The sequence below is a fragment of the Flavobacterium plurextorum genome (genome assembly GCF_024638035.1).
GTDB lineage: Bacteria > Bacteroidota > Bacteroidia > Flavobacteriales > Flavobacteriaceae > Flavobacterium > Flavobacterium plurextorum.
The window spans coordinates 518,408-576,078 of record NZ_CP100442.1; the positions used below are offsets into that span (position 1 = coordinate 518,408).

Sequence of the window (57,671 nt, forward strand, 5' to 3'; positions counted from 1 at the left end):
TTTCACAATCTTCAGGATCTCCAGCTTGTGCTTTTAACAGCATTGCTTTATAATCCTCAACGCTGATAGCTTCAGTTTCTACAACTGCCGCTGGTGCATTTTCTTCTTTTTTATCGTTGTTTAGAGTAAACTTAATCGCATCTACTGCCGATTTTGTTCTTAGGTAATACATTCCTGTTTTTAAACCTGACTGCCAAGCATAGAAGTGCATTGACGTAAGTTTAGAATAGTTTGCATCTTGCATGAACAAGTTCAATGATTGCGATTGGTCAATGAAATATCCTCTTTGACGTGACATATCGATAATATCTTTCATCGACATTTCCCAAACTGTTTTATAAAGATCTTTTAAGTCTTGCGGAATAATATCAATGTTTTGAACAGATCCGTTATGACGCATAATTTCTTGTTTCAAGTCTTCGTTCCATAAACCTAGTTTTACTAAGTCTTCTAGTAAATGTTTGTTTACTACGATGAACTCTCCCGACAATACACGACGTGTGTAAATGTTTGATGTATACGGTTCGAAAGCTTCGTTGTTTCCAAGAATTTGAGAAGTTGAAGCTGTTGGCATTGGCGCAACCAATAATGAATTACGAACTCCATGCTCTACTACTTCTTTTCTTAATGAAGCCCAGTCCCAACGACCAGATAATTCTTCATCTTTCATTCCCCACATATTGTGTTGGAATTCTCCTTGTGACATTGGTGAACCTTCAAAAGTTGAATATGGTCCTTCTTCTTTTGCCATTTCCATAGAAGCGGTTACGGCTGCGAAGTATAATGTTTCGAAAATTTCTTGATTTAGAACTTTTGCTTCATCACTTGTAAATGGCATACGAAGCATAATAAAAGCATCCGCTAAACCTTGCACTCCCAATCCTACTGGACGGTGACGCATGTTTGAGTTTTCAGCTTCTTTTACAGGATAGTAATTTCTGTCAATTACTTTATTTAAGTTACGAGTTACACGTTTTGTAACATTGTAAAGTGCTTCGTGATCGAATTTTCCATTCTCGATAAACATTGGTAACGAAATAGAAGCTAGATTACAAACTGCAATTTCATCTTTAGAAGTGTACTCCATAATCTCTGTACACAAGTTTGAAGAACGAATTGTTCCTAAATTCTTGTGATTTGATTTACGGTTTGCTGCATCTTTGTACAACATATATGGTGTTCCAGTTTCGATTTGTGATTCAAGGATTTTTTCCCATAATTCACGTGCACGAATGGTTTTTCTACCTTTTCCTCTAAATTCATAATCCGTATACATTGCTTCGAATTCTTCTCCGTAAACATGGTATAATCCCGGACATTCGTTAGGACACATTAAAGTCCAAGTTGTATCTTCCTGAACACGTTTCATGAACAAATCTGAAGTCCACATTGCAAAGAATAAATCTCTTGCACGCATTTCTTCTTTTCCAGTATTTTTCTTTAAATCTAAAAATTCAAAGATATCAGCATGCCAAGTTTCGATATAAATTGCAAAACTTCCTTTACGTTTTCCGCCTCCTTGATCTACGTAACGCGCAGTATCATTGAAAACTCTCAACATTGGAACAATTCCATTTGAAGTTCCGTTTGTACCGCGAATGTAAGATCCTGTAGCACGAACGTTATGAATAGAAAGCCCAATTCCTCCTGCTGATTGCGAGATTTTTGCTGTTTGTTTTAATGTATCGTAAATACCATCAATACTATCATCTTGCATCGCCAAAAGGAAACAAGAAGACATTTGCGGCTTTGGAGTTCCTGCATTAAACAACGTTGGCGTTGCGTGTGTAAAGAACTTTTTAGACATTAAATCGTAAGTTTCAATTACCGATTTTAAATCGTCTAAGTGAATACCAACAGAAACACGCATTAACATATGCTGCGGACGCTCAACGATTTTTCCGTTTATTTTAAGAAGATAAGAACGCTCTAAAGTTTTAAAACCAAAGTAGTCGTAATTAAAATCTCTAGTGTAAATGATATGCGAATCAAGGAAAGCAGAGTTTTCCTGAATTACTTTAAATACTTCATCCGAAAGCAATGGTGCATCTTGACCATTTCTTGGATTTACGTAATTGTACATATCTTTCATCGTTTCAGAGAACGATTTTTTTGTATTTGAATGCAGGTTTGAAATTGCCACACGAGCTGCTAATTGTGCATAATCCGGGTGTGCAATAGTCATAGACGCAGCAGTTTCTGCCGCAAGATTATCCAATTCTGAAGTCGAAACTCCATCATACAATCCTTCGATAACTCTCATCGCTACCTTTACGGGATCTACAAGCTCATTTAAGCCGTAGCACAATTTTTTGATTCTTTCTGTAATCTTATCAAACATTACCGGCTCTCTGTGACCATCTCTTTTTACTACATACATAAGCTTACTATTTTAGTTATTGAAAAAATGAAAGACACTGGAAAGCAAATTCCAGCACTTAAACATTGTGTGTTTTAAAAAAATTATCTTTTTTTGAGAATTGTAGGATTCTCAATAATTATCTGTTTCCAGTCTGAAAAACAAACCGAAAAGGCATTAAAAAATGTCATTGAATCTTCGATTGGGGAAAGAGATTCAATCTAAAAAAATACTTGTAAAAGTTTTATTCTTTTCAGTGTTTAAAATTGCACTGAAATTATTTTTGTTGTCTAAAAATCTGCATCAAATGAAATTTTCTGAGCATCGCTGTCTGTGTTCATCACACCAGATTTTTGATACTCTGCAACACGTTTTTCAAAGAAATTGGTTTTTCCTTGAAGAGAGATCATGTCCATGAAATCAAACGGATTCGCTGATCCATAAACACGCTCGCAGCCTAATTCTACTAATAATCTGTCAGCAACAAATTCTAGATATTGCGTCATTAAAGTCGCGTTCATTCCAATTAAACTTACCGGAAGAGATTCTGTTACAAATTCTCTTTCAATATTTAAAGCATCAACGATGATTTCTTTAATTCTGTCTTTTGGAACTTTATTCACCAAGTGATGATTGTGCAGGTGAACTGCAAAATCACAATGTACGCCTTCGTCACGAGAAATCAATTCATTAGAGAAAGTTAAACCTGGCATTAAACCACGTTTTTTCAACCAATAAATAGAACAGAAAGCACCAGAGAAGAAAATACCTTCAACAGCAGCAAAAGCGATAAGTCTTTCAGCAAATGAATCAGATTCGATCCATTTTAAAGCCCATTCTGCTTTTTTACCAATTGCAGGAAAAACCTCCAAAGCATTAAACAATTCTGCTTTTTCTGCTTCGTCTTTCACGTAAGTGTCAATTAATAAAGAATAAGTTTCACTATGAATATTTTCCATCATGATTTGAAAACCATAGAAAAACTTAGCCTCAGCATATTGAACTTCGTTTACAAAATTCTCAGCAAGATTCTCATTTACGATTCCGTCAGAAGCAGCAAAGAATGCCAAAATATGTTTGATGAAATATCTTTCATCATCACTTAATTTATTATTCCAATCCGTCAAGTCTTGGTGCAAATCGATTTCTTCTGCAGTCCAGAAACTAGCCTCCATTTTCTTATACCATTCCCAAATATCATGATGTTTGATAGGAAAAATAACGAAACGATTTTTATTTTCTTGTAGTATTGGTTCGACTTGTGACATGACAATTTTTTTAATAATTTTTACTGAATTTTTTCTAATTCAATACACTACAAAGATTGTTAATTGCTGCCAAAAATAAAAGCCAAACTTATTCACAATCGGGCGTAGTTTTTAACAACGATGAAAAATTGAAATGTTTTTCATACAACAATCAATTCTCTGTAAATGAATGATTTAAATACTGAATATACATCTTGAAGCCCTGTAAAATATAGACTTTTTGAAATAAAAAGCAAGGAATTCTAAAATGTTTTTAAAGTTTTTTTTGAGGCTCGGCTTTCCTTTTTCTGAGTAAAAGCGAATCACTTTTCAACAACGATAAGCCTTGCCGAATTTTTACGAATTTTTAAGTTCTTCGGCTACTTTTTCAAGCTCCAAATACCAATCTTCTCCAAAACGGCGAATCAATGCTTCTTTGACAAATTTATACACGGGAACTTCTAATTCTTTACCCAAAGAACAAGCATCATCACAAATATCCCACTTATCATAATTAACAGCAGCAAACTCTGTGAAGTCTTTTACACGAATTGGGTATAAATGACAAGAAACTGGTTTTTTCCAATCTACGATTCCTTGATTATAAGCTTGCTCAATTCCACAAAGCGCAGTTTTCCCGTCAAAAATAACGTAAGCACAATCCTTATTATCAATCAAAGTCGTTTCCAGATCTCCGTCAGTTCCTTTTACCCAAGTACCTTGCGCTTCGATGGCGTCAATTCCTTCTTTTCTTAAAAAAGGTTTTACTTTAGGATAGATTTCTTCTAAAATCTTAGTTTCAGCTTCACTTAAAGGTGCACCTGCATCGCCGTCGACGCAGCAAGCCCCTTTGCATGCTGATAAATTACAAACAAATTCTTTTTCGAGTATATCCTCTGATACGATGGTTTTTCCTAGTTGAAACATTTTGCAAAGGTAACTAAAGATTCAGGAAATAAAAATCACTCCCACACTTATGTTCTTAAACCAAACTAATTTAGAATGTTACTATTTTGTCCGCCTGTTTGACGTAACTATTCTAACACATAGAAACATAGATTTAGCCCTCTAAAAAAGACTTTTCACTTATTTAAAACAAACATAACCGGCTATGTGAGAGAAACCCGTTTCTTTTTTTACTCTTAAAAAATAAAATCCATATTTCTATATATTTAAAAAAGCGTCAATTACGCCGAACGGGCTATTTTCGCTACATAAATTTGTAATCAGCCTTATTAAATACATAAGCACTTTTTTCTAAACTCACACATTTCATTGTCGTCACTTTTCCTTTATTCTTCAAATCCTTCATCGTCATATCCATCAATAAGGTTTTATCTTCCGGCTTAAAGTAGTTCGTTAAAGCATCTGGCATTTTCCAGCCTTTTTGATTTTTGAACATATCTCCAAAACTCACTTTGGCTTCACTTGTATAATAACAAATAATATCAAGCTCATCATTCGTCATTTCAATTCCTTTACAATTGTATCCCAGAATAGTTTTATTGGGTAATGTCTTGATGGTAAATTTAGCCTTCTCACTTTCTTTTTTTGCCATTTCTGTATAATCCGGCATTTTAGACGCCGAAGCCATTTTCTCTTTGCCGTTACCAAAACCTGTCACCGTTATATTATTCTTAGAATCCATAATCATCAACATACTCTGTCCTTTTCCCTGATCGATATTCATTGCAAAATAAGCCGCATTAGGTTCCAAAAAATAATCAGCATTCATCGCCTTTCCTTCACCAGTTTTAATTTCCATGACATATTTCCAGCTAAAATTATAGGAGTTTGGCACAACTGACGGATCTACTTTATTTTTTCCATAACTCAAGATCGCATCATTCATATTTACATTTTGATCAGCAGCTTTACCACCGTCACTTTGGCCTTTTTTACCAGCCTTATCTTCTGCAGCTTTTTTAATTTGCTGCCAAATTTGAGCTTGCGAACTATTGAATGAAAACAACAGAACCAAGAGTACTACAACCAACCGCATTCTTTCCATGATCAATAAACTTAAAATTACAAACAAATTTACTAATTGATTTTCAGTAAGTTATAATTTTTAACTTTTGATTTCGCAAGCTTTTTTCAAAACAAGCAAGAAAAAAATTAAGTTGAAAAATAATCCGTCTCTTTTTCTCTAAATCAACAATTGAAACATTATATTGTTATAAATATCACATTTTACACGTGTAATATGTGTTTTTATAACAAAAATACAACGTAACAAAAAATCACCTAACTTTATTACCTACTTTTGCAGCAAATTATTAACCCCTTAAAATCAGAACTATATGCTAGAAATCGACTTTAGAGAAATTATTACAGTTGGAATGGTACTTTTTGCGGTAATCGATATTGTAGGTTCTATCCCAATTATTGTCAATTTAAGAGCAAAAGTTGGTCACATTGAATCTGAAAAAGCTTCTATTGTAGCCGGTGCCATTATGATTGTTTTTCTATTTGTCGGTGAAGGTTTTTTAAGCCTTATTGGTATTGATGTACACTCGTTTGCCGTTGCAGGTTCTTTTGTATTATTCTTTCTTGCTTTAGAAATGATCTTAGGAATTAGAATTTATCGCGATGAAGAACCAGGATCAGCATCAATTGTTCCGCTTGCCTTTCCATTGATAGCCGGAGCAGGTACAATGACTACTTTACTCTCACTTCGATCTCAATTTCACACCGTTAATATTATCATTGCAATTATATTAAATATCATCTTAGTTTATATTGTTTTGAAATCATCTAAAAAGATCGAAAATTTATTAGGAGAAAACGGACTTGGCGTGGTTCGCAAGACATTTGGAGTCATCCTTTTAGCAATTGCTGTTAAATTATTTGCTGCGAATGTTAAAGGTTTGTTTGTCTAAGATTTATTTTTATACTTTTACCTCATAAAATTTCTAAAACAGAACTTTAAGACTTTTTTTAACTTAAAGTTCCTTTTGATTATTTTAGACAAATAAATAAGCATATGAAAATCTTTACTTCAATCTTAGTGCTTTTAGCATTAGCTCTAATTGTTTTTAATATTACGTTATTAGACTTTAAAAATCCTTTTCAAGGTGATAGTATGGTAGCTTTTATTGGAATCGCAGCTTCCTTTTGCGCGGTATTGATTCTTTTGATTTTTAGAATTTCAAAAAGAATTGAAGAAAAAACAAACGGTCGATAATATATGTTTGACGTTTTAATTGTCGGTGGAGGAGTCTCAGGGATTTCCTGTGCCCTTGTTTTGGGTTCTGCCAAAAACAAAGCTTTTGTTACCGATAAAAAAATTGGAATCTTTACACATCAAAAGAATTCTTCTTTACAAGAGGCCATTTTTTATAATGCTTATGGTATTTCTCCTGGAAAATTAGGTTCTGAATTACTTACGGAAAGCACGCAGGATTTAGCAGCTTCTTATCCGCATATTACTCAAATCACAAACGAAAAAGTAATTAAAATAGAAGGAACTTATCCTGAGTTTACTGTAGTTACAAACAAAAATTCCTATCAAACAAAAAATATTGTTGTTGGAATTGGTTCTGCAAATACTTTTGATATCGAAGGTTTGATGCAGTATATTGAACCTCATAAAAAAGCACTTCCCGAAAAACAACGTATTCAGCTTAAAAACGACGATCATAAAGTTGCTGACGGCATTTATGTAATTGGAACTTTGGCAGGCTGGAGAAGCCAATTAGCTATTGCTGCCGGAAGCGGTGCTGCTGTTGCGACAGATATTCTTACTTTATGGAATAACGGTGTACAGACTCACGCACACGATAGTATTCGATAAAATCTTATAAAATTTTAAACCATATAAGTGATATAAGTACATATATGCGTTACGCATAGATTAAACGAACTTATATCACTTATATGGTTTATTTATTTTAATCCGTTGCTGTTATTTTACTGAAACAATTTCTTTTACTTTGATATGTTTCTCAGTATCAGTTTTCCAGATTTCTCCTTTTAACGAGACCTCATCACCTTCTTTTAATTTTTTGTAATTTTCTGGCCCGCCAACATTTACAATACTGATTGTGGCAAAATAAACTTCGTTTTTAGCAGTATTGATTTTGGCTGTATATCCGTCTTTTCCAAATTCAATGGACTGAACTTTTCCTGAAATTGTATTCTTATCTTTCATACTTGCACAAGAAATTGCAAAAGTCATTAGAAGTAAAAGGAAACTTATCTTTTTTAGATTTTTCATATTTTGTGATTTAACCGCAATCTCTAGAACTAAGAATTACGAAAAGAAAGCAAAGTCTTGTTTTGAAGATTTACGCTAATTGTGTACAGCTTCCAGCGATTACTTTTAGGTTTTCACTAAACTGTTTCCAAACCCTGATATATCTAAAAACGCCACCAATTGGATTGCCGTCAAATTCTCCTTTTAATGAAACTGTAACGACTACAACAGCTGAATCGTCGATTAAATTAATAATTTGATCAGAAGCCTCGATCATATCAATTTTCATTTTACCCGAACGATAAGAATCGAGATCAAACTGTTTTGTAATTGTATTACCATCAGGCAAATTGAACAACAAATCGTCATGAAGCATTCTTTCTAATACTAAAACATCCGCATTTTTAACAGCAGTCAGAAGTTCGATTTCGGCATTTACAACAGTTACTACTTCCATATTAAAAAGGTTTATGGTTACTTTTTCGGGTTTAAGATTGTTTTTATCATGGCGTCATCTTTCAAAATAACATCATAATAATACATTTCTCCATACAATTGTCTGGCAAATTCTGCAGTGATATATCTGTTTACCAAAGCTTTTGTTTTATCTAGCTTTAAATCTAAACCGGTCAACGAAATGTATTTTTTAAACTTCTTAAAGTAGTCGTCAGAATTTTTCATTTGTGCCAAAAACTCATTAAAATGAGCTCCTTTAAAGGCATCTCGATTTTTATCTAATTCTTCAAAAACAAAATGCCCTACTATTCCAGTCTGAAGCAAATAAGCAACATTCTCATTTCCATGTTCAGCTTCCATTGGCACAAAAACATCCGGGACAATTCCGCCGCCGCCGTACACGATTTTACCTTTTGGCGTTTTAAATTTTAAAGAATCTGCTACTTTTATACTGTCTTTTGCATACAATTCGCCTGTTGTAACACGCGACTCTGATTCTTTAAAATACGCTTCATTTCCTTTTTTATACGGTTTTTGAATTGATCTTCCGGTTGGCGTATAATATCTTGCCACGGTAAGACGAACTGCCGATCCGTCGTTGAAATCCATTTCACGCTGTACCAAACCTTTTCCAAAAGAACGACGCCCAACGATAGTTCCGCGATCATTATCCTGAATTGCTCCTGCTAGAATTTCGCTTGCCGAAGCACTGTTTTCATTGATTAACACGTATACTTTTCCAGCTTCAAAACTTCCTGCTTTCGTAGCATACGTTTTTTCTGTTGTTCCGTTTTTATTTTTAGTAAAAACAATCAATTGCTTGTCTTTTAAGAATTCATCTGCAATTGCAATCGCTTCTTCCATATAACCGCCTCCGTTATCACGAAGATCGATTACGAGCGACTGAATTCCTTTTTCTTTTAATCGCGTTAAACCCGTTTTAAACTCATTAAAAGTAGTTTCGGCAAAACGATTTATTTTGATGTAACCTACATTATTCCCAATCAACAAAGAAGCATCGACACTTTTAATTGGAATAATATCTCTTTTGATTTTAAATTTCAGCTTCTTTTGCTCAGATTTTCTAAAAACAGTCAATTCAATTTCTGAACCTTTAGCTCCTTTTAGTTTAGAGAATAAACTGTCCGAAGGTAGTTTTCGTCCGTATAACTTAGTTTTTCCTGCAAATAGAATTCGGTCGCCGGATTTTAATCCTGCTTTTGCAGAAGGTCCGTTTTCGACAGGTTTTATAATGGCAACAGAATCTTTATACATATAAAAATTGATGCCGATTCCAACAAAATCGCCTTTCATACTTTCGGCTACTTCCGCCTGTTCGCTTGGCGGAATATAAACGGAATGCGGGTCTAATTTTGAGAGTATATTATCGACGGTAAGATTAACAATTGAATCGGTGTTGATGCTGTCAACATATTCATTATTGATAAAATCGATAAGTTTGTTGAGTTTAGTTTTGGAGTAATTTTTAGCCAAAAACTGGTCATCTGCAGAAGTGTGCATTAAACTTCCGAGTACTGTTCCTAGAGCAAAGGCAGCTCCAATAACAATGGGCAGATATTTGGGATTAAATTTCATTATTCTTCTAAAACAGGAATATGTTCTACTTCGACACCCGCTTTTATTAAAAATTGAATTCCAGAGTCATCACGATATCCATTATGATATACAACTCTTTTTATGCCAGATTGATGTATTAATTTACTGCATTCTTTACAAGGCGAAAGCGTGATATACAAAGTTGCACCTTCACATGATTGTGTTGATCGCGCTACTTTTAAGATCGCATTTGCTTCGGCATGTAAAACATCCCAGCGTGTTAATCCATCTTCGTCTTCACAGCAATTTTCAAATCCTGAAGGCGTTCCATTATAACCGTCAGAAATAATCATTCTGTCTTTTACAATGATAGCGCCAACTTGTTTACGCTTGCAATAAGAGAGTAAACTCCATTCTTTAGCGATTCGCAAATAGGCTTTATCGTATTTATTCCGTTTTTTTACTTCCATTTATTTTATCTGTTCCAAATTGGGCTTTCGATAATCATCGGAATTACTACTCCAATAATAAAAGCCGACATCACAAGTGCCCAGTCGCGTTTTGAAAAACGAAACACAGTCTGTACAATATATGAGATTACCAAAACTACAAAAACCACTACTAACTGCGCTGCTTCAATACCTAAAGCAAATTCTCCTAAAGGTAATAATTTTGAACTTGGCGAACCTCCTAAAATAGTTTTAAAATAATTCGAAAATCCAAGTCCGTGTATAATTCCAAAAAACAGCGTTACAAAAAATATTAAATTTATGCCGTCATTTTTAGTTGCTTTTCCTGCGGTAAAAAGATGGTATAAAGCAGTAATCAAAATCGTTATTGGAATTAAAAACTCCACAAGATTGACTTTTACTGTAATTATTCCAAAAACAGAAAGTACTAACGCCACGGTATGACCGATTGTAAATAAAGAAACTAAAAGCAAAATGCGTTTCCAGTCTTTAAAAGTATACGGAACTGTTAATGCTATTAAAAAAAGAACGTGATCGTAAGCGTTGATATCTAAAACATGCTTTAAACCTATTTGAAAGTAAATCCAAAATTCTGACATAAGAACTAATAATATTTTAATGATTAGGGGTTGTAAACTTACGATTTATTTTGAAAATTCAATAAATACCGTTCTTAAAACAATGAATAAAAATAAGTTAAATTTATGAGGAATTTAAAATTGTTAAATTAAAATAAGATTTATCTTTGCGAAATAAAACCCTTTTTAATTATGCCATTTTCAGAATTATTTGATAACGAATTCAAACAAAGAAACAGAGGTCATTTCTCTGCAATTGTGCGTGTAGCATTTGCTGACGGTAAAGTAAGTCCTGAGGAGAAAGACTTTTTGGACAAATTAGCTTCAAGATTAGAAATCTCGGAAGAAGAATACGGTGAAATCTTAATTGATCCTTGGAAACATCCAATAAACCCGCCTTATTTATATGCACAACGTTTAGAGCGTTTGTTTGATTTGGCGAGAATGGTTCATGTTGATCATCATTTAGGAGATCAACAAGAAGTTATGTTAACTCGTATGGGATTAGCTTTAGGATTTACTCCTGGAAACGTAAATTACATTATTTCAAAAGCATTGTCTTTGATCGACAAAAAAGTAGATTTAGATACTTTCGTTTTTGAAATGGAAAATATGAATAAATAATATTTAAGTATTCAGATTTTAATGTTCCGTTTATATGCGGACTTAAAATTGAAACTTAAATAAAACTCAAAAATAAACCCGACTGATTTTTAAATCTAGTCGGGTTTATTATTTATGTTCAAAACAGTTCTTTAAATTATTTTGACTGTAAAACTCTTATCTGCTCAAAACGATTGCCTGCTTGTAAAGTAACATAAAGTACTCTTTCGGCATTTGTTTTATTTGGATTAAACGTAATTATTATGTTTGTTCCGTCTTTTCTTTCCACTTGAAATTCTGAATTTATCACCTTGAAGTTTTCAGAAAGCATATCTTCTTTTTTCACATCAATACGATCACTGTTTAAACCTATACCGCTCAACCACCATGCTTTGGATTGTGTTGTAATGGTAATTGAATTTGAGGCAGAACTGAAATTAACTTCATTTTGAGACAGTTTAATTGTATCTGTTGTTCGTCCAGCAATCTGATCTTCGGTATTTTCATCATTACTGCAAGAAGTAAAAACAAATGAAAACAATCCAAATAGCGCAATCAATACTTTTTTCTTCATAATAATCTTAATTAAGGTTTTTGGTTTTCTTAGTTGGTTAAAAATAAATTAATCAATATTTTCTCATAAGATTAATTTATTATAAGATGTTAAAAATGAGAATGGTTGCGTCTAAATTTAAATAACCTAACAGTTTTTTTTAAATCTGTTAGGTTATATGTGACTGAATACTAAAAACGGATTACTGAGTACTTACTCAGCTGCCATAAATTCCTCTGCTTTTTCTACCATTTTATAGCTTCCGCAGAAAAACGGAACTCTTTGATGAAGTTCTGTTGGCTGGATTTCCATAATTCTTCCAAAACCATCAGTTGCTTTTCCTCCGGCTTGTTCTGCAATAAACGCCATTGGATTACATTCATACAATAAACGTAATTTTCCTTTTGGTGCTTTTGAACTTGTTGGATAAATATAAATCCCGCCTTTAATCATATTTCGATGAAAATCTGAAACTAAACTTCCTATATATCTTGACGTATAAGGTCTGTCTTCTTCTTCACGCTGACAATATTTGATGTAATTTTTTACACCTTGCGGAAAATGAACATAATTCCCTTCGTTTACCGAATAGATATTTCCGCTTTCTGGAAATTTCATATTTGGATGCGAAAGGTAAAATGTACCAATTGCCGGGTTTAATGTAAATCCGTTTACACCATGTCCTGTTGTATACACTAACATAGTCGAAGTTCCATAAATTACATATCCTGCTGCAACTTGATTGATTCCCGGTTGTAAAAAATCCTCGCTTGTTACCGGAGTTCCTATTGGAGTAACTCTTCTAAAAACAGAAAAGATAGTTCCTAAAGAAACATTTACATCAATGTTCGATGATCCGTCAAGCGGATCCATCAAGATCACGTACTTATTATTATGACTGTTGTCGCTCCCCTGAACAGTTATAAAATCGTCGTTTTCTTCTGAAGCAATACCACAGACAATCTCACGGTTTATTAACGTCTGGATAAATACTTCGTTTGCATAGACATCTAATTTTTGCTGGTCTTCTCCTTGAATATTTTGTTCGCCTGCAGCGCCAATAATATCCACTAAACCTGCTTTGTTTACTTTATAGTTTACGACTTTCGCCGCCAAACGTATAGAGTTGATAATTCGGGAAAGCTCTCCCGACGAATACTGAAATGCTTTTTGGTTCTCAATAATAAACTCTCCCAGTGTTTTATTGCGTTCTTCCATTGCTATATCGTTATAGTTTTTAATTTTAAGTCACAAATATCGCTTATTTTGTGAGAATGATTTAAAAATTATTTTGTTAGTTTACTACTATTGTATATTTGCTAATTAATAGCTGAAAGCTGCATATAAAAAAACGCTTTTTTAGCTAATAAACGGTTAATAATAAGAATATATGAAATTGATCTTAACAAAGACACAATATCATATAGAAGCAGTAAAAGAATAAAATTCGGATAGTTATGAATATTAGAAAAGGCAATCCTGAAGACATGAAATTTGTCTTGGGATTAATACAAGAACTGGCAATATTCGAAAAAGAACCAGACGCAGTTATTATAACTGAAGAGGATTTAATACGTGACGGATTTGGAGAAAAACCGCTTTTTCATGTATTTGTAGCTGAGATTACAAATGATTTAAATGAAAAGGAAATTGTTGGAATTGCATTGTACTATTACCGTTATTCGACTTGGAAGGGAAAAACAATCCATTTAGAAGATTTAATTGTAAAAGAAAAAATGCGAGGCACTGGTCTTGGTTCTGCATTGTATGCCGAAATAATGAGACAGGGAAAAAGAGACAATGTTCGAAGAGTTGAATGGAATGTTCTCGATTGGAATACTCCAGCTGTAAAATTTTACGAGAATTCGGGCGCAAAAATTCTCGACGGCTGGCAGGTTGTTCAAATGGATGAAAAAGGAATTAACACGTTCTTAGAGAAATTATAAAATAATGTTTGCCACAAATCAGCACGAATTAAATTAATTGATAATTGGTGATAAACTTACACAAGATTGTAAAATCATTTTAATCCTATAATCTGTGGCAAAAGAATATAAAAAAATACCAGATTTCGTAATCTGAAATCTAAAATTAAAAATCTAAAATTAAAAATGAGAGTATTTAAATTTGGTGGTGCATCGGTAAAAGATGCAGAAGGAATAAAAAACGTATACGACGTTTTACAAAAAGTGGGTTATGAAGATGTGATTTTAGTCGTTTCGGCAATGGGAAAAACCACAAATGCTCTTGAGGTTGTTATCAAGAACTATTTTGATAAATCGGCAGAGCTTAATTCATCTGTACAAGAAATAAAAAAATACCACAACCAAATCTTATTGGATTTGTTTGAAGATGAAAAACATGAAGTTTTTGCAGCTGTGAATGCGCAATTCTCAGAATTAGAATATTTCTTAGCACATAATAAATCTCCAAATTATAATTTTGTTTACGATCAAATTGTAAGTTTTGGAGAATTAATCTCGACTACTATTTTAAGTCATTTTATGAATTTCATGGGCATTCAAACGCAATGGCTTGATGTTCGTAATTTTATTAAAACAAATGCAAACTACAGAGATGCTGAAGTAGATTGGGAAGCAACGCAGCAGCTTATCAGTAAAAATGTACCTAGAAAAATCTTAAACATAACACAAGGATTTTTAGGTGCCGATGAAAATAATTTCACTACTACTCTAGGTCGTGAGGGTTCTGATTATACTGCAGGAATTTTTGCTTATTGCTTAAACGCCGAAAGTGTAACGATCTGGAAAGATGTACCAGGAGTTATGAATGCTGACCCGCGTTATTTTGAAAATGCAAGTTTGCTGAACCAAATTTCATATCGCGAGGCAATCGAATTGGCTTTTTACGGCGCAACTGTAATTCACCCAAAAACATTACAGCCGTTACAGAAAAAAGAAATTCCGTTGTACGTAAAATCATTTATCAATCCTTTATTAAAAGGAACTTGTGTTTCTAAAGGTGTTGATCTTGAACCACAATATCCTTGTTTTATCGTAAAAAGAGAACAGCTTTTAATTTCTCTTTCTTCGATTGATTTCTCTTTCATTATGGAAGAAAATATCAGTGAGATTTTTGGGTTATTCCATGAATTTAAAATCAAAGTAAACTTAATTCAGAACTCTGCTATTAGTTTCTCTGTTTGTGTGGAAGATAAATTTGGAAATTTCAGTGATTTGAACGCTATTCTTTCGAAAAAATTCAAAGTAGATTACAGCGAAAACGTGACTCTATATACGATCCGTCACTTTACAGAAGATGCTGCGCAGACTGTTGAAACAAACAAAGAAGTTTTACTAAAACAAGTCAGCCGCGAAACCATGCAGATTGTAACTAAAGAACTTAATTAGTACTTTGTAAAAGGTAATTATTTCAATTCAAATATATTTTAGAAAGGCTTCACTTAATTGTGAAGCCTTTTTTTATTTCTATAAGATTTTTCTTTATTTAATATATTTGATTAGATTTACCACTACTCTCCCTCAAAAAGGCACTTACAAGCTTCTAAATCACCAACGACAAGAAACCTTCTGAGAAAACCAAAGACAAATGACGAAATGATTCATACATCATATTAAACAAATACAATCATGGTAGAAATTTTTAGAGGCTCTTATATCGAAGCAATGAATATTAAAAATTTATTGGAGAATAATGCTATTTTCGTTTCCACGGCTAACGAATATATGTCAAGTATTCAGCCGTGGTCTGTCTCTGCTGGAGGTAATGCTCCCGCAATTCTAAACATTCGAGAAGAAGATTTAGAAAATGCTTCGAAAATAATACAGGATTATAATAATGGAGAATATAATTTGGAGGTATAAAAAATACACTACATGGCATGTCAAGTAAATGCTACCTCGCTCTATTATTCTCTGTCTGCTCAATTTCAGTTTTCTTATAAGTTGTTTTTTTGGAGTTCCCGAAACTATAGGTCGCAATTAGTTTAAAATAATTTGTGGTGTACGTTCTATGATAATAAATTTGAGTTTTCCCTACTTCGTAATCACCGGAAACCATAAACTTATGAAAGATATCATTTGCTGTAAAATTTAGTTTTAGCGCCTCTTTAAAAAAGTTTCTTTCGATACCCAGCGTAACGGTTGAGCGCGGGTTTTCACTTCGCAATCCGTAACTTTTGTCTCCCAAATACCAAGCTAATAATTGAATTTTGAAAAGATCAGGAATCGTAAAAGTATTATTTGAATACAAATAAATTTGAGGTTTAACCGGGCCTAAAGCATATTCATAGAAATTATCGACTGATTTGCTTAAATTCATGCTCACAGTATTAGTAGAACTCCACCATTTCACATTGAAAGATCTCGAAAGTGACGTAAAAAAAGTATGCTCTTTTTCAATGTTTAAGGATCTTAAAATATAACTATTTGGAGTATCACCTTGCAAAGCGGCTCCTGAAATTGGGTCAATTTTATACGTATATCCTATTTTAAAATCAAATTTTTTGTACATCGCTCCTATTTCAAAAGCATGTACCTTTTCAGGAAGCAAATTTGGATTTCCTTCTATTGTCGTAAATGGATCTTGGTAAATAACATAAGGATTTAAAGCTTGATATCTTGGTCTCGTAATTCTTGAAACATATGAAAAATGCCCTTTCCAATCTTCTGATAAATTAAAATTTAAAAGTAAGTTTGGAAAAAAGTTCTGATAATTTTTACCAAATTCCTGAACTCCGTTTGCATTTGTATACAAATCATAACTTGTTCTTTCAACTCTTGTTCCAATAGAAAAATTAACTTTTTCGCCCAGCATACTTCCAAAATTAAAATAAGCAGCTGTAATTTTTTCATTGTATGTAAAATCACTCGAAAGAGTATCATCCAATTCAAAATCATTCGAATCAGCAATAAAAAAATCAGTTCCAGATTTTATAGCGGCATAACTAAATTTGACTCCAAGTTCAAGTTTGGTTTTATCACTGATTTTTTTCGAATAATCAGCTTGTGCCATTGCAATATTAATGGTGTTTCCAACATCATTTTTTAAAAATCTTTTTCCATCAGTTTCATCAACTACACTATTTTCTTCAATAAAATCTCTTACCGTTCCGTTGTAATTCGAATATTGCGTTCCTATAAACAAAGACGAACCTTTTGAGTCTGTTATCAGATTATAATTCAAATTAATAAACTGATTCAACAAAACATCATTTTTGGCAATATCTGTAGCATAAAAACTATTACCCAAATTATTCGTGATTGAATTCCTGCTTTTTACGGCTCCGCCTAAGTCTTCGATATTACCGCTGTAAGCTAACGATATATAGCTATTTGTCGAAAAAGTATACTGAATCCCAGCTCCGAAATTTGAGTAATTATTAAATTGTCTCTGCCAATCGGTTGTTAAAACAGACTTCATATAAATGTCGGGATTTGGACGCGTTCTAGTCGTAAACAGCAATTCCCGACCTTTGCCTAATTGCAGTCCGTAATTGGTTATAAAAGAAAATTTGCCTTTGGTATAATTAAAATCTACAAGTGTATTGGTGCTTGTTCCTGCAAATTTAGAAACGGTAACATGCTGGCTTGCCGTTCCCATTATACCATTTTCGATGTTCTGCTTTGTAATAATATTGATAACGGCTTTCCCTTCGGCATCGTACTTTGATGATGGATTTGAAATCACTTCAATTTTTGCAATCTGTGAAACTGGAATCGTAGCAAAACGTTCATAATTTATCAAAATTCCGTTGAGATAAATAATGGCTTCACCTTTACCGAGAACGCTTATTTGTCCTTCGGCAACCACAATATTTGGAACTCGGCCTAACAATTCATTTACAGAGCTGCTTGTTGCGAGAACTGTTCCTGTTACATTAACATCGATTGTTCCGTTTGCGCCGTATTTAAGTAATGACGGCTGACTTTTTACTACTACTTCGTTTAACTGATTGTTGCTTTCTAAAACTATAATCGAGCTCAAATCAATATTTACGGCATTTGAATAGTTTATGTTCAAATGTTTATCTGCAAATTCTGCCGAAGTCAATTTTAAAATCACTTCTTTTTGATTGATATCCGATAATTGAAAAACGCCATCTAAAAAATCCTGCTGTTTTAAAATTAAAGAATCGCGAACAGACAAAACAACGGCAGTTCCCATCATCAATTCGTTATTTCGATTGACGACTTTTCCGGAAATTTTTTGAATAGACTGTGCTTTTAAAAAAACACTATTAAAAAGAAAACAATATAGGTAAACGAAAACCAGAATTAAGAACCTCATAAAATTTAACGATTAAGATTTGACTTTTTGCAGAGACAAAAGTCAGCTCTAAACCGCGAAACGAGGTAATCGAATGAGAAATCAGGAGTACGAATTTATAAATCAACACTTCTGTTAAGTCTGTAAAGCTTGAATTTGATAATTTAATGGTGTTGTTCCAGTATGTTTTTTAAAGGCTGCGAAGAATGTCGATTTCGAATTAAATCCAACATCATAACCAACAGATTCTAAAGTCAGTTTATCATTTGATGCAATAATTCTACAAGCATTATCTATTCTGAATTCATTTATATAACTGGTAAAATTCTTTCCCAAATTATTATTTAAAAATTGGGACAATTGATGGCTTGATATATTTATTTCTTCGGATACATCTTTTAAACTCAAATTAGGGTTTTTATACAGTCCTTTCTCGTTCATGCTTTTTTCGAGCTTCTGAAATAAATTCATCGCTTCTTCATCATTCATTTTTTTATCTTTTTGAATGTTGAACACAAACAAATCGTCTACTTTTTTTCTATACAAAAGAATGAGAACAATCAAATATAAAATGAAGGTAAAGGCAAATGCTCCAGTAATACAGGAAACGAAAGAAACGCCGATAAATCCTAAATAGTAACTTATAAATATCAAAGTATTTCCTAAAAGCACCATGCCAAACCATTTTTCTGACGGGGTCGAATTACTGTAATTCTGAAATAGTCTTTGAATCATCGTTCTATTTTCAAAACCCGAAACTGCGAGATACAAAAACCATTGAAAGAAAATAAAGGTAACTAAATAATCATTCCATAAAACGGGATAATTTTGATAAGGAAACAGAAAACCAATTATGAGAATGCCCAAAATCCAAATTCCCAAATGCCATTTCCATTTTATTGGAACTGTATTATTTCCTTGAATTGCTGATTTAAGTGAATAATATAAAAATGGTCCAATTAGCAAACATGCCGAAAGTCCGATTTGAAGATAGGTTTTAGCAAGATTATTATTGAAATACACAAAAACCGTAACGGTAATACGAGTGCTTAAGGCCAATAATGCAGCTCCTAGAAATAGATTGGTAAGGTGTTTTTTCTTAGTGAAAAATAAAAAATACAGACTTAGAATAAACCCGTTGAAAGCGCCCAACGCTCCAAAAAAGAATAATATTTCTTTGCCTATACTCATATTCTAAGGGTGTAAAGCTTGAAGTTGATAATTTAAAGGTGTTGTTCCAGTATGCTTTTTAAAGGCAGAAAAAAACGTCGATTTCGAGTTAAAACCTACATCATAACCTACAGATTCTAAAGTTAATTTATCATTTGACTTTATTATTTTACAAGCTTCATTCACTCTGAATTCATTTACATAACTTGTAAAATTCTTTCCCAGATTATTATTCAAAAACTGAGATAATTGATGTGGTGTTATATTTAATTCCTTTGATAAATCCTGCAAAGACAAATTTGCATTTTTATACAAACTTTGCTCAATCATTTTATTCTGAAGTTTGTCAAATAAAAGGGCTGCTTCTGGTTCCTCAATTTTCTTTCCTGAAGATTTTTGTTCATACAATAAGAATAAATCATCTGTTCTTTTTCGATACAGAAGAATAGAAATTATCAAGTACAAAATAAAAGAAAAAACAACTGCTCCGCCAATATAAACCGCTGCTCTTGCTCCCATAATTGCTAAAAAATAAAAGAGAAACAATAAAAAATTCGCAAGAAAAAGCATTCCAAACCATATTTCGGCTGGAGTTGTTTTTTCTTTTCTCCTGATAATTTTCTTTAAAATGTTTCTAATTGTAAAAGCAGAACAAAGAATATAAACAAACCATTGAAAATAAATAATTCTGATAAAGTAAATACCCCAAAGTTCTGGATACATTTCATATGGATATAGGATTCCAACAGTTGCAATTAAAATTCCCCAGAACAGAAGTGTCAATTTCCAGGATTTGGGCAAAATAGTAACTTCATCAACTGCAGATTTCAGAAAATAATACAAACACGGACCAATAAAAAAACAAGCAGTAAGTCCAAACTGCAAATACAATTTTGGCAGTTCTGGATGAAAATAAACAAATACTGACTTTGCTATTCTTACGCTTAATGCAAACAAAAGCATTCCCAAGAAGTAATTTGTCAAATATTTTTTCTTAGTAAAAAAGAAAAAATAAAGGCTCAAAATAATTCCGTTGAAAGCTCCCAATGCACTAAAAAAAAATAAAAGCTCTTTACCAGTATCCATTATTCAAATTTGTTTATCCTGACAAAGCTAAAAAAAAATGATTTCGGTTTCCTTCTTTTTTAATTTTAATAGGAATGCGATTATTCAGATAGTTGAAAATATTTAACTATTTTTATAAATCTGAAAGGAAAAAACAAACAAGATCAAATATTCCAAAATCATGGAAAACGAAAACGAGCCTTCTGAAGAAACCAAAGAAAGATGGATCACAGATCCTGACAATTGGATTTGGGGAATTTTTTATTACAATCCGAAAGACAAAAGAATCTTTCCTCCAAAGAAAATTAAAGAGTTTGGCTGGACGACAAATTTTGCAAATCCAAATTCTGTTTTTGTATTGTTAGTCATAATGGCTGTTCTTATTACCTTAGGACAATACCTCAATTAATCTGTAACAAACTGCAATATTCAAGGCAATAATTCCCGATTATAAATACTACTTTTGATTTTTGAGAGTTAAAGTGTTTATGTTGAAAAAATTACTGTTTTTTGTGATACTGTTTTGGTATTCTGGGCTTCAGGCGCAGGAAACTGAATCACTGTACAAAACAAAAAAAGTCGTTGCTGTAAAAGACACAATTCATCTGGAACCTTTTAGTATAAACTCCAGTTTTTTTGAGCTTTTAAACACCAAAAATCAGCCCATTGATTCTACTTTTTATAAAATCGATTTTCAAAAAGGAACATTGCTTTTAAATGAAAAATTCACTTCGGTTTCGGATACTTTAATTGTTAATTATCTCAATTATCCTGATTTCTTAACAAAAGAATACGGCTTCTACAAAGACAGTCAAGTGGTGAGCAACGATATTGGCACTGAGAAATTATACAAAATTGACGATTCCAACACTAAAAAAGTCACTCCTTTTGACGGCTTAAATACTTCTGGAAGTATTACTCGAGGTGTAACAATTGGAAACAATCAAAATACGGTTTTAAACTCTAATCTGGATTTACAAATTACTGGAAAAATATCCGATAAAGTTAGTTTGCGCGCTTCACTGCAAGACAATAATATTCCGCTTCAAGATGGCGGTTATTCTCAAAAACTAGATCAGTTTGACAACATCTTCATGGAACTTTTTACTGATGATTGGAACATTCGGGCGGGTGATGTTTTTCTGGAAAATCGGAAAACACAATTCTTAAGTTTTAACAAAAAAGTTCAAGGACTTTCGGCCAGTTTTGATTTTGATACCGAAAAAAGTAAAACTAATGTTTTTGCTTCGGTTTCGTTTGTAAAAGGCCAATATGCGAAAAGTACTTTTACAGGTCAGGAAGGAAATCAAGGACCGTATAAACTTAAGGGACAAAATGGCGAATTGTATGTTTTGGTAATTTCAGGTTCTGAGCGTGTTTACGTAAATGGTGTTTTGCTTAAAAGAGGAGAAAACAACGATTACGTAATTGATTATAATGCGGGCGAAATTGTATTTACTTCTCTTTTTACGATAACTTCAGAGATGCGTATCAATGTTGAATATCAATATTCTGAACGCAATTACAATCGATTAGTGACTTATGCAGGCGCAACGCATGAAAACAAAAGTTGGAGTTTTGGCGGTTATTTATACTCCGAAAATGACATGAAAAACCAGCCGTTACAGCAAAATCTTTCTACAGAACAAGTACAGGTTTTGGCGCAGGCGGGCGATAATCAAAATTTAATGAAAGCACCATCGGCGTATGAAGATGCTTATGCTGATAATAAAATATTGTACAAAAAAAACAGTGTCAATTCTGTAGAATATTATGAGTACTCAAAAAATCCAGCGGATGTTTTGTACAACGTAAAATTTAGCCTTGTGGGCAATAATCTCGGAAATTACATCATTCAAAATAATACTTCTGTTGAACGAATTTACGAATATGTTACACCAATAAATGGCACTCCGCAAGGAAACTACGAACCAATTGTACAGTTAGTTGCACCAATAAAAATTCAGGTGGCGACTTTTCTAGGAAAGTATAATCCTGACGAAAAAACAGTGGTAGATTTTGAAATTGCAATGAGTAATAACGACAAAAATTTATTTTCTCCAATTGATGATTCTGATAACGAAGGCATTGCTTTTAAAACGAATATCAAAAAACGTCTTTTTACAAGAAATTGGACTTTAGATGGTTTTGCTGATTATCAATTTGTTCAAAAGAATTTTAGATCTGTAGAGCGCTTGTACAATATCGAATTTAACAGGGATTGGAACTTAAACACAACACTTTTAGGAAATCAAAGTTTACTGGTTACGGGTTTAAACTTTGATTTGTTTGCAAAAAAAGAGACTTCTAATATCGGGTTATTTACTTATCAATTTGAGAAATTGGATTTTACAGAAAGTTACTCGGGAGCTCGTCATACTACGACTGCTTTATTCAAACTTAAAAATTGGACAATCGAGAATCAAGGCAGTTTTTTAAATAGTGATGCAGCGACATCGACTTCAAAGTTTATTAGAAGTCAAACGAGAACTAAATATCATTTTGGCAAAAACTGGATTGGAGGAAGCATGCAGCTTGAAGACAATCAGGAAAAAGATAAAGTTACCAATCAATTCTCGGCGATAAGCCAGCGATTTTCTGAATATGGGGCTTTTGTTGGGCGCGGCGACAGCACAAAGGTTTTTATAGAACTAGGATATTTACAACGAAGAAATGACAGTTTACAAAACGGACTTTTAAAGCATGTAAATAACTCGCAGACTTATTATTTAAAGTCAAAACTAATTCAGAATAAAAAAACTGATTTAGCCGTTTATGCAAGTTATCGAAATCTTGATTTTACAGATTCTAATCGAAAAAACGAACCTTCTTTAAACTCTAGGATTCTTTATAACGATCGATTCTTCAACCAATTTATGCAAATAAGCAGCGCTTACGAAACGAGTTCTGGAACCATCGCTCAACAAGAATTTACCTATATTGAAGTTCCTGCAGGACAAGGTGTTTATACTTGGAATGATTATAATGGTAATGGTATTCAGGAACTGGAAGAATTTGAAATTGCGGCTTTTCCTGATCAAGCAAAGTTTATCCGAATCTTTTTACCGAATCGAGTTTACATCAAAACCAATCAAAATAAATTTTCACAATCTGTTGTACTGAATCCGCTGCAATGGCAAAATGAAAAAGGGTTAAAGAAAATCATATCCTATTTCTACAACCAGACTTCTTTTATTATGGATCGAAAAGTAAAAAGTGAAGGTGAGCTGGAGTTGAATCCTTTTTATTCTTCAGATGAAAATATTTTAGGTTTGAATTCGAGTTTTAGAAACAGTTTATTCTACAATCGAGGCAAACAGAAACATTCTGTTACTTATTCGTATCTTATCAATAACGGAAAAAGTTTACTTTCAATTGGCTCACAAAATGTCAAAAACAATTCACATCAACTGCAATACACGCACTTGTATCAAAAAAGCTGGTTGTTTAATTTGTTTACAAAAACAATCAGCACTAATCTGATCTCTGCAGATTTTGTCGAAAAAAACTATGATTTAAAAGGCTATCAGCTTGCGCCAAAAATCAGTTATTTGTTTTCGAAAAATACCAGTTTAGATTTTTTCTATGAATTTCAAAACAAGGAAAATCAGATCGGCAATTTTGAAACATTGATGCAAAACCGTTTGGGAACTTCGTTTTCTTTTGCGGGAGAGAAAAAAGTAACTTTAAATGGTGAGTTTTCTTTTTATGAAAATAAATTTACGGGGAATGAATTTTCATCAGTAGGATTTCAAATGCTTGAAGGTTTACAAGCGGGACAAAATTTGGTTTGGAAACTGCTTCTGCAAAAGAATATTACACAGTTTTTAGATGTAAATTTAAACTATCAAGGACGTAAAAGTGAGGCTGGATCTACTGTGCATACAGGCAACGTTCAGCTTCGAGCATATTTTTAGCGGTTAACAAAAAACATAAGAATTAATTGCTTAATTTTATAATACTATTTAAACTAAAATCTTATGAAAAAATTATTATTGCTCTGTTTTATAGTAGTTTTATCTACTAATTTTTACGCTCAGGAAACTGTAACTAAAGCGGCTAAAAGTAAAACCGAATCGACTGCTAAGAAAACTAAGGCTAAAGCTGATAAAACTACAGCAGACGCAAAGAAAACAGCTGATAAGGCTGCAAAAACGAAAAGCACTGCAGATAAGGAAACCGCTAAAGCGAAAAAAGAAACTGCTGACGCTGCTAAAAAAACAGCAGACAAAGAAACAGCAAAAGCAAAAAAGGAAACAGCAAGCGCTGCTAAAAAAACAACAGCAAAAGCTGAAAGTACAAAAGCTGACGTAAAGAAAACAACTTCGAAAGCTGATGCCGCGGCTAAAACAGCGAGTAAAGATGCAACTGCAACTAAAAAGACTGCGACAAAAACTTTAAAAGAAACGAATGAAAAAGCACCAAAAGTAGCTGACAAGGTTACTGGTGAATACAATGGTAAAAAAGTATATACAGGACCAAGAGGCGGTAAATACTATATCAACAAAAATGGTAATAAAACCTATATTCAGGATTAAGAAAAGGTACTGAGGTACTGAAGGGACTAAGATTCTAAAATAAAAGACTTTGAAGCCGAACGTAAGTTCGGCTTTTTTATTTACTAAAAAGAAACCTTAGAACCTTAGTACCTCAGCACCTTAGAATCTTAAATAAAATATTGTGTTAATAATTTAGTAATATGTGCGAAATAGCATAAAAAACATATTTCTTTATCTTCGTTTGCAAAAAGCGTTAAACTATGAGCATTGACTATTCTGCTAACAAAACAATTTTAGTTGCTCCATTAAACTGGGGACTTGGCCACGCCACAAGATGCATCCCAATTATTAAGGCGCTTCAAGAAAACAATTTTATTCCTATTATTGCTTCTGATGGTGTTGCGCTGGCTTTGCTGCGCAAAGAATTTCCATATATACAAACACTGGAACTGCCTTCTTACCACATTGAATATGCTAAAAATGGTAAAAACTTTAAATGGAAGTTGATTAAAAATCTACCGAAGATGATTGCTGCTATTTTAGATGAGAAAAAAATGGTGAACGGCTGGATTAAAAAACATGGTATTGACGGAATAATTTCTGATAATAGATTGGGGGTTTTTAGTAAAAAAGTACCATCTGTTTTTATGACGCATCAGTTGAATGTAATGACTGGAAACACTACTTGGTTTACTAGTAAATGTCATCAGTATTTTATAAAAAAATATTCGCAGTGCTGGGTTCCAGATTCCAATGAAAAAACAAATCTTACCGGCGATTTAGGTCATCTTAAAAGCAATGATTTGAATCTGAAGTATATTGGTCCGTTGAGCAGAATGCGTAAAAAGGAAACGCCTAAAATATACGATTTGATGATTATTTTATCAGGTCCGGAACCTCAGCGTACTTATCTTGACGAAAAACTGCAAAAAGAAATAGCTGACTATAAAGGGAAAGTGGTTTTTGTGCAAGGAATTGTAGAGAAAACGCAAACTAAATGGCAGGCTGGAAATGTTACTTATTACAATTTCATGAATTCTAAACAATTAGAACAGACTTTTAATGAAAGTGATTTTGTTTTATGTCGTTCTGGTTATACAACTGTTATGGACTTGGCTAAATTGGGCAAAAAAGCTTTTTTTATTCCAACTCCGGGACAATACGAACAGGAATATCTGGCGGTAAAACTTCAGGAAGAAAATCTTGTGCCTTATGCAATGCAAGACGACTTTACGATTGATGATTTATCAAAAGTAAAGTCGTTTAAGGGTTTGTCTCAATTTAATGAAGAAATAGACTGGGATTCGCTATTTACAGTTTTTGAGGACTAATTTTTTAGAAATTGAACTGTGCTTGCAGTCGCAGTAAATTTCCTTGTTGTCTGTTTATTGGAAGTGCGCTGTCTTCAAAAGTTCTGTCGGCAATTACATATTCGGCAGTTAATTCTAGTGCTTTAATTGGCTGCCATTCTATACCAATTTCGTAATCTCTTACAACGTAACTTCTAGCGTCTTTTTCATATTTTTTACCTCCGTCATAATATTGAAATTTTGCGAAAGGGTAAAGATGTTGTTTTTTAAAATCGAGTTTATAGCTCATCAATACATAACCTCCATTTAAATCTGTTTCGTCAACAGTATTGGTTAAGGTATTGTAACGAGGTCCTGTACCGACATTATATTCTGCCTGAATCCCGAAAGGTCTTGGATACAAAACAAAAGTCGCACCTACTCTTTGGTCTTTTACATATTGTGGATCGTTAACTTTTACTCCCGGAGAAATTTCGCCAGTAAAAGCCCATTTACCTGTGTAAGCCTGAATTCCTGGTTCTATAATTTGACTTCCGATAACAAACGGATAAGTAACCCTTGCTACAACATTTAAATCTCTGTTACCGTCTAGTTTATTTGCTATTTGCCCATTGTAAACTCCAAAAGCAAAAACTCCATAATCGCCAGATCCTTTAAATCCGTCTTTTACAAGCATTTCAAAACGTTTTCTAATTTCGGCAGGTGCCCAATAAAAAAACAAGCCTAAATCACGTTCGTTCAAGATCGCACTATTCATAGCATCATTACGATCTAAAGCTAAACGCTGTGAACTTGACTGCATATTTTCGAAACCGTATGGGATTTTACTTTGTCCAACACGTACACGATATTCTTTTTTCTTATCAAAAGAAAGATCGAAATACAAATCACGAATTTGCACAAAATTCTGAATTCCAGTACTTGGAGAACTTGCAAAATCGGGTTGAAAATAGAAGAATACATTAGGATGAACCTGTCCTGAAAACACTAAACGAGCACGACGAATAAAAAGTCCGTTATTTGATTTTGCGTCTGGAGCTGTAGAAGTTGTTCCCCAAGATTTATCACATTGCTCGCAGGAAACTTTGTCGTTTGTAGAGAACAATCCATTGTATCTAATTTGCGCATAACCTCTTAAAGAAATTCTGTCGTACCAATGTTCCTCACCGCTGACTCCTGACTTAGTATCTGGCAGTTTCGCTTTATTGATAGAGTCTAAAATACGAATTACTTCGTTTTTTACTTCTTGCTTGTTCAAATCTTGTGCATTAGATGCCCAAGTCAACAGTAATAAAACTGCAATTATTTTTCTTTTTATCATTCTTTCTTTAATCCCTTAATTTCAGAATGCAAAGATGTATCACCTATGTTAAGAAATCATTAACCAGATGTTACTATAATAAAAATTTATTGTTATGGACTAAATCCGAATGTTGATTTATTGTTAAACACCTTTGTTTTAGGGTGTTTGGCAAAAACCCGCTTACAATTTTTTAACGTCAGTTTTTTGGTTCTTAAGCGCTTTTTCGAGCGTAAAAGAGAATTCTGAACCAATTCCGAACTCACTTTCTACATAAACTTTCTCTTTATGCGCCTCAATAATATGCTTTACAATCGCCAAACCTAAACCAGAACCTCCTTCAGATCGAGTGCCGCTTTTATCAACTCTATAGAAACGTTCAAAAAGTCGTGGAATATTTTGTTTCTCAACTCCTTCTCCGTTATCACTTATGCGTATTAAAACTTTTCTTTTAGTTAAATTAACTACACCAACTTCGGTCAAACCGCCTTCTTTTCCGTATTTAATCGAGTTTACAATTAGATTTTCTAAAACTTGTTGAATCCTATCTTTATCACCTCGAATAATTACAGATTGTACATTTTTACTTTCAAATGCCAATTTAATTTTCTTTTTATCAGCTTTCATTTCTAATAAATCGAAAACATTATGAATGAGCTCTACAATATCAAAATCAGTAATCATCAAATTTAAATCACCAGATTCTAATTTGGTAATCATATCTAAATCTTCAACAATATAAATTAATCGCTCAACTCCTTTTTCGGCACGTTTTAAATATTTTTTTCGGATATTTTTATCATCCATTGCTCCATCAAGCAAAGTCGAAACGTAACCTTGAACGGTAAATAATGGTGTTTTTAATTCGTGCGAAACGTTTCCTAGAAACTCTCTGCGGTATTGCTCTCGAATTTCGAGCATTTCGATTTCCAGCTTTTTATCTGTGGCAAACTTTTTTACTTCTCGCGAAAGCGTTTCCATATCAGTTGTTATGGGCTGATTGATAAGTGTTGTTGATTCTAACAATGAAACCTCATCATATATTTTTTTAACTCTTCTATATATAAAACGTTCTACACGATATTGTAAAACCAGAAATGAGAAGATATAAATTGAGATTAAAAAAATTATGCCGAATGCAATTTGGTGTTTCAATTGACCTTTATAAAATAAAGACATCAATATGAGTACAAATCCTGTTGCAAATAGACTTATATATAATGCCGATTTTACAGCAAATTTGTATGTTTTTTTAAAATTAATTTTCATCGAAAATATTAAACCATTAACGGATTATTTTTTTCACCATATAAGTGATATCAGTTCATTTAAAAGCAAAGCTTAATTGTATGGATTTACAATATGAACTTAAAAAAGCAAATCTTTGTCAAAGTTCAGAACTTTGACAAAGATAATTATTGTGAATGTAGGTAAACCAGAAATTAAATGAACTTATATCACTTATATGGTTTCCTTAATATTGAATTCTTAAACTTCAAATTTGTAGCCTACCCCTTTTATGGTTTTAAAAAGATCTTCGCCTATTTTTTCACGTAGTTTTCTAATATGAACATCAATTGTTCTTCCTCCTACTACCACTTCGTTCCCCCAGACTTTATCAAGAATTTCATCTCTTTTAAAAACTTTACCTGGTTTTGAAGCTAATAAATAAAACAATTCGAATTCTTTTCTTGGAAGTGCAATTTCTACATTGCCTTTGATAATTTTATACTCTTCGCGGTTAATTTCGATTCCTCCAACATTTATAGTATCACTAACTACTTCTTGTTCTTTTAACCTTCTTAACAGAGCCTTTACTTTTGAGACCAATAATTTTGGTTTTATTGGCTTAGTAATATAATCATCAGCACCAGCATCAAAACCAGCTACTTGCGAATAGTCTTCACTTCTTGCGGTAAGAAATGTTATGATAACATTATTTAATTCAGGGATTTTTCTGATGTGCTCACAAGCTTCCATACCATCCATTTCAGCCATCATCACGTCCATAATAATTAATTCTGGTAATTCTTTCTGAGCTTTTGCTATAGCATCTTTTCCGTTAGAAGCTGTAACAATCTGATAGCCTTCTTGAGCAAGGTTATAGCCAACGATTTCTAAGATATCTGGTTCGTCGTCAACTAATAAAATCTTGGTTTGTGTTTTTTTCATAAATAGCAAAAATTGAGATTTTTACATCAAATTCTCTTTAATATATATCCGATGTTTTTTATTTCACAGGGTAAATATAGTAATAAATGAATCGTTAAAAATTGCTGTTAACGGTAATTTAATCTGGTAACAATTTGATAATCTTTAGTACACAAAAACATAACAAGTTCGTAACATCGACTTCACAGCTCAGTCATTTCTTTGCACAAAAATAAATCAAACACAACACTGAAATGAAATTCAATTTAAAATTTCTATTTATTGCATTATTTATCTGTACGATTTCGATCGCACAAAACAAAGGTACGATTTCTGGCGTTTTAACCGACAAAGAAATGAACAACGAAGCCTTACCTTTTGCAAATGTTTTAATTAAAGGTACAAACATTAGCGTAAATACTGACGTTGACGGAAAATATTCGTTAAGCGTAAATCCAGGAAATTATATCGTTATTTATAGTTTTTTAGGATATGAATCTAAAGAAGCTCCAGTTACGGTAAAGGCAAACGAAACTGTAGTGGTAAATCAAGTACTTTCTTCTGGAAGTTTTACTCTTAAAGATGTGGTCGTAAAATCTACTGGAAACAGAGAAAAAGAAACGGCTTTATTATTAGACCAAAAAAATGCTGTGGTAATCAAACAAAGTATTGGTGCGCAGGAAATGTCTAGAAAAGGAGTAAGCGATGTTGAAGAAGGCTTAACTAAAATTACCGGAATTACTAAAGTTGGATCAAGAGGTTTATTTGTTCGTGGACTTGAAGACAGATACAACAACTTATTGATTAATGATCTTGCTGCTCCAACAAACAATCCATTTTTGAAAATTATTCCGCTAGATTTATTCTCTACGGATATCGTTGGTGTTATTGAAGTTTACAAAACATTCAGCCCAAACATTTATGGTGATTTTGCAGGTGGAACATTTAATATCCAAACTTCTAAAAACACAAAAAGCATCACAAAAATTAATATTGGAACAAGTTACCTTGTAAACAGTAATTTAAAAAGATTTTCTATTTCTAAAGATGCTGATTCTGCAGAAGGTTTTTTCGGAATGACTGGAGACAATAGAAAATTACCTTCATTATTAGGAGATACTCCATCTGGTCATGTTTTTACTCCTCAAGAATCTTTAAACTCATTTCAAAGCGGCTTTGACGTTTCGACTATAAGAACTCCGTTAAATACAAGTATTGGTTTTTTGCATGCTGAAAAATTTGATTTAGAAAAAGACAGAAGCATTTCTTATATCATCTCTGTAAATGCTGAAAACAGTTATGCAATTCAAGAAGGAGTTGACAGAACTTTTGCTTACCAAAGCACTGGAATCAGCTACAAAACTGATTTTATCACTACAGACAATCACTACAGAACTTCTTTGACTGGTTTATTAGGTTTAAACTACAACACAAAAAGATTTAAACTTGCTTACAATAGTCTTTTCATCAGAACAACTGATAACTTAATCAAAGATCAATTTGGTGTTGCAAATGCTGAAACTGGAACCGGAACAAACAAAACTCTTATTCGTACCAACCAATTAGACCAATCAGATTATTGGAACAATCAATTGTTGGGAGAATATGCAATTACAGAAGACAAAAGTCAAACTGTAAAAGCAGGTGCTTCTTATGCGTTGACGAAATACAATCAGCCTGACAGAAAAGCATTTTCAGGAATTAAAACAGATAACGATGGAATCATTGCTTCGATTGCAGGAAACAACTTTATCAAACAATATTTAGAAATTACTGGAAACTCTTATTTCTCAGGTTTAGCTGAATATAATTTGAAATTTGGAGCAGATAAAGGTCACAAATTAACAGTTGGTTATAACGGAAACATGTCAGACATGGAATCTTCATATCGTTTTATTTCTCCAACTCCTGGACCAAACATCGATGCTCCGCTTAACAATATCGACGATCAATTGAATGGATACATTGCTGGAGGTGCTTTCAATTTTAGAGAAAGTTCTAACTCTACTTACAAAGCAATTTTAAAGGAAGGTGCTAATGCTGGTTATGCTAATTTACTTTACAAATTCAATGATAAATTTGAACTTAATGGTGGTGTAAGATTTGAAAGCACGAATAGAGAAACTAAATACAGAAATCAAGGTTCTTTTGATGAGCCATATGTAACTTTAAACTACGACAAAACTTATTTCTTACCTTCGTTAAATGCTAAATACAGCGTTACCGAAAAAGCAAATGTTCGTTTAGCTGGTGGTATTACTTATACTAAACCAGTAATAATGGAAGCTTACCCAATTGAGTACATCAATGCCGATGGAACTTCTATGAAAGGAAATCCATATTTAGTAAACAGTGATAATTACAATGTTGATTTAAAATATGAGTTTTTCCCAACTGCAAAAGAAATGTTCGCTGTAGGACTTTTTGGTAAACAAATGAAAAATCCTATCGAAAGAACTTTGACTGCAAATGCTGCCGGTTCTACAATTATCACTTATTTAAATTCTGACAATGCCGTTATATATGGTGCAGAAATCGAATTTATTTATGACTTAGAAAGATTAACTAATACTTTCAAAAATTTCTCTTTAGGTTTTAATACTTCATTAATGAGTACTAAAGCAGAGGTTAAACCTTTTATCATAAATCCTGACGGAAGTGTTACTCAAACAATCGAAACTCATACATCAAGAGATTTACAAGGTGCTTCAAAATGGTTAATCAATTCTGATTTGAAATATCAATTTGATGTAAACAAAAACTGGAGCAATACACTTTCACTAGTATACTCTGTATTTGGAAAAAGAATTTATGCAGTAGGAACAAATGGTCTGGATCATATTTATGAACTTCCTGTATCACAATTAGATTTTGTATGGAGCAGTAAACTATCACAGCATTTTGATTTAAAATTCTCTGCAGACAATTTACTTGATCCTGCACGAAAATTTGAAATTGGAGACAACAGTGTAACACCAGTTGTTGGAGATCCACTAACAAGAAGTTACAAAAAAAGCAGAGGCTTTTCATTAAGTCTAGGATATACGTTTTAATCCTATTTAAAACTAAGATCACAAAGCCCTATTTCGATAGGGCTTTTTTTATGAACATAATGTAAATCTCTTAACATTATCTTGACATTTAGGAGCTTTTATAATAACGGTATTGTAATAATCAGCTAACATGCATAAAAGATTCCCGTCCTACTTTTGTCTGCAAAGAAATCAACTATTAAACAACAATTATGAAAACTAAATTTTTCGCTTTAGCCCTTTCAATTGGCTTATTATTTTCATCTTGCAGCAATGACAACGATCCAGCTCCATTTACTATCGCTCCTTTAACAGGAACTGAGAGTGTTGTTGTAGGAGGAACTACAACTTTCAGCAGTACAACTACAGGCGGTACTTATTCTAGTGCTACGCCAGCTGTTGCAACTGTTGTGCCTGCTACTGGAGTTATTACAGGGGTTTCTGTAGGTACTTCTGTTATTACTTATACACTACAATCTGTTTCAGTAACAAAAACAGTAACTGTAACGGCTGTTCCAGTTGCAACAGGAGAAATTACTGGACCAATTACAGCTAATAAAACTTATGCTTTAGGAAACTATACTATGAAAGGTATGGTGAAAATTAATTCTGGAGTAACAGTAACATTTGATGCTGGTTCAACAATTACAGTTGATAAAACTACTGGAGACAACGCTTTAGTTGTATTAAACGGTGGTAAATTAATCATCAATGGTACTGCTGACAAACCAGTTGTATTTACTGAAAAATCTAAAATCGCTGGTTCTTGGGGAGGTATCATCATGTACGGTGACGCTCCAATCAATGCTATCAACGGTGTAAAAACTTCTACTTCTGAAGACGGAAATGCTCTGCCTTACGGAGGAACAAATGCAGCTCACAATGGTGGTTCATTGAAATATGTAAGAGTTGAATACGCTGGTTCTAAATTAGCTGATGGAACAAAAGAATTAAACGGATTCTCATTCTACTCTGTAGGATCAGGAACAACTTTAGATCACTTAGTATCTTACAAAGGTGCTGATGACGGATTCGAATTTTACGGAGGAACTGCAAGTTTAACAAATGCAATTTCTTATGACAATACTGATGATTCATTTGACTGGCAAGATGGATGGCAAGGTCAAGCCAATTCAAACTGGTACGCTCATCAAAATGCAAAAGGAAACTTTGGAATCGAAATTGAATCTTCTAAAAACAACAACGCTTACTTCCCTAAAGTTACAAACATCACTTTAAGAAGAATTGCTGGTACAACTCCAGAAGCTGTTGGAGATGTTCAAGTTGATGCATTCCAATTCAAAAATGAAGGAAACGGTGATTTCAGTAACATTATCATAGATGGTTACGGTGATTACACAGAAGGTGGTAAATTATACACAGGAGCAGCAGTTAAAATTCAAGATGCTTCTACAAATACTAACCAAGTAAACGGTGGTAAAATTAAAATCACTAAAGTTAAAATCACTAATACTTCTAAAGATATCTTAGGTGTAGTAGTAGCTCCATGGGACGGTGTAGTTACATTCCCTGCAGGAAACTTCGTAATCGATGCAACAGCAACTGGAGCATCTATCACAGGTGGTGCTTGGGCAACAGTTAACGGTGTTGACTTGACTAAATAATAGTTAGAAAATATAAAATGTTAAAAACATCCTAATAATTTAGGATGTTTTTTTTTGGCTTAGTTTTTGTAATTTTTTTTGTATATTTACTCATCAAATAAATGCGATGGCAAAAAACTACTTTTATATTACTTTTTTATTGGCTTTTTTCTTAACTGTAAGTGTTTCAGCACAAGACAGTAAGCAATTACCCAAAACTCAAGAGTCCGTAGGAATTGAGGGTCTCAGCTTGTACCCTAACCCAGTGGTCAATGGAAAAGTATATATTACGTCAAAAAATGATTTAGAAAAAGAAATCATCATTTTTGACATCTTAGGAAAAAGAGTATTGCAAACGCATCTAAGCTCAAAAGAATTAAACGTTTCAGATCTTGTTCCAGGCGTTTACATTATAAAAATAAGCGAGCAAAATGCTACGGCAACCCGAAAGCTCATTATTCGATAAAACAAAAAAGCTCTTATGGAGCTTTTTTTTAGTTTACAGTGTTTCCCTTTTTAATATTCAGTCTCATTATCACTTGTAAAATTTGATACTTAAGAATACTGAAACTAAAAAAGACAACACTGAACGCCAAAAAATAAATATCTTTGCACAAAAAAAGTTTTGATTACAGCCAGCGATATATTTACGATTTCCAGCCATAAGCAATTTGAAAAAACAGCACTAAAAGTGTTTCGCTTTCAATATGAAAACAATCTAGTATATCGTGATTTTTGCGATTTCCTTAAAACAGACGTGCAGCAGGTAAAAACATTGGCGCAAATTCCATTTTTACCTATTCAGTTTTTTAAAAGCCATGACGTAGTATCAAACACCAATCCTGCCGAAGTTACTTTTACCAGCAGCGGCACGACTGGAATGATTACAAGCAGGCATTTAGTTACCGATGTTTCTCTTTATGAAGAAAGTTACCGAAAAGGATTTTCTCAATTTTATGGCAATATCGAAGATTATGTTGTTTTAGCCCTTTTACCGTCCTATTTAGAACGCGAGGGATCTTCGCTTATTTATATGGTCGAAGACTTAATAAAACTATCCAATCAGCCTGAAAGCGGGTTTTATTTACACAATCACGACGACTTAATTAAAAAACTGACTGAACTTGACGAATCAGGTCAAAATGTAATCCTAATCGGTGTTACTTATGCTTTGTTAGATTTAATCGAAAAGCACCAATTCAACCTTCAAAACATCATTATTATGGAAACTGGAGGAATGAAAGGAAAACGCAAAGAAATGATTCGCGAAGAACTTCACGAACAACTTTGCAAAGGATTTGGTGTAAATGCAATTCATTCAGAATACGGAATGACAGAACTTTTAGCGCAAGCTTATTCTTTAGGCGAAGGCGTATTTGAATGCCCCTCTTGGATGCATATTTTAGTTCGTGATCCAGAAGATGCTTTGACTTATATAAAAGACGGAAAAACCGGCGGAATCAATGTTATTGATTTAGCCAATATCAATTCTTGTTCTTTTATTGCAACGCAGGATTTAGGCAAAAAAAATCCCAACAACTCTTTCGAGGTATTGGGACGTTTTGATAATTCTGATATTCGTGGATGTAATTTGATGGTGTTATAATTTAATCGTTAAATCATTTAATCGGTTCAACATTCGATTATACAATTTACCTATTAAACAGTTAAACAACTCTAATCACAAAATAGTTTTTCTTTCCACTTTGTAATAACACAAATTGATTGTTAATCAAATCATTTGCTGTTAATACAAAATCTTCTTTTATTTTTTCTCTGTTTACAGAAATAGAATTAGCAGTCAACGCACGTCTAGCTTCTCCGTTTGATTTGAAAAAACCAGTCTTCTCGTTTAAAACCGTTACAATATCCAATCCGTTTTCCAAATCAGCTTTTGCGATTTCAGCTTGTGGAACTCCATCAAAAACCTCTAAGAAAGTCACTTCATCCAATTTTTTCAAATCATCAGCAGTAGAATTTCCAAACAAAATATTTGAAGCCTGAATCGCTTTTTCCAATTCTTCTTTACTGTGAACAAAAATCGTGATTTCTTCAGCTAATTTCTTTTGTAAGATTCTTAAATGCGGTGCCGTTTGATGCTCAGCAATTAAAGCCTCAATAGTTTCTTTATCTAAGAATGTAAAGATTTTAATGTATTTTTCTGCATCAACATCAGTTGAGTTTACCCAAAATTGGTAAAACTTATACACAGAAGTTTTATCAGCATCCAGCCAAACATTTCCACCTTCCGATTTTCCAAATTTAGATCCGTCTGCTTTTGTAATCAAAGGTGTTGTCAAAGCAAAAGCCTTTGCTCCTTCTCCACCCATTCTGCGTACTAATTCTGTACCTGTAGTAATATTTCCCCACTGGTCAGAACCTCCCATTTGCAAAACGCAATTATTGTTTTTATACAAATGATAAAAATCGTACCCTTGAATTAATTGATATGTAAATTCAGTAAAAGACATTCCTTCACCTTCTCCGCTAAATCTCTTTTTAACAGAATCCTTCGCCATCATATAATTTACTGTGATACGTTTTCCAACTTCACGAGCAAAATCAATAAACGAGAATTCTTTCATCCAGTCATAGTTATTTACCATTACTGGAGCATTTGCTTCTTTTGAATTAAAGTCTAGGAAACGAGACAGAACACTTTTTATTCCGGCAACGTTTTTGGCCAAAGCCTCTTCGTTCAACAAATTTCTTTCGTCAGATTTTCCAGAAGGATCACCAATCATTCCAGTCGCGCCGCCCACAAGAGCAATTGGCTTATGACCAAAATTCTTTAAATGAACCAATAAAATAATCTGAACCATACTGCCTATATGCAGCGAATCTGCTGTTGGATCAAAACCAATATATGCCGAAGTTACCTCTTTTAGCAATTGTTCTTCCGTTCCTGGCATGCTATCATGGTACAAACCGCGCCACTTTAATTCTTCAACTAGATTCTTCATTTTTAAAATATTTTGCGCAAATATAATCAATGGTAATCGCAATGACAAAAACTTATGCCACTAAGGCGCTAAGACACAAATATTATTTAAAAAAAATTAAACCTTTGAACCTTTGTTCCTCTGCAACTTTGAACCTTTGCAAAAAACCTTTGCAACTTTGTCTCTCTGCAGCTTTGCACCTTTCCAACAAAAACTTATATTTACAAAATGGTATTAGTAACTGGCGGAACAGGTTTAGTAGGCTCACATTTATTGCTTCATTTAATCGAAAATGGAGAAAATGTTCGGGCAATTTACAGAACCAAAAACAACATTCAAAAAGCAAAATCGGTTTTTGAACTTTACAAGAAAGAAGCTTTATTTGAAAAAATAGAATGGCTTGAAGCCGATATCTTAGACGTTCCTTCTTTAGAAAATGCTTTTATTGATATTGATTACGTTTACCACTGCGCCGCTTTAATTTCATTCGACCCAAAAGATGAAGAAGCACTTCGAAAAATAAACATTGAAGGAACCGCTAATATGGTTAATTTTTCGATTGCACTAGGTGTAAAGAAATTTTGTTTTGTAAGTTCTATTGCCGCACTTGGCGATTTAGCACCACACGAAACTTACATTACTGAAGAAACAGACTGGAATCCCGAAAAACCTCACAGCGATTATGCTATTTCTAAATACGGTTCTGAAATGGAAGTATGGCGCGCTCATCAAGAAGGTTTAGATGTAATAATTGTAAATCCCGGCGTAATTTTAGGACCAATTCCGAAAACAAAAAACAAACAGCAGGGAAGCGCTGAATTGTACTTAAAAGTTGCTAACGGTCTTTCGTTTTATACTCTTGGAAGTACTGGTTTTATTACCGTTGATGATGTTGTGAAAATTTCTCATCAATTAATGAACAGCGAGATTAAAAATGAGCGCTTTACTTTAATTGCTGACAATATTGTTTTTAAAGATATTCTTGATACAATTGCCGAGGTTTTAAAAGTAAAGAAACCAAGCATTCATGCCAAACCTTTATTTATGAATTTTCTTTGGATGGCTGACGGAATATTTTCAACCTTATTTTTTCAAAAAAGACGTCTTACAAAAGCGACTGCAAAAGCTTCCTATTCTAAAAATCTGTATTCAAATGAAAAAATAAAAACCGCTCTAGGAACGGTTTTTACAGATGTACATCAATATGTAAGGGATATTTCTAAATTATAGAATTATTTTTTTGGCTGCGGTTTCATTTGTCGTCTTATCGAGTCAAGATTTATTTGAGTCCTTGTCTTTTTAATCGAATCTTTCGGTTTTTCTTTATCCTTAAGATTCACCGCTTTCATCGCTTTTTTCTCTTCAATTTTAACGATCGAATCTGTGTCTCTTTGATTTTTTGCTAATCGTTTTCCAACCTCATCAAACATCTCTTTGTAGCTTTCATAATCTGCAGCATAATACATATTATTTTGAGCAAATTGAAGACTGTCTACTTTGTATTTTTTCAAAATAAACTTCGTTGGATTTGTTTCTGTAGAATCTAAAGAAACTGGATTTTGATATTTCATTGCTTCCAGAAGAGACAAATCATAAATAATATCAATCATTTTACCTTTCTCAATAAGTTTAGCAGGCTGTTTTACAACCTCTTTTTTACAACTTACAGAAAGAAATATAACTAATACTATTACAAAACAATTTTTCATTTCGGCTTTTTATCTATCAAACAATAAACGTTTTCCAGCACGGATATCTTTTACTTTAAAGTTATTGTAAACCATTTCACCATTTACAAAAGTGTGTGTAATTCTCGATTTAAAAGCTGTGCCTTCAAACGGAGACCAACCGCATTTATATAAAATATTATCTTGATTTACACTCCAAGGCAAACTCGGATTTACGATTACCAAATCGGCATAATAACCTTCTTTAATAAAACCTCTTTTTTCAATTTTAAAGATTTTCGCAGGATTATGACACATTTTTTCTACAATTTTCTCTACGCTTATTTTACCTTGATGATGCGCTTCGAACATTGCTACAACGGCATGCTGCACAAGCGGACCTCCAGAAGGTGCTTTTAAGTAAGATTGTAACTTTTCTTCTTTCGTATGCGGCGCATGATCTGTTGCAATAACATCAATTCTACCATCATTCAAAGCTTCCCAAAGTGCTTTTCTATCACTTTCGGTTTTTACAGCAGGATTCCATTTAATGAAATTCCCTTTTGTTTTATAATCTTCATCGGTAAACCAAAGATGATGCACACAAACCTCAGCAGTAATTTTTTTATCTTCTAATGGAATTTTGTTTGTAAACAATTCCATTTCTTTAGCTGTCGATAAGTGAAAAATATGCAAACGTGCTCCAGTTCTTTTTGCCAAAGCCACGGCTTTTGAAGACGAAATATAACAAGCTTCAGCACTTCTAATTAAATTATGTGCCGTTACTGGAACATCTTCACCATATTTTTCTTTGAACTCTGCTAAGTTATTTTGAATAGTAGTTTCATCCTCGCAATGCACAGCGATTAACATTGGTGTGCTTGAGAAAATTTTTTCTAAAGTTTCTTCTTTGTCAACCAACATATTCCCTGTTGAAGAACCTAGAAATATCTTAATTCCAGCAACATTTTTAGGATTCGTTTTTAGAACTTCTTCTAAGTTATCATTGGTAGCTCCCATCATAAACGAATAATTCGCGAATGATTTTTGAGCAGCAATTTGATATTTATCTTCTAATATTTCTTGTGTAACGGCATTTGGAACCGTATTTGGCTGTTCGATAAAAGAAGTAATTCCTCCCGCTACTGCAGCTCTTGATTCCGATTCAATATCGCCTTTATGCGTTAAACCTGGTTCTCTAAAATGAACTTGATCATCAATTGCACCAGGAATCAAATAACTTCCTTCGGCATCTACAACAATACAGTCAGATGATTTTAAACTGATACTATCAGCGACTTCAACAATCAAGTCGTTCTCTATAAAAACATCTCCATCAAAAATAGACCCTTCGTTTACAATTTTTGCATTTTTAATTAAAATCCTATTCATGTTTTGTCTTTATAATGTATTGACTAATTTTTTTAATCTTAACGAAATCACTCCAAGAATTGCTTCTTTGATAATGGCGTTACTCATTTTCGAAACTCCTTTTGTTCTATCTGTAAAAATAATTGGAACTTCTTTAATTTCAAATTTAGCACAGTAAGTTCTGTACTTCATTTCGATTTGAAACGCATATCCCACAAACTTTATTTTGTTAAGATTGATTTTCTCCAAAACCTCTCTTTTATAACAAACGAAACCTGCAGTTGCATCGTGAATTTTCATTCCGGTAATAAACTTCACATAAACTGATGCAAAGTACGACATCAAAACTCGGCTTAATGGCCAATTTACCACATTTACACCTTTTACATAACGGGAACCAATAGCTAAATCAGCTCCACCAAAATGGCAAGCATCATATAATTTCTCTAAATCATTTGGGTTATGCGAAAAGTCAGCGTCCATTTCAAAGATGAAATCGTATTTACGCTCCAAAGCCCACTTAAAACCATGAACATAAGCCGTTCCTAAACCCGCTTTTTTTGCTCTTTTTTCAAGGAATAATCTTCCCGAAAATTCTTCTTGCAGCGCAATCACTTTATCGGCAGTATGATCAGGAGAATTATCATCTATTATTAAAAGATGAAAAGGTTTATGCTGCGAAAGTACCGCTCTCACAATACTTTCAATATTTTCAATTTCGTTATAAGTTGGAATTATGACAATACTATCACTCATTTTTCTTGGTAATTTCACCGCAAAAGTAAACTTTTTATAGCATTTGGTTCATAATAAATACATAATAAAAGTATTGATCCAAAAAATTACTAATTTTGTGCGCTATGATTGAACAACTTCATCCTCGAATTATTGAAAACAAAGATTGGGCAACTGTTTTATTCATCCTGACCTTTGCCATTGTTGCTATAACAAAATCAGCATATGAGACTCGTTTTTCTGAATTCAGCAAACTTATAATCTCAGATAAATATGCTAAAATTTATCGCGACAATAACCATATAAACAGCAGCTTTACTGTTGGTTTATTTTTTGTGCAGATTATTTCTTTTGCTTTTTTTATTCAGCTTACGATGAGTATTTATGGAACTGCATCAAAAACGGATTATTTATTGTTTATTCGAATCGCAACTTTTCTTCTTTATTTTATTCTTGCAAAATATTTGATCGAAAAAATCGTAGCAGCTTCATTCAATATTGATGAATTTATGGAGCTTTTTAACTTACAAAAAGTAACCTACAGGACTTACATCGGCGTTTTGATACTTCCTATTAATGCTATTTTATTCTATTATGACAATATTCCAATAATTGTTCCGCTAGCAATTATAGGTATTTCGCTGTGTATCAGTCTATACTCATATTTTATTTCAATTAAAACGTATCAAAACGTAATTATCGACAAGTTGTTTTATTTTATTTTATATCTTTGCGCTCTTGAAATAGCCCCTTATTATTTTCTCTATTATTGGATGACAAAAGGGAGTGCTTAGTAAATGTTTATAATATGAAAGTGAAAACAATTTTGGTGTCACAGCCTGAACCTAAAGTGGAGAATTCTCCTTACTTTGAGCTCCAACAAAAACACAAAATAAAAATTGATTTCAGACCATTTATTCATGTGGAAGGGGTTAGTGCAAAAGAGATTCGATTACAAAAAATCGACCTTAATCACTATACTGCTATCATTTTAACAAGTCGAAATGCTGTAGATCATTTTTTTAGAGTGGCTGATGAAATGCGCTACAAAGTACCTGAAGGATTGAAATATTTTTGTCAATCTGAAGCAGTTGCATTTTATCTGCAAAAGTATGTAGTATACAGAAAACGTAAAATTTACGTTGGTGCTAAAGATTTTGCTGATTTATCGCCTCTAATTAAAAAATACAAAGACGAGAAGTTTTTACTTCCAGCATCTGACCAGTTAAATGCAGACGCTCCAATAACATTAAATAGTCTAAAAGTAGATTGGGCACAAGCTGTTTTTTACAGAACTGTAATGAGCGACTTATCTGATCTTGCCGATGTTTATTATGATGTTTTGGCATTTTTCAGCCCAACAGGAATTAAATCATTGTTTAAAAACTTCCCAGACTTTAAACAAAACAATACCAGAATCGCTGTATTTGGAAGCACAACTCAAAAAGAAGCTTTAGATCACGGTTTAAGAATCGATATTCTTGCTCCAACACCTGAAACGCCTTCTATGACAATGGCTCTTGAAAAATATATCGCCGAAGCAAACAAAGGAAAATAAAACCTTAAGAATACAAAATATTAAAATTCCAAATTCCAACTTAATCACTTGGGATTTGGAATTTTCTTTTTAATGCATCTTCGCATTTTGAGTATCATTTCACTTTACAATAATTGTAAATCCTCTCAAACATCGAATTTTATTTTTTAAATCATTTTGAGTATATTTGGTTTTCAACTAAAACCAAACAACTAAAATTAGTTACAAACTATCACTCAAATGAAAATCAACTCGCTTTTAATTGAAATTGACGGTATCGACAAAGAAATTCTTCGATATTTAATGGATGATGCACGAAAACCCATTCTTCAAATCGCCAACAAAATAGGAATTTCTGGAGCCGCAATTCATCAGCGTTTAAAAAAACTAGAACAATCCGGCGTAATTTCAGGATCAAAATTCACAGTTAACCCAAAAGTATTAGGTTACAATACTATGGCATTTATTGGCGTTTATCTCGACAAAGCCTCAAGAAACTCTGAAGCGGTGAAAGATCTTAGAAAAATTCCAGAAGTTCTCGAATGTCATTATACTACAGGAAACTGGTCTGTGTTAATTAAAATTATCTGTCGAGACAACGAACATTTAATGCAGCTTTTAAACACCAAAATTCAAGCAATCGAAGGTGTTTCAAGAACTGAAACCTTTATTTCGTTAGATCAACAGATTGACAGGCAGATTCAATTATAAATGTGTCAATGAGAAAATTTGATAATTAGATAATTCACTGTTACATGTTAAATATTAGATCAGAGTACAAGACCATATTCTTTTTCATTGTTTATTTCTCAATAACCTTTATTTATACCGAAATTGATGCAGGAGGTCCATGTGCTCCCGGAATGGGTGCTTTTCTATTTCTTCTTGCAATTCCGATAAGCATAATTTATACTATTGTTCTTTTTTACAAATTATATAAATCTGAAGAAAATCAATATTTATATTCCACTTACACCCTTGCAGGACTTTGGGCTTTACTTTTTGTTCTTCTGCAATTAAATGAAAACTAAATAAAAAAACAAAACCCGACAGGTTTTAAAAACCTGTCGGGTTTGCTATAAATTATCTAATTGACTAATTATCTCAATTATCAAATTAGTTTCTTCTGCTTCCTGAATAAATCGAGATATAGTACAACAGTGTTGCGATTGAACCTATAGCCGCAACAACATAAGTTCGTGCCGCCCATTTTAAGGCATCTTTTGCGCCAGCCTGTTCTTGCTGAGTCAGCATATGTTTATTTTCTAACCAAGCCAAGGCTCTATTACTTGCATCATATTCTACCGGCAGCGTTATAATTGTAAACAATGTAGTTGCTGCAAAAATAACAATCCCAATTAGCAGTAATTGAGGAAAAGTTCTAATCATTAAGATCCCCGCAAGCAAAATCCATTGCACATAATTTGAAGCCACACTCACAATAGGCACTAATTTAGAACGCATTGTTAACCATTCATAACCAATAGCATGCTGAACCGCGTGCCCGCATTCGTGTGCCGCAACAGCCGCCGCCGCCGCGTTACGCTGATTATAAACTGCTTCACTTAAATTAACTGTTTTATCTGAAGGATTATAATGATCTGTTAACTGACCTGGAGTCGAAATAACACGAACATCTGTAATACCATTATCAGCAAGCATTTTCTCAGCGATTTCCGCACCGCTCATTCCGTTTCGTAATTGCAGTTTAGAATATAATTCGAATTTACTTTTTAGTCTTGAACTTACCAGCCAGCTGAATAACATTATAGCTCCGGCAATAATTAAATATCCACTTCCCATGTTTTTATCTTTTTTTGATTGATTTTTAAAGTTACAAAACAAATCACAATTTCTGAACCAAACTTAAAAAATGACATTTTGACATTCAAAACAGTAATTACGGCAGTAGAAATATTAAAAATTTAACAAAAAAAAGACGCACTTTGGTGCGTCTGTATAATATGGTCGTAAAATCATCCCTTAATGCAGCTGCTTATTTACTTCTTCAAACTTCTCAATCAGGGTATTTATTTTTGACTGTTGTTTTTTAATTTGTTTCGGGCGAATATAAAACCAATTAAACGCCATCCAAAGCAATGTTATTCCATAACACAAACTTGCACCCAAAGCGCTCATTCTGCTGGCATATTCATACATATATAAGCAAATTCCAGTTGTAAGCAGCAGAAAGTACAAACTCATCATTTTTGTCTGCATAAACTGCTGTTTCTTTTTAATCAAAATCAGTTTTTGTAAATATTCCTGATTCGTTTGTGTCGCATCGATATTTCTAAAAGGAGTCAACAATTTATTAAAAGCAAATACATAAATAACCATCGCCAAAATCGTTAAAACAATTCCGATTTTAGTCGAAACAAACTCTGGCTGATAATATATCCATATAAAAACAATACATGCAGTGGTCAAAAAAAGCAAAACATTGGTTATCCATAAACTTCTTAAACCTGCTTTTTTAAATTTACTCACTCTCGATAGCAAATCTTTCATATCTGGTTGATTTACGGTTTGTTTTTTCCATAAATCTTTAAAATCTATATTATTATCGTTGTCCATTTTCTTTAAATTTTTCAGTCAGTTTTTCTTTTATTCTGTGAATTTTCACTCTCACATTAGCATCAGAAAGTCCAACAATTTTGGCAATTTCCAACTGCTTAACTTCTTCTAATTCCAGTGAAATAATGATACGTTCTGTTTCAGGTAATTCGGCAATACATTTATACAAAAACTGAATTTGCGGCTCTATCGAAGTTTGTTTCTCTTCTGAAAGATGAATTGGCAAATCGGATTTCGGGAAACGTTTTTCTTTTTCAATCTGCCTTAAACAATTATTAGATGCAATTCTAAAAATCCAAGTTCCAATAGCCGATTCATTTCTAAAAGTTTCCAATTTCTGCCAGACAATTATAAAAGTTTCCTGAGCCAAATCCTGTGCCGCATCATAATCGTTTACGAAACCCATGCAAAGCCTGAATATTCTATCCCAATAAGTCTTATAAATTTCTTCAAATTCCATTCTTACGATTTTACAAAAGTGTTTAATTGCGCTAAATACCAAGCCGTATCATCGTACATAATGAAATGCAGACCTTTACTTGCATATTGAAAATCAGCTGTTTTTAAATTTTTATATTGTTCCTCGATTGCTGGTTTTAAATTTATAAAATAAGATTCTAATAAAATTAATGATGGGCATTTTATAGCTGCTATTTTATTTCTCAAATCTGTATTCGAAAAATCACAATACATTTGAGCAAATGTTTTTCTGTCTGATTTTACGCTCCAATCTACAACTGTATCCATTTTTGAAGCATCAGCAAGAAGTCTCGGCATTGTTTTTTTCTGCATTTCAAGAAACTGAGTATCTGTCATTCCAGTCATTTGACTTACCATTGCTGAACAATCATTGTTTTCTTTCGATTTAAATGAAGGATCCATCAGCGCAGCCAAACACGGAAGCGCATCTACAACTACAATTTTCCCAATTAATTCTGGATAATCAGCTGCGATTGCCAACACAAGTCCGCCACCCATACTATGACCAACTAGAATTGGCTTTTCAATTTTATTGTTTTTAATATAATTTGCGATTTCTGTTTTCCAATTTTCGAATGATGGATTCTCTTGTGGTTTTGCTCCTGCAAATCCTGCCATTGTAAGTGTATAACAAGTATACTCTTTTTCGAAAGCGGTTTTGGTTTCATTCCACACCTCTCCAGAAGAAGCAAATCCGGGAATGAAAATTATTGATTGTTTTCCTTTTCCAGTTTTAATAACTTCGAAAGGAAATGATTTTGTTTGTGCAAAAACATTTAGACATAATGCTGAGAATAAGAATGCGATAACTAAGATGATATACTTTTTCATTTTAATAGTTTTAAGTTGTTAATTTAATCGGATCCGCCTTTTGGATATGAGAACTATTAAAATGTTACAAAAGTTTTTAAATTTTTGATGAGATAACTCTCAATCCCAATGTTGGTGCGGGTTCTTAACCGTAAAGAATGTGAGGTTATTTGCTCGTGAAGACAATAAGCCGCAAAGCTTTTTCTGTAATCTTGTCATTTCGACGAAGGTGAAATCACACTAGAAATTACACATTCAAAATCACCAATCTTTGTCGAGTTACGCGTGTGATTTCTCCTTCGTCGAAATGACAAACTGTATGAATTCGTATTGTCAGTCTGAGCGGAGTCGAAGACCTTTCGCAAAATAAAAGTCCTTCGACTCCGCTCAGGATGACAAACTATGCGTTTTTCGAAATAAAAATTCGCGCAATTCGTGGTAGAAAAAAAAGCACAAAAAAAATCCCAAACCCCAATCGTAAAATTGGAATTTGGAATTTTTAATATTTAAGAATCAAACTGGTTTATCCAACCAAATTGATAATTTTTCCAGGAACAATAATCACTTTATTTAGTGTTCTGCCGTCTAATTGTTTTTGCGTTCTTTCGTCTTTCATTACGATTTGTTCGATTTGTTCTTTGGTTAAATCCAAAGGTAATTCGATTGTAAAACGCATTTTTCCGTTGAAAGAAACTGGATATTCTTTATTTGTTTCCACTAAATGACTTGCTTCAAAAACTGGAAATGCTGCTTCAGAAATTGATTCTGTATTTCCTAACTGCGACCATAATTCTTCTGCGATATGCGGTGCATAAGGCGAAACCAAAATGGCTAACGGTTCTAAAATTGCTCTTGAATGGCAATTTTGAGAAGACAATTCATTTACACAAATCATAAACTGAGAAACCGAAGTGTTGAAAGAGAAACTCTCGATATCTTCTGCTACTTTTTTGATTGTTTTATGCAATGATTTCAAGTTGTCTTTTGTTGGTTCGTCGTTGTTTACAATTAAACCATTATCATCAAAATACAATCTCCATAATTTTTTCAAGAAACCAAAAACTCCTGAGATTCCAGCAGTATTCCAAGGTTTTGCCTGCTCTAACGGACCTAAAAACATTTCGTATAAACGTAATGTATCAGCACCGTATTCACTACAAATATCATCTGGCGTAACTACATTATAGTATGATTTCGACATTTTTTCGACTTCACGACCCACAATATATTTTCCGTTTTCATCAAAAATAAATTCTGCAGTATTAAAATCTTCTCTCCAAGCTTTGAATTTTTCGATATTCAATTCATCAGAAGAATTAACGAAATTAACATCTACACGAATTGGATTAGTTTGAATTTGAAACACTGAAATATCTTCAATCTTTATTTTTTCAATATCCGAGCTTCTCTCTTTTAGAGACTCATCATTAAGTAAATATTGTTTAATATAATTAATACTTTTTTCTGCAACAGAATTACTTATTAGTTCTTTGTGCTTCTCAAAATCATTAAATTTAGAAGAAACAAAAAACACTGGGCCTTTGTCTGGAGAAAGAACAAATCTCGTATCTAAATTTTTCACATGTACAAATGGCAAGATTCTATAAACATAAGCCGTCGTACCTAAAATCATTCCCTGATTGATCAGTTTTTTGAATGGTTCTTCGGTTGGAGCAAAGCCTTTGTCTTTCAAGAATTTGTTCCAGAAACGAGAATACAATAAATGCCCTGTTGCGTGCTCGCTTCCTCCAATGTATAAATCTACACTTTCCCAGTAAGCCAAAGCTTCTTTGCTTGCAAATTCATTTTCATTGTGCGCATCCATATAACGCATCCAATACCATGAACTTCCCGCCCAACCCGGCATAGTGTTTAATTCAAGAGGAAAAATCGAAACATTATCAACTAAATCAGTATTGACAACTTTGTTTTGTTTTGTATCCCAAGCCCAAACTGCTGCGTTTCCTAATGGAGGCAGACCATCTTCTGTTGGTAAATATTTTTCTACTTCAGGTAAAATAATTGGCAAGTGCTGTGCATCAATCATTTTTGGCAATCCATTTACATAATAAACTGGAAATGGTTCACCCCAATAACGCTGACGAGAGAAAACAGCATCACGCAAACGGTAATTTGTTTTTCCTGTTCCTTGTCCAATTTTTTCTAATTCCTGAATAGCCTTTTGAGTTGCCTCTTTATAATTTAATCCGTTTAAGAAATCAGAATTAGCGATTTCAACGTTATCTTTTGATCCATAAGCCGCTTCAGAAATATCAACATTTGCAAAAATGTTTTTAATTTCAGGCATTCCTTCAGTTCCTTTAAAGAAATTAGCAAAAGCATAATCTCTTTCGTCTCCGCAAGGAACCGCCATTACAGCACCAGTTCCGTAACCTGCCAAAACATAATCTCCAATCCAAACTGGAATCGCTTCTTTTGTAAATGGATGTTCTGCATAAGCTCCTGTAAATACTCCCGAAATTGTTTTTACATCGGCCATACGCTCACGCTCAGAACGTTTTGACGTTTTTTCGATATAAGCTTCAATTGCCGCTTTTTGTTCTGGAGTTGTAATTTTAGCAACCAAATCATGTTCTGGCGCCAAAGTCATAAACGTCACTCCAAAAATAGTATCAGGACGAGTAGTAAATACTTCGATAAAATTTGTTTCAGGTTTCACATTTAAAGTTGCATCACTTTGCGCATCAACCTGAGACTTGAAACTTGAAACTTGAAACTTAACTAAAGCTCCAACCGATTTACCGATCCAGTTTCTTTGAGATTCTTTTATAGACTCGCTCCAATCGATATCATTTAGACCTTGAAGCAAGCGTTCGGCATAAGCAGAAATTCGCATACTCCATTGTGTCATTTTTTTTCTTATAACAGGAAACCCTCCACGTTCAGAAACACCGTTTACAATTTCATCATTTGCTAAAACAGTTCCTAAACCAGGACACCAGTTTACTTCGGTTTCAGCCAAATAAGTCATTCTGTATTGCAAAAGGATTTTTTCTTTTTGATCTTCAGAATAAGAGTTCCATTCAGCAGCAGTAAAAATCGCTACGTTGTCATCGCAAACTGCTTCAACTAATGCATTTCCGCTTTCTTCAAAAACTTTTACTAAATCTGAAATTTCAAAAGCTTTTCCTTGTTTTCTGCAATACCAAGAATTGAACAATTGAATAAAAATCCATTGTGTATGTTTGTAATAATCAGGATTTGAAGTTCGCACTTCACGCGCCCAGTCAAATGAGAAACCAATTTTATCTAATTGTTTTCTGTATCCTGCAATTTGTTTTCCTTCTTTGTCTACGCCGCCATCAATATTAACACGCGTTGTATCTTCTGGACGCTGTCCTGTCTGAATCGCATATTGTTCTGCCGGTAATCCGAAACTATCATAACCCATTGGATGCAAAACATTGAAACCTTGATGTCTTTTGAAACGAGAATACACATCTGAAGCTATATAACCAAGCGGATGCCCAACGTGTAATCCTGCTCCAGATGGATAAGGAAACATATCGAGTACATAATGTTTCGGTTTTTCAGAGTTATTTTTTGCTGCAAAAGTTTGATTTTCTGCCCAATATTTTTGCCATTTGGCGTCAATTTCGTTTGGATTGTATTTCATTTTATAAGGTTCAAAGTTGCAAAGTGACAAAGGTTCAAAGTTTTTCTCACTTAATGAATTATCGCGCAAATTTACATTTATTGTTGCTTGTTGCAAAGCTATTTCACTGACAAACAAATAAAATAACAAAATACTTATTTTAAATTAAGTAAAAATACTTATGTTTGCAATAACAATACTTAGTTAACGCATTTTTAATTGTTTATTTTTTAATAATAGAAGAATATTATTACAGTAAAAACGATTATTTTTACAAGGATATATTAAGAATGAAATGAGTAATGATAAAAAATATTCTATTGAAGTACGACTTTGGATTGAAGAAGCTGAAGGTCCGTTTTTAGGTATTGGAAAAATCTGGCTTTTAGAAAATATTCGCAAAACAGGCTCTATAACAAATGCAGCCAAGGAGATGAAAATGGCATACAGACAGGCTTGGCAGTTGGTGGAAGAAATGAATCAGCGAGCTCAAAGCCCGTTAGTAGAAAAATTATTGGGCGGAAAAGGCGGCGGCGGTGCAAAATTGACTGATGCTGGAGAAAAAGCGATTGCAGTTTTTTATGAAGTAGAAAAACGCATTAAAGATTTTGCTGAAAAAGAAACTCAAAATTTGAAGTTTTAAACAGCTTCAATTTCATAGATCGTTTTCATTGAAATTTACCAATATGATTTTGGTCATAATTTAAATGTGTAGAAATTGCTTTTTTTGTCGTGCAAATCAGTATTCCTGAAAAAACACACTGAATTTTTATTTTAAAAAACATACAAACCAAAAACAAATTTCTTAATTATCAGTATTCATTTTAAAACATACTGAAAAATCGTATCCTTATGAAACTAAAATTTATCGCCTTTTTACTCTTTCCGCTAATCGGATTTTCCCAACAAAACAATTCAACGCCAACAGATTCCATAAAACCATCAAACGTTTTTATGCTGGGAGAAGTAATTGTTACCAATCATCAAAATAAAGACACTTTAAACAGAGTAACTTCAAAAACAATGGTTTCTCAAAATAAAATGGATGTTTCGAGAGCTTTAAATATGCTGCCGGGAATTACATTAACGGCTTCTGGACCGCGAAACGAATCTATGGTTTCTGTACGTGGTTTCGATTTAAGACAGGTTCCAGTTTATATGGACGGTATTCCTGTTTATGTTCCTTATGACGGTTACGTTGACTTGGCAAGATTTACCACTTTCGATTTGGCTGCGATAGATGTTTCAAAAGGATTTTCGTCTGTACTTTATGGTCCCAACTCACTTGGAGGCGCCATAAATTTAGTTTCTAGAAAACCTTCTCAAAAATTAGAATACGACGGCTCACTTGGAATGATTAATGAAAATGGCTATAAAGGAAACATCAACATTGGCTCTAACATTGGGAAGTTTTATTTTCAAGGCGGATTTTCTTATTTGGATAGAAATTCAACTAGAATGTCATCTAATTTTGTTCCAACAGCAAATGAAAACGGCGGACAAAGAGACAATTCATATCGCACGGATCAGAAAATTAGTTTTAAAATTGGATGGACTCCAACTGAAAAAAGCGAATATGCGATTGGCTACATAAATCAGCAGGGCGAAAAAGGAAATCCAGTTTATACAGGAAGCGATCCTTTAAACTCTCTTTTACTAAAACCTCGTTACTGGCAATGGCCAAACTGGGACAAAGAAAGTTTTTACTTCATTTCTAATTCTAATTTTGATGACAAAAACAGCTTAAAAACAAGGTTATATTTTGATCGTTTCAAGAATACTCTTGACAGTTATGATGATGCAACTTATACGAAACAAACCAAACCGTATGCTTTTGAAAGTATTTACAATGATTACACTTACGGTGGAAATCTAGAATACAACACGAAATTTATCCCAAAAAATGATTTGAAAATTGCTTTTCATTTTAAAGAAGATGTACACCGCGAAAACAATCTTGGTGAACCAGTTCGTCATTTTATAGACAATACAGTTTTGGTAGGAATTGAAGATATTTATAAAGTTACTCCGAAATTCACTGTTATTCCTGGTGTAAGTTACAACATTAGAAAAAACACTGAAGCAGAAGATTACAACAGCACTACAAAAGTGATTTCCGATTATCCATCTGCTGGTGCGAGTGATGCTTTTAATGCTCAAATTGGATTTTTTTATCAGTTGAATGAAGCGCAGAAATTGGGCGCAACAGTTTCGCAGAAAACAAGATTTGCAACAATCAAAGATCGTTATTCGTATAGAATGGGAACCGCGATACCAAATCCGGACTTAAAACCTGAAAAAGCTGTAAATTACGAATTGAATTATACGGCGGGACTTTTTAATAAAGTTACTTTTCAAACGGCGCTTTTCTACAGCAAACTTTCTGATGCGATCTTAAATGTAAGCAACGTTCAGCCTGGAAAATCTCAAATGCAAAATTTTGGTGAAGCGGAATATCTTGGCGTTGAAGCTCAAATAAACTATGAAATCTTATCTAATTTGTCGCTTAATGTGAACTACACTTACATTGAACGAAACAATATTACAAATCCGAATATTCATTTTACTGATGTTCCAAACACAAAGGTTATGGGAACTTTAGAATATAAGCCGATTAAAATATTGCGTTTAATTGCTAATTCTGAATTTAATTCATCTCGTTTCAGTACAAGCTACGGAGCAAGAGTTCCAGATTACACGCTTTTAAATTTTTACGCTTCGGGTAAAATAGCCAAAAATTTCAGCATCGATGCGGGAATTAATAATATCTTCGATAAAAACTATTGTCTTGTTGAAGGTTACCCTGAAGAAGGCCGCAACTTTTTTGTAACGCTTCGTTTTTTTAATAACTAAACCTAAAATATTTTTATATGAAAACTCAAAATTATATTCTAGTCCTTCTTATTGCATTTTCATGCGCAATGTGCAATTCATCTAAAAAGGAAAAAGAAGATTCGATTGCAACAGAAAAGGTGTCTAAAACAGACAATGATAAACATCCTGTTCTTACACCTGCTGATAGTTTAAAAATGGTAAATCATACTATTGAAGTAAAAGGCGATGTCGAATTTCCGCTTCAATTAACTGTTGATTCTTTAAAAAAGATGAAGGTGGTAACTATTGATGATTTTAAAGTTGTCTGCCAAAGCGGCGAAGTTAAAAAAGATAACAAAGTGTGTAAAGGCGTGCTTTTGAAAGATATTTTAGAGAAGGCAAAAATCAAACAAGACGGACATAAAGACCGCAATTTTTATATTGTGGCACGAGCTTCTGATGATTACAAAGCCACTTTTTCATGGGCGGAAATTTTCAACAATCCAACCGGAGAAAATGCTTTTGTTCTTTTTGAGGAAAACGGAAAACCACTGAAAAGCGGCGAAATGATTGCTATTTGCAAAAATGATATTAAAACTGGACCTCGCCATGTTTACTGGCTTAAAAGTATCGAAGTTTATAGAGTTAAGTAAGGTGCTAAGGTACTAAGGCGCTAAGATTTTTGCAACATTAGATACAAGTTTTCCAAACTTTTAAAATATTTCCAGCCACAGATTAAAGGATTACACAGATATTAAAAATCTTTTTAATCCTTTAATCTGTGGCTGTTTTCTTTAGCTTTGCAAGCTTTATGTCTTTTAATCAATTACGTTATTAAAAAAACTTTGCTCCCGATAGCTATCGGGATTGCGGTTAAATCGATACAAAATTTTATGCACTTTGCTGTTAAATAAACTTTTATTCAATATGGAATTGTACATTTATGGTATAAAAGTTCGTTAATAACTTTAAATAAAGAAATTCTTTATTATTTTTACCACATAATTTAAGCAAACTATGAGTTCTAACTTTGATAAATTTCAAAAACGCAGGTTAATTTCCTCTTATTTTTCGGTAGTATTAAGTGTATTTCTAGTATTATTCCTTTTGGGAGTATTAGGATTATTTATTATTAATTCTAAAAAACTGGCAAACGATTTTAAAGAAAAAATTGCTATGACAGTTTTCTTTAAAAATGAAGCAAATGACAGCGTTATCAAAGCATTTAATACAGAATTAAAAAGAGCGCCTTTTGCGAGATCTTATGCTTACGTTTCTAAAGAAAAAGCAGCAAAAGAACATACTGATATTATTGGAGAAGATTTCCTGACATTTTTAGGAGAAAATCCTTTATTGAATTCATACGACATTCACTTAAAAGCAGATTATGTTGAAAGAGACAGCATTTTGCAAATCGAAAGCAGTTTACGTAAAAACACTATGATCGAAGATATTGTTTACGACAAACAATTGGTAAATCTGGTAAATGACAACATCAAGAAAGTAAGTATGTGGATTTTGATTATCAGCGGTTTTCTAGCTATAATTGCGGTTTTATTAATCAACAGCTCATTACGTCTTTCTATTCACTCAAACCGTTTTATTATTAAAACCATGCAAATGGTTGGCGCAACCAAATCGTTTATTCGTAAACCTTTTGTAATGCGCAGTGTAAAACTAGGAATGCTGGGTGCTGGATTGGCAATTATTGCCTTAATTGGACTTTTATTCTACGTTGAAACTAATTTTCCTGGTTTAGGAATTTTAGAAGATAAAGCTTTAATTGGATTGGTTTTATTGGCCGTTTTTGGATTAGGAGTTTTAATTACTTGGGTAAGTACACATTTTGCAACGCAACGTTTCTTGAATTTAAGAACTGATGATCTTTACTAATTTTAGAACAAAAAGACTTTCATAAACTTAGTTCAGAACAACAAAATAAACAAACCTTTATTGGCTTAAAGGTTCAAAAAAAATAAAAATGAAAAACAATAATACAGAAGAAACTCCAAAACACGAATTCCTTTTTGACAGCGTTAATTACAAAATCTTATTGATCGGAATTGCTGTTATCGCTTTAGGCTTTATTTTAATGTCGGGCGGAGGAAGTCATGATCCAAATGTTTTTAATGAAGATATTTTTAATTTCAGACGTATTCGTTTAGCTCCAACTACCGTTTTAATTGGTTTTGGAATTACGATTTATTCTATTTTCAAAAAATCTAAATAGTCTTTTCTAGACATCTTAGATTATTAGATTAATCTTAAACATATCTAAGAGATCTAAAAATCTAAGAGGTCTAAAATCTAAAAAAACAAATGAATACATTACAAGCTATTGTTCTTGCCATTATTGAAGGAATCACAGAATTTTTACCTGTTTCTTCAACTGGACACATGATTATTGCCTCTTCTTTTTTTGGAATTGCACACGACGATTTCACCAAACTTTTTACTATTGTTATTCAACTTGGAGCGATTCTTTCGGTTGTAATTTTATATTTCAAACGTTTCTTTCAAACACTAGATTTTTACTTTAAACTTTTAGTTGCTTTTATTCCTGCCGTTGTTTTAGGATTATTATTAAGTGACTTTATTGATGGTTTATTAGAAAATCCAGTTACGGTAGCAATTTCTCTTTTAATTGGAGGTTTAATTCTATTAAAAGTCGACGAATGGTTTAATACACCAAACAGCGCAGAAACTTCACAAGAAATCAGCTATTTACAAGCTTTTAAAATTGGTTTATTTCAATGTCTTGCCATGATTCCCGGCGTTTCTAGAAGTGGTGCAAGTATCGTGGGCGGAATGTCTCAAAAATTATCAAGAACTACTGCTGCGGAATTTTCATTTTTTCTTGCTGTACCGACAATGTTGGGCGCAACGGTAAAAAAATGTTACGATTACTACAAAGCAGGATTCGAATTATCTCATGATCAAATCAACTTATTGATAATAGGAAACATTGTGGCTTTTATTGTGGCGCTTCTTGCTATTAAAACCTTTATTGGATTTTTAACTAAAAACGGATTCAAAGTTTTTGGTTATTACCGAATTATTGCTGGAATCATTTTATTATTGATTCACTTTTTCATTCACCCGCTTACCATTATATAATGACACCTGAAGAATATTTAGACGGACAAGTTTTACTGATAGACAAACCTTTAAAATGGAGTTCGTTTCAAGCTGTCAATAAATTAAAATATCTTTTAATTAATAAAGTCGGCCTGCCAAAAAAGTTTAAAATTGGTCATGCTGGAACTTTAGATCCTTTGGCTACTGGACTTTTATTAATTTGTACTGGAAAATTTACCAAAAGAATTTCTGAACTTCAAGGTCAAGCCAAAGAATATACTGGAACATTTTACATTGGAGCTACTACTCCATCTTACGACTTAGAGACGGAAATCGACCAGACTTTTCCAACGGAACATATCGATGAAGCACTTATTCATGAAACGGTTAAACAATTTCTAGGCGAAATTGATCAAAAGCCACCAATATTTTCTGCTATTAAAAAAGACGGTGTTCGTTTATACGAGCATGCACGTGCCGGTGAAACTGTCGAAATCGCCAGCAGAAAAACTACAATTCACGAATTTGAAATTACCCGAATAGCTTTGCCTGAAATTGATTTTAGAGTAGTTTGCAGTAAAGGAACTTATATTCGCTCTCTTGCTTACGATTTTGGAAAAGCCATGAATTCAGGATCGCATTTAACTGTTTTACGCCGAACTAAGATTGGCGATTACGATGTAAAAAACGCAATTGATATTACTCTTTTTGAGGAAAATCTATAACATTATATTTTTTTGATTTTTGTAATTTAGTCGTTTGCTTTAAAATTTACAAAATGAAAAATTTCTTTTTAGCGTTATTTTTAATCTCCGCAAAAGTTTCTTTTAGTCAAACTGCCGGCCAAAAATTTGTATCGACTGATATTGATAATTTTTGGAAAGCAAAACGGAGTAAGATTAAAACCGTATTTGATCGAATTTCAAACGGCTGAATAAAAAAAGCACATTACAAATCAAACCGTAATGTGCCACCTCTTAAATTAAAGTAGTGCTATTTCATACGCAATTCTTTTGGAGTTAATAATGATGTACATTCTTTCCTCCAAATAAAAATGTCGAAAAAAAATCGTAAAACCTTTCGAATAACTTTTTCATAATAGTGCATTTTTTAATTGTTAGACATTAAATAAACACCAATAAAAAGAGTAAATCAAAAAGTAAATAATAGAAGTGGGATTGCTTTACTAAGATACAAAAATAATACTAAAAAAAATAACTCAAATACATTTTTAAGAGCATTATAACATTTGTTATCAACAAGTTACAAACATACAACTCAAGAATTCGTTTCGTAAATATTATAAATTAAAGCCTGTCATATTTGATATTCTCCATAATCTGAACCAATTCTTCTTGAACAGAAATTCCTTTATCAGCCAAATACCACAATTGAAGGTCTGTTTTAATTTTTTCATCAATTACACCAAATTCCTTTTTATAGTTTTCCATCAATTCAGATGCTCCTTTTGGTCTTGGTCCCCAATCTGCGCGAACAATTCCGGCTTCTTTGCAAACAATAATTACTTTAGGTATTGCTCTTCCTCCATTTGTTAAATAATGATCCATCAATTCCGTATTCTCATCGCGGAAAACAATTCGAAGATCTATTTTTTTATTCGAATCATGTGCCATTTTATTCAA

At 33.0% G+C, this 57,671-nt stretch carries 55 protein-coding genes (2 of these 55 running past the window's edge); 28 read left to right on the forward strand and 27 right to left on the reverse strand.

The window, feature by feature from the left end; translation table 11 throughout:
- From NLG42_RS02490 to NLG42_RS02505, 4 genes are all read right to left on the reverse strand, one after another.
- Nucleotides 1-2,380, reverse strand: partial view of a ribonucleoside-diphosphate reductase subunit alpha gene (locus NLG42_RS02490; protein WP_257682909.1) — the 5' portion only. The gene continues 14 nt to the left of window position 1, outside the view; the window shows 2,380 of its 2,394 coding nt (coding positions 1-2,380); the start codon lies at nt 2,378-2,380; its stop codon lies off the left edge, out of view.
- A gap of 269 nt (nt 2,381-2,649) precedes the next feature.
- A complete protein-coding gene (locus NLG42_RS02495) occupies nt 2,650-3,627 on the reverse strand; it encodes a ribonucleotide-diphosphate reductase subunit beta (RefSeq protein ID WP_089054274.1) in 978 nt (325 codons plus the stop codon).
- Nucleotides 3,628-3,963: 336 nt separating this feature from the next.
- Complete coding sequence (locus tag NLG42_RS02500; protein ID WP_089054275.1) at nt 3,964-4,533, reverse strand: DUF3109 family protein; 570 nt, start codon at nt 4,531-4,533, stop codon at nt 3,964-3,966.
- A gap of 283 nt (nt 4,534-4,816) precedes the next feature.
- Nucleotides 4,817-5,617, reverse strand: a complete 801-nt coding sequence (locus tag NLG42_RS02505; protein WP_099718076.1) for a DUF4412 domain-containing protein — start codon at nt 5,615-5,617, stop codon at nt 4,817-4,819.
- A gap of 292 nt (nt 5,618-5,909) precedes the next feature.
- On the opposite strand from NLG42_RS02505, the gene NLG42_RS02510 reads away from it, so the two are divergent.
- The 3 genes from NLG42_RS02510 (at nt 5,910) to NLG42_RS02520 (ending at nt 7,402) form a co-directional block, all read left to right on the forward strand.
- Nucleotides 5,910-6,488, forward strand: coding sequence for a MarC family protein (locus tag NLG42_RS02510; RefSeq protein ID WP_089058461.1), 579 nt, complete (start codon nt 5,910-5,912; stop codon nt 6,486-6,488).
- Nucleotides 6,489-6,592: 104 nt separating this feature from the next.
- Complete coding sequence (locus NLG42_RS02515) at nt 6,593-6,793, forward strand: hypothetical protein (protein WP_026728410.1); 201 nt, start codon at nt 6,593-6,595, stop codon at nt 6,791-6,793.
- Nucleotides 6,794-6,796: 3 nt separating this feature from the next.
- Nucleotides 6,797-7,402, forward strand: a complete 606-nt coding sequence (locus NLG42_RS02520; RefSeq protein ID WP_257682910.1) for an FAD-dependent oxidoreductase — start codon at nt 6,797-6,799, stop codon at nt 7,400-7,402.
- A 111-nt stretch (nt 7,403-7,513) separates the two neighbouring features.
- On the opposite strand, the gene NLG42_RS02525 is transcribed toward NLG42_RS02520, so the two are convergent.
- The 5 genes from NLG42_RS02525 to NLG42_RS02545 form a co-directional block, all read right to left on the reverse strand.
- Entirely contained in the window at nt 7,514-7,825 is a 312-nt protein-coding gene (locus tag NLG42_RS02525; RefSeq protein ID WP_257682911.1) for a hypothetical protein, read from the reverse strand.
- Between the two features lie 70 nt (nt 7,826-7,895).
- Nucleotides 7,896-8,261, reverse strand: a complete 366-nt coding sequence (locus NLG42_RS02530; RefSeq protein WP_257682912.1) for a nuclear transport factor 2 family protein — start codon at nt 8,259-8,261, stop codon at nt 7,896-7,898.
- A 17-nt stretch (nt 8,262-8,278) separates the two neighbouring features.
- The gene (locus NLG42_RS02535; RefSeq protein ID WP_257682913.1) at nt 8,279-9,856 is read right to left on the reverse strand and encodes a S41 family peptidase; all 1,578 of its coding nucleotides are present in this window, start codon (nt 9,854-9,856) and stop codon (nt 8,279-8,281) included.
- Nucleotides 9,856-10,287, reverse strand: coding sequence for a deoxycytidylate deaminase (locus NLG42_RS02540; RefSeq protein WP_089058456.1), 432 nt, complete (start codon nt 10,285-10,287; stop codon nt 9,856-9,858). The genes NLG42_RS02535 and NLG42_RS02540 overlap by 1 nt, the downstream gene beginning before the upstream one ends.
- A gap of 5 nt (nt 10,288-10,292) precedes the next feature.
- Nucleotides 10,293-10,886 carry a HupE/UreJ family protein gene (locus tag NLG42_RS02545; protein ID WP_089058455.1) on the reverse strand — a complete coding sequence of 198 codons (594 nt, stop codon included), beginning with the start codon at nt 10,884-10,886 and terminating at the stop codon, nt 10,293-10,295.
- A 171-nt stretch (nt 10,887-11,057) separates the two neighbouring features.
- On the opposite strand from NLG42_RS02545, the gene NLG42_RS02550 reads away from it, so the two are divergent.
- Entirely contained in the window at nt 11,058-11,489 is a 432-nt protein-coding gene (locus tag NLG42_RS02550; protein WP_089058454.1) for a tellurite resistance TerB family protein, read from the forward strand.
- 136 nt (nt 11,490-11,625) lie between these two features.
- On the opposite strand, the gene NLG42_RS02555 is transcribed toward NLG42_RS02550, so the two are convergent.
- Together NLG42_RS02555 and fbp are read right to left on the reverse strand one after the other, a co-directional pair.
- A complete protein-coding gene (locus NLG42_RS02555) occupies nt 11,626-12,042 on the reverse strand; it encodes a hypothetical protein (protein ID WP_099718071.1) in 417 nt (138 codons plus the stop codon).
- Between the two features lie 192 nt (nt 12,043-12,234).
- The gene (gene fbp, locus NLG42_RS02560) at nt 12,235-13,239 is read right to left on the reverse strand and encodes a class 1 fructose-bisphosphatase (RefSeq protein WP_089058452.1); all 1,005 of its coding nucleotides are present in this window, start codon (nt 13,237-13,239) and stop codon (nt 12,235-12,237) included.
- 239 nt (nt 13,240-13,478) lie between these two features.
- Here fbp and NLG42_RS02565 point away from each other — a divergent pair, with 239 nt between their 5' ends.
- The 3 genes from NLG42_RS02565 (at nt 13,479) to NLG42_RS02575 (ending at nt 15,866) form a co-directional block, all read left to right on the forward strand.
- Nucleotides 13,479-13,967: a GNAT family N-acetyltransferase gene (locus tag NLG42_RS02565; protein ID WP_257682914.1), complete on the forward strand. Its 489-nt coding sequence runs from the start codon at nt 13,479-13,481 to the stop codon at nt 13,965-13,967.
- A gap of 165 nt (nt 13,968-14,132) precedes the next feature.
- A complete protein-coding gene (locus NLG42_RS02570; protein WP_089058450.1) occupies nt 14,133-15,392 on the forward strand; it encodes an aspartate kinase in 1,260 nt (419 codons plus the stop codon).
- Between the two features lie 240 nt (nt 15,393-15,632).
- A complete protein-coding gene (locus tag NLG42_RS02575; protein ID WP_089058447.1) occupies nt 15,633-15,866 on the forward strand; it encodes a putative signal transducing protein in 234 nt (77 codons plus the stop codon).
- 31 nt (nt 15,867-15,897) lie between these two features.
- Here NLG42_RS02575 and NLG42_RS02580 read toward each other — a convergent pair whose 3' ends face one another.
- The 3 genes from NLG42_RS02580 to NLG42_RS02590 all read right to left on the reverse strand — a co-directional run bounded on the left by NLG42_RS02580 (nt 15,898) and on the right by NLG42_RS02590 (nt 20,526).
- Complete coding sequence (locus NLG42_RS02580) at nt 15,898-18,171, reverse strand: TonB-dependent receptor domain-containing protein (protein WP_257682915.1); 2,274 nt, start codon at nt 18,169-18,171, stop codon at nt 15,898-15,900.
- A 234-nt stretch (nt 18,172-18,405) separates the two neighbouring features.
- Nucleotides 18,406-19,461: a helix-turn-helix domain-containing protein gene (locus NLG42_RS02585; RefSeq protein WP_257682916.1), complete on the reverse strand. Its 1,056-nt coding sequence runs from the start codon at nt 19,459-19,461 to the stop codon at nt 18,406-18,408.
- 3 nt (nt 19,462-19,464) lie between these two features.
- Nucleotides 19,465-20,526, reverse strand: coding sequence for a helix-turn-helix domain-containing protein (locus tag NLG42_RS02590; RefSeq protein WP_257682917.1), 1,062 nt, complete (start codon nt 20,524-20,526; stop codon nt 19,465-19,467).
- Nucleotides 20,527-20,686: 160 nt separating this feature from the next.
- On the opposite strand from NLG42_RS02590, the gene NLG42_RS02595 reads away from it, so the two are divergent.
- The 4 genes from NLG42_RS02595 (at nt 20,687) to NLG42_RS02610 (ending at nt 26,335) form a co-directional block, all read left to right on the forward strand.
- Nucleotides 20,687-20,914 (forward strand): DUF5808 domain-containing protein, encoded by a 228-nt coding sequence (locus NLG42_RS02595; RefSeq protein WP_257682918.1) that lies wholly within the window; start codon nt 20,687-20,689, stop codon nt 20,912-20,914.
- Between the two features lie 79 nt (nt 20,915-20,993).
- Complete coding sequence (locus NLG42_RS02600) at nt 20,994-24,422, forward strand: hypothetical protein (protein ID WP_257682919.1); 3,429 nt, start codon at nt 20,994-20,996, stop codon at nt 24,420-24,422.
- Between the two features lie 63 nt (nt 24,423-24,485).
- Nucleotides 24,486-25,043 (forward strand): hypothetical protein, encoded by a 558-nt coding sequence (locus NLG42_RS02605; protein WP_089058442.1) that lies wholly within the window; start codon nt 24,486-24,488, stop codon nt 25,041-25,043.
- A 221-nt stretch (nt 25,044-25,264) separates the two neighbouring features.
- The gene (locus NLG42_RS02610) at nt 25,265-26,335 is read left to right on the forward strand and encodes a glycosyltransferase (RefSeq protein WP_089058441.1); all 1,071 of its coding nucleotides are present in this window, start codon (nt 25,265-25,267) and stop codon (nt 26,333-26,335) included.
- 4 nt (nt 26,336-26,339) lie between these two features.
- Here the strand turns inward: NLG42_RS02610 and NLG42_RS02615 are convergent, their stop codons facing one another.
- From NLG42_RS02615 to NLG42_RS02625, 3 genes are all read right to left on the reverse strand, one after another.
- Nucleotides 26,340-27,635, reverse strand: coding sequence for a porin (locus NLG42_RS02615; protein ID WP_089058440.1), 1,296 nt, complete (start codon nt 27,633-27,635; stop codon nt 26,340-26,342).
- A gap of 162 nt (nt 27,636-27,797) precedes the next feature.
- Complete coding sequence (locus NLG42_RS02620) at nt 27,798-28,883, reverse strand: sensor histidine kinase (RefSeq protein ID WP_089058439.1); 1,086 nt, start codon at nt 28,881-28,883, stop codon at nt 27,798-27,800.
- Nucleotides 28,884-29,102: 219 nt separating this feature from the next.
- Nucleotides 29,103-29,786 carry a response regulator transcription factor gene (locus NLG42_RS02625; RefSeq protein ID WP_089054298.1) on the reverse strand — a complete coding sequence of 228 codons (684 nt, stop codon included), beginning with the start codon at nt 29,784-29,786 and terminating at the stop codon, nt 29,103-29,105.
- A gap of 233 nt (nt 29,787-30,019) precedes the next feature.
- On the opposite strand from NLG42_RS02625, the gene NLG42_RS02630 reads away from it, so the two are divergent.
- The 4 genes from NLG42_RS02630 to NLG42_RS02645 all read left to right on the forward strand — a co-directional run bounded on the left by NLG42_RS02630 (nt 30,020) and on the right by NLG42_RS02645 (nt 36,007).
- The gene (locus NLG42_RS02630; RefSeq protein ID WP_099718064.1) at nt 30,020-32,818 is read left to right on the forward strand and encodes a TonB-dependent receptor; all 2,799 of its coding nucleotides are present in this window, start codon (nt 30,020-30,022) and stop codon (nt 32,816-32,818) included.
- Between the two features lie 191 nt (nt 32,819-33,009).
- Nucleotides 33,010-34,422: a hypothetical protein gene (locus NLG42_RS02635; RefSeq protein WP_199170222.1), complete on the forward strand. Its 1,413-nt coding sequence runs from the start codon at nt 33,010-33,012 to the stop codon at nt 34,420-34,422.
- Between the two features lie 106 nt (nt 34,423-34,528).
- Complete coding sequence (locus NLG42_RS02640; protein ID WP_089058437.1) at nt 34,529-34,867, forward strand: T9SS type A sorting domain-containing protein; 339 nt, start codon at nt 34,529-34,531, stop codon at nt 34,865-34,867.
- Between the two features lie 159 nt (nt 34,868-35,026).
- Entirely contained in the window at nt 35,027-36,007 is a 981-nt protein-coding gene (locus NLG42_RS02645; protein WP_257682920.1) for a LuxE/PaaK family acyltransferase, read from the forward strand.
- Nucleotides 36,008-36,068: 61 nt separating this feature from the next.
- On the opposite strand, the gene tyrS is transcribed toward NLG42_RS02645, so the two are convergent.
- On the reverse strand, nt 36,069-37,364 hold the full coding sequence (gene tyrS / locus NLG42_RS02650) for a tyrosine--tRNA ligase (protein WP_089058435.1): 1,296 nt from the start codon (nt 37,362-37,364) through the stop codon (nt 36,069-36,071).
- A gap of 207 nt (nt 37,365-37,571) precedes the next feature.
- Between tyrS and NLG42_RS02655 the strand changes: the two genes are divergently transcribed.
- Nucleotides 37,572-38,573: an NAD-dependent epimerase/dehydratase family protein gene (locus NLG42_RS02655; RefSeq protein ID WP_257682921.1), complete on the forward strand. Its 1,002-nt coding sequence runs from the start codon at nt 37,572-37,574 to the stop codon at nt 38,571-38,573.
- 2 nt (nt 38,574-38,575) lie between these two features.
- Here NLG42_RS02655 and NLG42_RS02660 read toward each other — a convergent pair whose 3' ends face one another.
- Genes NLG42_RS02660 through NLG42_RS02670 form a run of 3 tightly spaced genes read right to left on the reverse strand, consistent with a single transcriptional unit; the run spans nt 38,576 to nt 41,137 of the window.
- Nucleotides 38,576-39,052, reverse strand: a complete 477-nt coding sequence (locus NLG42_RS02660; RefSeq protein WP_257682922.1) for a DUF4296 domain-containing protein — start codon at nt 39,050-39,052, stop codon at nt 38,576-38,578.
- A 9-nt stretch (nt 39,053-39,061) separates the two neighbouring features.
- The gene (locus NLG42_RS02665) at nt 39,062-40,402 is read right to left on the reverse strand and encodes a dihydroorotase (protein WP_089054306.1); all 1,341 of its coding nucleotides are present in this window, start codon (nt 40,400-40,402) and stop codon (nt 39,062-39,064) included.
- A 9-nt stretch (nt 40,403-40,411) separates the two neighbouring features.
- A complete protein-coding gene (locus NLG42_RS02670; protein WP_089058432.1) occupies nt 40,412-41,137 on the reverse strand; it encodes a polyprenol monophosphomannose synthase in 726 nt (241 codons plus the stop codon).
- A 104-nt stretch (nt 41,138-41,241) separates the two neighbouring features.
- Between NLG42_RS02670 and NLG42_RS02675 the strand changes: the two genes are divergently transcribed.
- From NLG42_RS02675 to NLG42_RS02690, 4 genes are all read left to right on the forward strand, one after another.
- Nucleotides 41,242-41,910, forward strand: coding sequence for a DUF4271 domain-containing protein (locus NLG42_RS02675; RefSeq protein ID WP_089058431.1), 669 nt, complete (start codon nt 41,242-41,244; stop codon nt 41,908-41,910).
- A 14-nt stretch (nt 41,911-41,924) separates the two neighbouring features.
- On the forward strand, nt 41,925-42,674 hold the full coding sequence (locus NLG42_RS02680) for a uroporphyrinogen-III synthase (RefSeq protein ID WP_089054309.1): 750 nt from the start codon (nt 41,925-41,927) through the stop codon (nt 42,672-42,674).
- Nucleotides 42,675-42,893: 219 nt separating this feature from the next.
- A complete protein-coding gene (locus NLG42_RS02685) occupies nt 42,894-43,364 on the forward strand; it encodes an Lrp/AsnC family transcriptional regulator (protein ID WP_029270670.1) in 471 nt (156 codons plus the stop codon).
- Between the two features lie 44 nt (nt 43,365-43,408).
- Entirely contained in the window at nt 43,409-43,684 is a 276-nt protein-coding gene (locus NLG42_RS02690) for a hypothetical protein (protein ID WP_257682923.1), read from the forward strand.
- 85 nt (nt 43,685-43,769) lie between these two features.
- On the opposite strand, the gene NLG42_RS02695 is transcribed toward NLG42_RS02690, so the two are convergent.
- The 5 genes from NLG42_RS02695 to NLG42_RS02715 form a co-directional block, all read right to left on the reverse strand.
- Complete coding sequence (locus NLG42_RS02695; RefSeq protein ID WP_099718059.1) at nt 43,770-44,456, reverse strand: zinc metallopeptidase; 687 nt, start codon at nt 44,454-44,456, stop codon at nt 43,770-43,772.
- Between the two features lie 180 nt (nt 44,457-44,636).
- The gene (locus NLG42_RS02700) at nt 44,637-45,230 is read right to left on the reverse strand and encodes a hypothetical protein (protein ID WP_089058428.1); all 594 of its coding nucleotides are present in this window, start codon (nt 45,228-45,230) and stop codon (nt 44,637-44,639) included.
- Complete coding sequence (locus NLG42_RS02705; RefSeq protein ID WP_257682924.1) at nt 45,217-45,690, reverse strand: RNA polymerase sigma factor; 474 nt, start codon at nt 45,688-45,690, stop codon at nt 45,217-45,219. Before NLG42_RS02705 ends, NLG42_RS02700 begins: the two co-directional genes overlap by 14 nt.
- A gap of 2 nt (nt 45,691-45,692) precedes the next feature.
- Nucleotides 45,693-46,541, reverse strand: a complete 849-nt coding sequence (locus NLG42_RS02710; protein ID WP_257682925.1) for an alpha/beta fold hydrolase — start codon at nt 46,539-46,541, stop codon at nt 45,693-45,695.
- 502 nt (nt 46,542-47,043) lie between these two features.
- Entirely contained in the window at nt 47,044-50,157 is a 3,114-nt protein-coding gene (locus NLG42_RS02715; protein WP_257682926.1) for a leucine--tRNA ligase, read from the reverse strand.
- A 274-nt stretch (nt 50,158-50,431) separates the two neighbouring features.
- On the opposite strand from NLG42_RS02715, the gene NLG42_RS02720 reads away from it, so the two are divergent.
- From NLG42_RS02720 to NLG42_RS02755, 8 genes are all read left to right on the forward strand, one after another.
- Nucleotides 50,432-50,779, forward strand: a complete 348-nt coding sequence (locus NLG42_RS02720) for a winged helix-turn-helix domain-containing protein (RefSeq protein ID WP_089054315.1) — start codon at nt 50,432-50,434, stop codon at nt 50,777-50,779.
- A 209-nt stretch (nt 50,780-50,988) separates the two neighbouring features.
- A complete protein-coding gene (locus tag NLG42_RS02725; RefSeq protein WP_257682927.1) occupies nt 50,989-52,989 on the forward strand; it encodes a TonB-dependent receptor plug domain-containing protein in 2,001 nt (666 codons plus the stop codon).
- A gap of 17 nt (nt 52,990-53,006) precedes the next feature.
- Nucleotides 53,007-53,603: a molybdopterin-dependent oxidoreductase gene (locus NLG42_RS02730; RefSeq protein ID WP_257682928.1), complete on the forward strand. Its 597-nt coding sequence runs from the start codon at nt 53,007-53,009 to the stop codon at nt 53,601-53,603.
- 364 nt (nt 53,604-53,967) lie between these two features.
- On the forward strand, nt 53,968-54,843 hold the full coding sequence (locus NLG42_RS02735) for a cell division protein FtsX (protein ID WP_089058423.1): 876 nt from the start codon (nt 53,968-53,970) through the stop codon (nt 54,841-54,843).
- A gap of 88 nt (nt 54,844-54,931) precedes the next feature.
- A complete protein-coding gene (locus NLG42_RS02740; protein WP_089058422.1) occupies nt 54,932-55,180 on the forward strand; it encodes a DUF3098 domain-containing protein in 249 nt (82 codons plus the stop codon).
- A gap of 89 nt (nt 55,181-55,269) precedes the next feature.
- Nucleotides 55,270-56,067: an undecaprenyl-diphosphate phosphatase gene (locus NLG42_RS02745; RefSeq protein WP_099718054.1), complete on the forward strand. Its 798-nt coding sequence runs from the start codon at nt 55,270-55,272 to the stop codon at nt 56,065-56,067.
- Nucleotides 56,067-56,753, forward strand: a complete 687-nt coding sequence (gene truB, locus NLG42_RS02750) for a tRNA pseudouridine(55) synthase TruB (RefSeq protein WP_089054320.1) — start codon at nt 56,067-56,069, stop codon at nt 56,751-56,753. The genes NLG42_RS02745 and truB overlap by 1 nt, the downstream gene beginning before the upstream one ends.
- Nucleotides 56,754-56,806: 53 nt before the next feature.
- Nucleotides 56,807-56,962 carry a hypothetical protein gene (locus NLG42_RS02755; RefSeq protein ID WP_257682929.1) on the forward strand — a complete coding sequence of 52 codons (156 nt, stop codon included), beginning with the start codon at nt 56,807-56,809 and terminating at the stop codon, nt 56,960-56,962.
- A 373-nt stretch (nt 56,963-57,335) separates the two neighbouring features.
- On the opposite strand, the gene NLG42_RS02760 is transcribed toward NLG42_RS02755, so the two are convergent.
- Nucleotides 57,336-57,671: the 3' portion of a thioredoxin family protein gene (locus NLG42_RS02760; protein WP_089058418.1), read on the reverse strand. 282 nt of this gene lie beyond the right edge of the window; the window shows 336 of its 618 coding nt (coding positions 283-618); the start codon falls outside the window, past its right edge — the gene reads right to left on this strand; it ends in the stop codon at nt 57,336-57,338.

Bases quoted from the DNA above. Each gene is read 5' to 3' on its own strand.
- NLG42_RS02755 (WP_257682929.1), top strand. From the start codon at position 56,807: ATGAAAAATTTCTTTTTAGCGTTATTTTTAATCTCCGCAAAAGTTTCT.
- NLG42_RS02710 (WP_257682925.1), bottom strand. From the start codon at position 46,541: ATGAAAAAGTATATCATCTTAGTTATCGCATTCTTATTCTCAGCATTA.
- NLG42_RS02610 (WP_089058441.1), top strand. From the start codon at position 25,265: ATGAGCATTGACTATTCTGCTAACAAAACAATTTTAGTTGCTCCATTA.
- NLG42_RS02545 (WP_089058455.1), bottom strand. From the start codon at position 10,886: ATGTCAGAATTTTGGATTTACTTTCAAATAGGTTTAAAGCATGTTTTA.
- NLG42_RS02495 (WP_089054274.1), bottom strand. From the start codon at position 3,627: ATGTCACAAGTCGAACCAATACTACAAGAAAATAAAAATCGTTTCGTT.
- NLG42_RS02660 (WP_257682922.1), bottom strand. From the start codon at position 39,052: ATGAAAAATTGTTTTGTAATAGTATTAGTTATATTTCTTTCTGTAAGT.
- NLG42_RS02570 (WP_089058450.1), top strand. From the start codon at position 14,133: ATGAGAGTATTTAAATTTGGTGGTGCATCGGTAAAAGATGCAGAAGGA.
- NLG42_RS02550 (WP_089058454.1), top strand. From the start codon at position 11,058: ATGCCATTTTCAGAATTATTTGATAACGAATTCAAACAAAGAAACAGA.
- NLG42_RS02670 (WP_089058432.1), bottom strand. From the start codon at position 41,137: ATGAGTGATAGTATTGTCATAATTCCAACTTATAACGAAATTGAAAAT.
- NLG42_RS02525 (WP_257682911.1), bottom strand. From the start codon at position 7,825: ATGAAAAATCTAAAAAAGATAAGTTTCCTTTTACTTCTAATGACTTTT.
- NLG42_RS02555 (WP_099718071.1), bottom strand. From the start codon at position 12,042: ATGAAGAAAAAAGTATTGATTGCGCTATTTGGATTGTTTTCATTTGTT.
- NLG42_RS02535 (WP_257682913.1), bottom strand. From the start codon at position 9,856: ATGAAATTTAATCCCAAATATCTGCCCATTGTTATTGGAGCTGCCTTT.
- NLG42_RS02725 (WP_257682927.1), top strand. From the start codon at position 50,989: ATGAAACTAAAATTTATCGCCTTTTTACTCTTTCCGCTAATCGGATTT.
- NLG42_RS02680 (WP_089054309.1), top strand. From the start codon at position 41,925: ATGAAAGTGAAAACAATTTTGGTGTCACAGCCTGAACCTAAAGTGGAG.
- NLG42_RS02575 (WP_089058447.1), top strand. From the start codon at position 15,633: ATGGTAGAAATTTTTAGAGGCTCTTATATCGAAGCAATGAATATTAAA.
- NLG42_RS02515 (WP_026728410.1), top strand. From the start codon at position 6,593: ATGAAAATCTTTACTTCAATCTTAGTGCTTTTAGCATTAGCTCTAATT.
- NLG42_RS02505 (WP_099718076.1), bottom strand. From the start codon at position 5,617: ATGGAAAGAATGCGGTTGGTTGTAGTACTCTTGGTTCTGTTGTTTTCA.
- NLG42_RS02605 (WP_089058442.1), top strand. From the start codon at position 24,486: ATGAAAAAATTATTATTGCTCTGTTTTATAGTAGTTTTATCTACTAAT.
- NLG42_RS02730 (WP_257682928.1), top strand. From the start codon at position 53,007: ATGAAAACTCAAAATTATATTCTAGTCCTTCTTATTGCATTTTCATGC.
- NLG42_RS02695 (WP_099718059.1), bottom strand. From the start codon at position 44,456: ATGGGAAGTGGATATTTAATTATTGCCGGAGCTATAATGTTATTCAGC.
- NLG42_RS02655 (WP_257682921.1), top strand. From the start codon at position 37,572: ATGGTATTAGTAACTGGCGGAACAGGTTTAGTAGGCTCACATTTATTG.
- NLG42_RS02580 (WP_257682915.1), bottom strand. From the start codon at position 18,171: ATGATGGGAACTGCCGTTGTTTTGTCTGTTCGCGATTCTTTAATTTTA.
- NLG42_RS02590 (WP_257682917.1), bottom strand. From the start codon at position 20,526: ATGGATACTGGTAAAGAGCTTTTATTTTTTTTTAGTGCATTGGGAGCT.
- NLG42_RS02690 (WP_257682923.1), top strand. From the start codon at position 43,409: ATGTTAAATATTAGATCAGAGTACAAGACCATATTCTTTTTCATTGTT.
- NLG42_RS02585 (WP_257682916.1), bottom strand. From the start codon at position 19,461: ATGAGTATAGGCAAAGAAATATTATTCTTTTTTGGAGCGTTGGGCGCT.
- NLG42_RS02595 (WP_257682918.1), top strand. From the start codon at position 20,687: ATGGAAAACGAAAACGAGCCTTCTGAAGAAACCAAAGAAAGATGGATC.
- NLG42_RS02735 (WP_089058423.1), top strand. From the start codon at position 53,968: ATGAGTTCTAACTTTGATAAATTTCAAAAACGCAGGTTAATTTCCTCT.
- NLG42_RS02745 (WP_099718054.1), top strand. From the start codon at position 55,270: ATGAATACATTACAAGCTATTGTTCTTGCCATTATTGAAGGAATCACA.
- NLG42_RS02540 (WP_089058456.1), bottom strand. From the start codon at position 10,287: ATGGAAGTAAAAAAACGGAATAAATACGATAAAGCCTATTTGCGAATC.
- NLG42_RS02720 (WP_089054315.1), top strand. From the start codon at position 50,432: ATGAGTAATGATAAAAAATATTCTATTGAAGTACGACTTTGGATTGAA.
- NLG42_RS02615 (WP_089058440.1), bottom strand. From the start codon at position 27,635: ATGATAAAAAGAAAAATAATTGCAGTTTTATTACTGTTGACTTGGGCA.
- NLG42_RS02530 (WP_257682912.1), bottom strand. From the start codon at position 8,261: ATGGAAGTAGTAACTGTTGTAAATGCCGAAATCGAACTTCTGACTGCT.
- NLG42_RS02635 (WP_199170222.1), top strand. From the start codon at position 33,010: ATGAAAACTAAATTTTTCGCTTTAGCCCTTTCAATTGGCTTATTATTT.
- NLG42_RS02685 (WP_029270670.1), top strand. From the start codon at position 42,894: ATGAAAATCAACTCGCTTTTAATTGAAATTGACGGTATCGACAAAGAA.
- NLG42_RS02740 (WP_089058422.1), top strand. From the start codon at position 54,932: ATGAAAAACAATAATACAGAAGAAACTCCAAAACACGAATTCCTTTTT.
- NLG42_RS02715 (WP_257682926.1), bottom strand. From the start codon at position 50,157: ATGAAATACAATCCAAACGAAATTGACGCCAAATGGCAAAAATATTGG.
- NLG42_RS02620 (WP_089058439.1), bottom strand. From the start codon at position 28,883: ATGAAAATTAATTTTAAAAAAACATACAAATTTGCTGTAAAATCGGCA.
- tyrS (WP_089058435.1), bottom strand. From the start codon at position 37,364: ATGAAGAATCTAGTTGAAGAATTAAAGTGGCGCGGTTTGTACCATGAT.
- NLG42_RS02640 (WP_089058437.1), top strand. From the start codon at position 34,529: ATGGCAAAAAACTACTTTTATATTACTTTTTTATTGGCTTTTTTCTTA.
- NLG42_RS02510 (WP_089058461.1), top strand. From the start codon at position 5,910: ATGCTAGAAATCGACTTTAGAGAAATTATTACAGTTGGAATGGTACTT.
- truB (WP_089054320.1), top strand. From the start codon at position 56,067: ATGACACCTGAAGAATATTTAGACGGACAAGTTTTACTGATAGACAAA.
- NLG42_RS02675 (WP_089058431.1), top strand. From the start codon at position 41,242: ATGATTGAACAACTTCATCCTCGAATTATTGAAAACAAAGATTGGGCA.
- NLG42_RS02520 (WP_257682910.1), top strand. From the start codon at position 6,797: ATGTTTGACGTTTTAATTGTCGGTGGAGGAGTCTCAGGGATTTCCTGT.
- NLG42_RS02630 (WP_099718064.1), top strand. From the start codon at position 30,020: ATGAAATTCAATTTAAAATTTCTATTTATTGCATTATTTATCTGTACG.
- NLG42_RS02700 (WP_089058428.1), bottom strand. From the start codon at position 45,230: ATGGACAACGATAATAATATAGATTTTAAAGATTTATGGAAAAAACAA.
- NLG42_RS02625 (WP_089054298.1), bottom strand. From the start codon at position 29,786: ATGAAAAAAACACAAACCAAGATTTTATTAGTTGACGACGAACCAGAT.
- NLG42_RS02705 (WP_257682924.1), bottom strand. From the start codon at position 45,690: ATGGAATTTGAAGAAATTTATAAGACTTATTGGGATAGAATATTCAGG.
- NLG42_RS02600 (WP_257682919.1), top strand. From the start codon at position 20,994: ATGTTGAAAAAATTACTGTTTTTTGTGATACTGTTTTGGTATTCTGGG.
- NLG42_RS02665 (WP_089054306.1), bottom strand. From the start codon at position 40,402: ATGAATAGGATTTTAATTAAAAATGCAAAAATTGTAAACGAAGGGTCT.
- NLG42_RS02500 (WP_089054275.1), bottom strand. From the start codon at position 4,533: ATGTTTCAACTAGGAAAAACCATCGTATCAGAGGATATACTCGAAAAA.
- fbp (WP_089058452.1), bottom strand. From the start codon at position 13,239: ATGGAAGAACGCAATAAAACACTGGGAGAGTTTATTATTGAGAACCAA.
- NLG42_RS02565 (WP_257682914.1), top strand. From the start codon at position 13,479: ATGAATATTAGAAAAGGCAATCCTGAAGACATGAAATTTGTCTTGGGA.